General features: G+C 65.1%; 56 protein-coding genes and 1 riboswitch (1 of these 57 running past the window's edge). Of the genes, 46 read left to right on the top strand and 10 right to left on the bottom strand.

Annotation, left to right across the window (positions count from 1 at the left end):
- From tuf to BM397_RS15015, 25 genes are all read left to right on the top strand, one after another.
- Positions 1-960: elongation factor Tu (tuf, locus tag BM397_RS15135; RefSeq protein WP_092567404.1), on the top strand; the 960-nt coding region annotated here is incomplete at its 5' end.
- Positions 961-1271: 311 nt separating this feature from the next.
- Complete coding sequence (rpsJ, locus tag BM397_RS15130; RefSeq protein ID WP_066104052.1) at positions 1272-1577, top strand: 30S ribosomal protein S10; 306 nt, start codon at positions 1272-1274, stop codon at positions 1575-1577.
- An 11-nt stretch (positions 1578-1588) separates the two neighbouring features.
- On the top strand, positions 1589-2308 hold the full coding sequence (rplC, locus tag BM397_RS15125) for a 50S ribosomal protein L3 (protein WP_092424764.1): 720 nt from the start codon (positions 1589-1591) through the stop codon (positions 2306-2308).
- Positions 2305-2922 carry a 50S ribosomal protein L4 gene (gene rplD, locus BM397_RS15120; protein ID WP_092424766.1) on the top strand — a complete coding sequence of 206 codons (618 nt, stop codon included), beginning with the start codon at positions 2305-2307 and terminating at the stop codon, positions 2920-2922. Before rplC ends, rplD begins: the two co-directional genes overlap by 4 nt.
- On the top strand, positions 2919-3215 hold the full coding sequence (locus BM397_RS15115; protein WP_092424768.1) for a 50S ribosomal protein L23: 297 nt from the start codon (positions 2919-2921) through the stop codon (positions 3213-3215). Before rplD ends, BM397_RS15115 begins: the two co-directional genes overlap by 4 nt.
- Before the next feature lie 345 nt (positions 3216-3560).
- Positions 3561-4403 (top strand): 50S ribosomal protein L2, encoded by an 843-nt coding sequence (gene rplB / locus BM397_RS15110; protein WP_066104062.1) that lies wholly within the window; start codon positions 3561-3563, stop codon positions 4401-4403.
- Positions 4404-4406: 3 nt separating this feature from the next.
- Positions 4407-4685 carry a 30S ribosomal protein S19 gene (gene rpsS, locus BM397_RS15105; protein ID WP_092424770.1) on the top strand — a complete coding sequence of 93 codons (279 nt, stop codon included), beginning with the start codon at positions 4407-4409 and terminating at the stop codon, positions 4683-4685.
- Positions 4686-4688: 3 nt separating this feature from the next.
- The gene (gene rplV / locus BM397_RS15100) at positions 4689-5069 is read left to right on the top strand and encodes a 50S ribosomal protein L22 (protein ID WP_092424772.1); all 381 of its coding nucleotides are present in this window, start codon (positions 4689-4691) and stop codon (positions 5067-5069) included.
- Positions 5069-5779 (top strand): 30S ribosomal protein S3, encoded by a 711-nt coding sequence (gene rpsC / locus BM397_RS15095; RefSeq protein WP_092424774.1) that lies wholly within the window; start codon positions 5069-5071, stop codon positions 5777-5779. The genes rplV and rpsC overlap by 1 nt, the downstream gene beginning before the upstream one ends.
- Before the next feature lie 13 nt (positions 5780-5792).
- Positions 5793-6206 carry a 50S ribosomal protein L16 gene (gene rplP, locus BM397_RS15090; RefSeq protein WP_092424776.1) on the top strand — a complete coding sequence of 138 codons (414 nt, stop codon included), beginning with the start codon at positions 5793-5795 and terminating at the stop codon, positions 6204-6206.
- A 114-nt stretch (positions 6207-6320) separates the two neighbouring features.
- Positions 6321-6941: a 2OG-Fe(II) oxygenase family protein gene (locus BM397_RS15085; protein ID WP_092424778.1), complete on the top strand. Its 621-nt coding sequence runs from the start codon at positions 6321-6323 to the stop codon at positions 6939-6941.
- Between the two features lie 205 nt (positions 6942-7146).
- Positions 7147-7353, top strand: coding sequence for a 50S ribosomal protein L29 (gene rpmC / locus BM397_RS15080; protein WP_066104080.1), 207 nt, complete (start codon positions 7147-7149; stop codon positions 7351-7353).
- Between the two features lie 13 nt (positions 7354-7366).
- Positions 7367-7618 carry a 30S ribosomal protein S17 gene (rpsQ, locus tag BM397_RS15075; protein ID WP_092424780.1) on the top strand — a complete coding sequence of 84 codons (252 nt, stop codon included), beginning with the start codon at positions 7367-7369 and terminating at the stop codon, positions 7616-7618.
- Between the two features lie 93 nt (positions 7619-7711).
- The gene (gene rplN, locus BM397_RS15070) at positions 7712-8080 is read left to right on the top strand and encodes a 50S ribosomal protein L14 (RefSeq protein ID WP_005854833.1); all 369 of its coding nucleotides are present in this window, start codon (positions 7712-7714) and stop codon (positions 8078-8080) included.
- On the top strand, positions 8080-8391 hold the full coding sequence (rplX, locus tag BM397_RS15065; RefSeq protein WP_092424782.1) for a 50S ribosomal protein L24: 312 nt from the start codon (positions 8080-8082) through the stop codon (positions 8389-8391). The genes rplN and rplX overlap by 1 nt, the downstream gene beginning before the upstream one ends.
- Positions 8384-8944 carry a 50S ribosomal protein L5 gene (rplE, locus tag BM397_RS15060; protein ID WP_092424784.1) on the top strand — a complete coding sequence of 187 codons (561 nt, stop codon included), beginning with the start codon at positions 8384-8386 and terminating at the stop codon, positions 8942-8944. Before rplX ends, rplE begins: the two co-directional genes overlap by 8 nt.
- A 12-nt stretch (positions 8945-8956) precedes the next feature.
- Positions 8957-9262, top strand: a complete 306-nt coding sequence (rpsN, locus tag BM397_RS15055) for a 30S ribosomal protein S14 (protein WP_092424786.1) — start codon at positions 8957-8959, stop codon at positions 9260-9262.
- 12 nt (positions 9263-9274) lie between these two features.
- Positions 9275-9667, top strand: coding sequence for a 30S ribosomal protein S8 (gene rpsH / locus BM397_RS15050; RefSeq protein ID WP_092424788.1), 393 nt, complete (start codon positions 9275-9277; stop codon positions 9665-9667).
- A gap of 10 nt (positions 9668-9677) precedes the next feature.
- Positions 9678-10211, top strand: coding sequence for a 50S ribosomal protein L6 (gene rplF / locus BM397_RS15045; RefSeq protein WP_092424790.1), 534 nt, complete (start codon positions 9678-9680; stop codon positions 10209-10211).
- 11 nt (positions 10212-10222) lie between these two features.
- Positions 10223-10582 carry a 50S ribosomal protein L18 gene (rplR, locus tag BM397_RS15040; protein ID WP_092424792.1) on the top strand — a complete coding sequence of 120 codons (360 nt, stop codon included), beginning with the start codon at positions 10223-10225 and terminating at the stop codon, positions 10580-10582.
- 209 nt (positions 10583-10791) lie between these two features.
- Entirely contained in the window at positions 10792-11370 is a 579-nt protein-coding gene (gene rpsE, locus BM397_RS15035) for a 30S ribosomal protein S5 (protein WP_092424794.1), read from the top strand.
- A gap of 5 nt (positions 11371-11375) precedes the next feature.
- Positions 11376-11564, top strand: a complete 189-nt coding sequence (gene rpmD, locus BM397_RS15030) for a 50S ribosomal protein L30 (RefSeq protein ID WP_092424796.1) — start codon at positions 11376-11378, stop codon at positions 11562-11564.
- A 407-nt stretch (positions 11565-11971) separates the two neighbouring features.
- Positions 11972-12436, top strand: a complete 465-nt coding sequence (gene rplO, locus BM397_RS15025; RefSeq protein WP_092424798.1) for a 50S ribosomal protein L15 — start codon at positions 11972-11974, stop codon at positions 12434-12436.
- A 109-nt stretch (positions 12437-12545) separates the two neighbouring features.
- On the top strand, positions 12546-13910 hold the full coding sequence (gene secY / locus BM397_RS15020) for a preprotein translocase subunit SecY (protein ID WP_092424800.1): 1365 nt from the start codon (positions 12546-12548) through the stop codon (positions 13908-13910).
- Complete coding sequence (locus tag BM397_RS15015) at positions 13907-14548, top strand: adenylate kinase (RefSeq protein WP_092424802.1); 642 nt, start codon at positions 13907-13909, stop codon at positions 14546-14548. The genes secY and BM397_RS15015 overlap by 4 nt, the downstream gene beginning before the upstream one ends.
- Positions 14549-14643: 95 nt before the next feature.
- On the opposite strand, the gene BM397_RS15010 is transcribed toward BM397_RS15015, so the two are convergent.
- Positions 14644-15036, bottom strand: coding sequence for a BLUF domain-containing protein (locus BM397_RS15010; protein WP_176806648.1), 393 nt, complete (start codon positions 15034-15036; stop codon positions 14644-14646).
- Between the two features lie 349 nt (positions 15037-15385).
- Between BM397_RS15010 and rpsM the strand changes: the two genes are divergently transcribed.
- The 8 genes from rpsM to BM397_RS14970 all read left to right on the top strand — a co-directional run bounded on the left by rpsM (position 15386) and on the right by BM397_RS14970 (position 21326).
- Positions 15386-15754 carry a 30S ribosomal protein S13 gene (gene rpsM / locus BM397_RS15005; RefSeq protein ID WP_092424806.1) on the top strand — a complete coding sequence of 123 codons (369 nt, stop codon included), beginning with the start codon at positions 15386-15388 and terminating at the stop codon, positions 15752-15754.
- 13 nt (positions 15755-15767) lie between these two features.
- The gene (gene rpsK / locus BM397_RS15000) at positions 15768-16160 is read left to right on the top strand and encodes a 30S ribosomal protein S11 (protein ID WP_072780049.1); all 393 of its coding nucleotides are present in this window, start codon (positions 15768-15770) and stop codon (positions 16158-16160) included.
- 115 nt (positions 16161-16275) lie between these two features.
- Positions 16276-17292, top strand: coding sequence for a DNA-directed RNA polymerase subunit alpha (locus BM397_RS14995; RefSeq protein WP_066104134.1), 1017 nt, complete (start codon positions 16276-16278; stop codon positions 17290-17292).
- Positions 17293-17408: 116 nt separating this feature from the next.
- A complete protein-coding gene (gene rplQ, locus BM397_RS14990; protein WP_092424808.1) occupies positions 17409-17834 on the top strand; it encodes a 50S ribosomal protein L17 in 426 nt (141 codons plus the stop codon).
- A gap of 255 nt (positions 17835-18089) precedes the next feature.
- Positions 18090-19220: an S-(hydroxymethyl)glutathione dehydrogenase/class III alcohol dehydrogenase gene (locus tag BM397_RS14985; RefSeq protein ID WP_092567403.1), complete on the top strand. Its 1131-nt coding sequence runs from the start codon at positions 18090-18092 to the stop codon at positions 19218-19220.
- A gap of 108 nt (positions 19221-19328) precedes the next feature.
- Positions 19329-20096 (top strand): potassium channel family protein, encoded by a 768-nt coding sequence (locus tag BM397_RS14980; RefSeq protein WP_092424812.1) that lies wholly within the window; start codon positions 19329-19331, stop codon positions 20094-20096.
- Complete coding sequence (locus tag BM397_RS14975; RefSeq protein WP_143015382.1) at positions 20096-20599, top strand: GNAT family N-acetyltransferase; 504 nt, start codon at positions 20096-20098, stop codon at positions 20597-20599. The genes BM397_RS14980 and BM397_RS14975 overlap by 1 nt, the downstream gene beginning before the upstream one ends.
- Positions 20600-20618: 19 nt before the next feature.
- Positions 20619-21326 carry an NYN domain-containing protein gene (locus tag BM397_RS14970; RefSeq protein WP_092424814.1) on the top strand — a complete coding sequence of 236 codons (708 nt, stop codon included), beginning with the start codon at positions 20619-20621 and terminating at the stop codon, positions 21324-21326.
- 21 nt (positions 21327-21347) lie between these two features.
- Here BM397_RS14970 and BM397_RS14965 read toward each other — a convergent pair whose 3' ends face one another.
- Positions 21348-21965, bottom strand: coding sequence for a TetR/AcrR family transcriptional regulator (locus BM397_RS14965; RefSeq protein WP_092424816.1), 618 nt, complete (start codon positions 21963-21965; stop codon positions 21348-21350).
- Positions 21966-22118: 153 nt separating this feature from the next.
- On the opposite strand from BM397_RS14965, the gene mbfA reads away from it, so the two are divergent.
- Both mbfA and BM397_RS14955 read left to right on the top strand, forming a co-directional pair.
- On the top strand, positions 22119-23093 hold the full coding sequence (gene mbfA, locus BM397_RS14960) for an iron exporter MbfA (RefSeq protein ID WP_092424818.1): 975 nt from the start codon (positions 22119-22121) through the stop codon (positions 23091-23093).
- 190 nt (positions 23094-23283) lie between these two features.
- Entirely contained in the window at positions 23284-25305 is a 2022-nt protein-coding gene (locus BM397_RS14955; protein ID WP_092424820.1) for a M3 family metallopeptidase, read from the top strand.
- 18 nt (positions 25306-25323) lie between these two features.
- Here BM397_RS14955 and BM397_RS14950 read toward each other — a convergent pair whose 3' ends face one another.
- Positions 25324-26313 (bottom strand): TraB/GumN family protein, encoded by a 990-nt coding sequence (locus BM397_RS14950; protein ID WP_092424822.1) that lies wholly within the window; start codon positions 26311-26313, stop codon positions 25324-25326.
- Positions 26314-26398: 85 nt separating this feature from the next.
- On the opposite strand from BM397_RS14950, the gene BM397_RS14945 reads away from it, so the two are divergent.
- Complete coding sequence (locus tag BM397_RS14945) at positions 26399-27073, top strand: DUF2161 domain-containing phosphodiesterase (protein ID WP_092425476.1); 675 nt, start codon at positions 26399-26401, stop codon at positions 27071-27073.
- A 9-nt stretch (positions 27074-27082) separates the two neighbouring features.
- Here the strand turns inward: BM397_RS14945 and BM397_RS14940 are convergent, their stop codons facing one another.
- Positions 27083-28033 (bottom strand): DMT family transporter, encoded by a 951-nt coding sequence (locus BM397_RS14940; RefSeq protein WP_245696068.1) that lies wholly within the window; start codon positions 28031-28033, stop codon positions 27083-27085.
- A gap of 314 nt (positions 28034-28347) precedes the next feature.
- On the opposite strand from BM397_RS14940, the gene BM397_RS14935 reads away from it, so the two are divergent.
- From BM397_RS14935 to BM397_RS14910, 6 genes are all read left to right on the top strand, one after another.
- A complete protein-coding gene (locus BM397_RS14935) occupies positions 28348-28641 on the top strand; it encodes a co-chaperone GroES (RefSeq protein WP_092424824.1) in 294 nt (97 codons plus the stop codon).
- 70 nt (positions 28642-28711) lie between these two features.
- Complete coding sequence (groL, locus tag BM397_RS14930; RefSeq protein ID WP_092424826.1) at positions 28712-30358, top strand: chaperonin GroEL; 1647 nt, start codon at positions 28712-28714, stop codon at positions 30356-30358.
- Between the two features lie 196 nt (positions 30359-30554).
- The gene (locus BM397_RS14925; protein ID WP_092424828.1) at positions 30555-31160 is read left to right on the top strand and encodes a glutathione S-transferase; all 606 of its coding nucleotides are present in this window, start codon (positions 30555-30557) and stop codon (positions 31158-31160) included.
- A gap of 100 nt (positions 31161-31260) precedes the next feature.
- On the top strand, positions 31261-31947 hold the full coding sequence (locus BM397_RS14920) for a phosphatidylserine decarboxylase (RefSeq protein ID WP_092424830.1): 687 nt from the start codon (positions 31261-31263) through the stop codon (positions 31945-31947).
- Positions 31940-32710: a CDP-diacylglycerol--serine O-phosphatidyltransferase gene (gene pssA / locus BM397_RS14915; protein WP_092424832.1), complete on the top strand. Its 771-nt coding sequence runs from the start codon at positions 31940-31942 to the stop codon at positions 32708-32710. The genes BM397_RS14920 and pssA overlap by 8 nt, the downstream gene beginning before the upstream one ends.
- A 14-nt stretch (positions 32711-32724) precedes the next feature.
- Positions 32725-33018: an alkylphosphonate utilization protein gene (locus BM397_RS14910; protein WP_092424834.1), complete on the top strand. Its 294-nt coding sequence runs from the start codon at positions 32725-32727 to the stop codon at positions 33016-33018.
- Positions 33019-33096: 78 nt separating this feature from the next.
- Here BM397_RS14910 and BM397_RS14905 read toward each other — a convergent pair whose 3' ends face one another.
- Positions 33097-33759, bottom strand: a complete 663-nt coding sequence (locus BM397_RS14905; protein ID WP_092424836.1) for an outer membrane protein — start codon at positions 33757-33759, stop codon at positions 33097-33099.
- A gap of 241 nt (positions 33760-34000) precedes the next feature.
- On the opposite strand from BM397_RS14905, the gene petA reads away from it, so the two are divergent.
- The 3 genes from petA to BM397_RS14890 are packed head-to-tail and all read left to right on the top strand — an operon-like array spanning position 34001 to position 36740.
- Positions 34001-34576, top strand: a complete 576-nt coding sequence (petA, locus tag BM397_RS14900; RefSeq protein ID WP_092424838.1) for a ubiquinol-cytochrome c reductase iron-sulfur subunit — start codon at positions 34001-34003, stop codon at positions 34574-34576.
- A 12-nt stretch (positions 34577-34588) separates the two neighbouring features.
- Positions 34589-35932, top strand: coding sequence for a cytochrome b (gene petB, locus BM397_RS14895; RefSeq protein ID WP_092424840.1), 1344 nt, complete (start codon positions 34589-34591; stop codon positions 35930-35932).
- Positions 35933-35951: 19 nt separating this feature from the next.
- Entirely contained in the window at positions 35952-36740 is a 789-nt protein-coding gene (locus tag BM397_RS14890; RefSeq protein ID WP_092424842.1) for a cytochrome c1, read from the top strand.
- A gap of 112 nt (positions 36741-36852) precedes the next feature.
- On the opposite strand, the gene BM397_RS14885 is transcribed toward BM397_RS14890, so the two are convergent.
- From BM397_RS14885 to BM397_RS14875, 3 genes are read right to left on the bottom strand one after another with little or no spacing between them, the layout of a single operon-like run.
- A complete protein-coding gene (locus BM397_RS14885; RefSeq protein WP_092424844.1) occupies positions 36853-37551 on the bottom strand; it encodes a thiamine ABC transporter ATP-binding protein in 699 nt (232 codons plus the stop codon).
- Positions 37538-39067: a thiamine/thiamine pyrophosphate ABC transporter permease ThiP gene (locus BM397_RS14880; protein WP_092424846.1), complete on the bottom strand. Its 1530-nt coding sequence runs from the start codon at positions 39065-39067 to the stop codon at positions 37538-37540. Before BM397_RS14880 ends, BM397_RS14885 begins: the two co-directional genes overlap by 14 nt.
- Positions 39043-40023 carry a thiamine ABC transporter substrate-binding protein gene (locus BM397_RS14875; RefSeq protein WP_092424848.1) on the bottom strand — a complete coding sequence of 327 codons (981 nt, stop codon included), beginning with the start codon at positions 40021-40023 and terminating at the stop codon, positions 39043-39045. Before BM397_RS14875 ends, BM397_RS14880 begins: the two co-directional genes overlap by 25 nt.
- Before the next feature lie 49 nt (positions 40024-40072).
- Positions 40073-40182: riboswitch (TPP riboswitch) on the bottom strand.
- A 193-nt stretch (positions 40183-40375) separates the two neighbouring features.
- Here BM397_RS14875 and aroC point away from each other — a divergent pair.
- Positions 40376-41476 (top strand): chorismate synthase, encoded by a 1101-nt coding sequence (gene aroC, locus BM397_RS14870; protein WP_092424850.1) that lies wholly within the window; start codon positions 40376-40378, stop codon positions 41474-41476.
- A 203-nt stretch (positions 41477-41679) separates the two neighbouring features.
- On the opposite strand, the gene BM397_RS14865 is transcribed toward aroC, so the two are convergent.
- Both BM397_RS14865 and putA read right to left on the bottom strand, forming a co-directional pair.
- Complete coding sequence (locus tag BM397_RS14865) at positions 41680-43557, bottom strand: methyl-accepting chemotaxis protein (protein ID WP_092424852.1); 1878 nt, start codon at positions 43555-43557, stop codon at positions 41680-41682.
- Between the two features lie 221 nt (positions 43558-43778).
- Positions 43779-45854, bottom strand: the 3' portion of a protein-coding gene (putA, locus tag BM397_RS14860) for a bifunctional proline dehydrogenase/L-glutamate gamma-semialdehyde dehydrogenase PutA (protein ID WP_092424854.1). 1353 nt of this gene lie beyond the right edge of the window; 2076 of the gene's 3429 nt are visible here — the last part of the coding sequence; its start codon lies off the right edge, out of view; its stop codon occupies positions 43779-43781.

Genomic DNA, 45854 nt, shown 5'->3' with positions numbered 1-45854 from the left:
GCGCACGTGGACTGCCCCGGCCACGCCGACTACGTGAAGAACATGATCACCGGCGCGGCGCAGATGGACGGCGCGATCCTGGTTGTGAACGCAGCTGACGGCCCCATGCCGCAGACCCGCGAGCACATCCTTCTGGGCCGCCAGGTGGGTATCCCCGCCATGGTCGTGTTCATGAACAAGGTTGACCAGGTCGACGACGAAGAGCTGCTCGAGCTCGTCGAGATGGAAATCCGCGAACTGCTGTCGGCTTACGACTTCCCGGGCGACGACATCCCCGTCATCGCCGGCTCGGCTCTGGCCGCGATGGAAGGCCGTGATCCGGAAATCGGCGAGAACAAGATTCGCGAACTGATGGCGGCCGTGGATGAGTACATCCCGCAGCCGGCACGTGCCGTGGACCAGCCGTTCCTGATGCCGATCGAAGACGTGTTCTCGATCTCGGGCCGCGGCACCGTGGTCACCGGCCGCGTGGAGCGTGGCGTTGTGAACGTCGGCGACGAACTGGAAATCGTCGGCATCCGCGACACCAAGAAGACCACCTGCACCGGTGTGGAAATGTTCCGCAAGCTGCTCGACCGCGGTGAAGCCGGCGACAACATCGGCGCCCTGCTGCGCGGCATCGACCGCGAAGGCGTTGAGCGTGGCCAGGTTCTCTGCAAGCCGGGTTCGGTCAAGCCGCACACCAAGTTCGAAGCCGAGGTCTACATCCTGACCAAGGAAGAAGGTGGCCGTCACACGCCGTTCTTCGCGAACTACCGTCCGCAGTTCTACTTCCGCACCACCGACGTGACCGGCACCGTGACCCTCCCCGAGGGCACCGAGATGGTCATGCCCGGCGACAACCTGAAGTTCGCTGTGGAACTGATCGCTCCGATCGCCATGGAAGACGGTCTGCGCTTCGCCATCCGTGAAGGCGGCCGCACCGTCGGCTCCGGCGTCGTGTCGAAGATCATCGAGTGATCCTGCGCTGATCCGGTCCTTCCGGGACCGGTGCGTGGACATCACGAAAGGGGCCGCCCATCGGGCGGCCCCTTTTCCTTTGCAGAGGCGCTGCCGCTAGCACGGTTGCCGCGCGGACAAATCGGAAATCGGGAAATAGCAGCGCTGCGCCGGCGGTCTGGGGCTTGTCAAGCAGGTCTCTCGGACGTATACGCGCGCAACGGCCCACGGGTCGTAAAGGGCGGGGTGATTCCCCGCCTTTTAGGTTCGATGAGGGTGCGGCGATGCGCGTCCATCCTCCTCTCAACCTCAACGCCAAAAAGGACTGTTCGATGAACCAGAACATCCGTATCCGGCTCAAGGCGTTCGATTACCGCGTCCTCGATGCATCGACGCAGGAAATCGTGAACACCGCCAAGCGCACCGGCGCGACTGTTCGCGGCCCGATTCCGCTGCCGAACAAGATTGAGAAATTCACCGTTCTGCGTGGCCCGCACGTGAACAAGAAATCCCGCGATCAGTTCGAGATCCGCACGCACAAGCGTCTTCTCGACATCGTCGATCCGACCCCGCAGACCGTGGACGCGCTGATGAAGCTCGACCTGGCGGCCGGCGTGGACGTCGAGATCAAGGTGTAAGGGGGCAGATCATGTTGCGCTCTGGAGTTATCGCAAAGAAAGTCGGCATGACCCGGCTTTTCATGGAAGACGGCAAGCAGATCCCTGTGACCGTCCTCCAACTCGAAGGTTGCCAGGTCGTCGCACAGCGGACCGCTGACAAGGACGGCTACAGCGCCGTTCAGCTCGGCGCCGGTGCGGCCAAGGCCAAGAACGTGTCGAAAGCCATGCGTGGCCACTTCGCCGCCGCCAAGGTGGAACCGAAGCGGAAGATCGCGGAATTCCGCGTCGACGCAGAGAACCTCATCGCCGTCGGCGAAGAGATCTCGGCAGAGCACTACTTCGAAGGTCAGTATGTCGACGTTGCCGGCACGACCATCGGTAAGGGCTTTGCCGGTGCAATGAAGCGCCACAACTTCGGTGGTCTTCGTGCATCGCACGGCGTGTCGATCTCGCACCGTTCGCACGGTTCGACCGGTCAGTGTCAGGATCCGGGCAAGGTCTTCAAAGGCAAGAAAATGGCCGGCCACATGGGTGCCGTCCGTGTCACCACGCAGAACCTGCAGGTCGTGAAGACCGATGCCGATCGCGGCATCATCATGATCAAGGGCGCGGTGCCGGGCTCCAAAGGCGGCTGGGTGACCATCAAGGACGCCGTGAAGAAGCCGTTCCCCGAGAACGCTGCTCTGCCGGCCGGCCTGAAATCCGCTGCAGCTCCGGCCGCAGCCGAAGAGAAGGAAGGCGACGAATGAAACTCGACGTGATCAAACTCGACGGCGGTGCCGCGGGCGAAGTCGAGCTGACGGACGCGATCTTTGATCTCGAGCCGCGCGCCGACATTCTGCACCGTGTGGTTCGCTGGCAGCGTAACAAGGCCCAGGCCGGTACGCACAAGGTCAAGACCCGCTCGGAAGTGAGCTACTCGACCAAGAAGATCTATCGCCAGAAGGGCACCGGCGGCGCACGCCACGGCTCCCGCAAGGCGCCGATCTTCCGCAAGGGTGGTATCTACAAGGGTCCGACCCCGCGCAGCCACGCGCATGACCTGCCCAAGAAGGTCCGCGCTCTCGGCCTCAAGCTGGCGCTCTCGGCGAAAGCCAAGACTGGCTCGCTCGTGATCATCGAGAACGCAGAGACCGACGGCAAGACCAAGACGCTGGCGGCACAGGTGAAGAGCCTGGGCTGGAAGCGCGCTCTGGTGATCGACGGTGCCGCAGTGAACGAGGGCTTTGCCCGCGCCGCCGCGAACATCGAAGGTCTGGACGTGCTGCCCTCCGTCGGCGCCAACGTGTATGACATCCTCAAGCGTGACACCCTGGTGATCACCAAGGCGGGTGTCGAAGCTCTGGAGGCTCGACTGAAATGACCGCTAAGGCACAACACTACGACGTGATCCGCAAGCCGATCATCACCGAGAAATCCACCATGGTCGGCGAGAACGGCACCGTGGTTTTCGAAGTGGCGATCGACTCGACCAAACCCCAGGTCAAAGAGGCCGTCGAGGCGCTCTTCGGCGTGAAGGTGAAGGCGGTTAACACCACCATCACCAAGGGCAAGGTGAAGCGTTTCCGCGGCCAGATCGGCAAGCGGAACGACGTCAAGAAGGCCTATGTGACCCTCGAAGAGGGCAACACGATCGACGTGACCACCGGTCTCTGATCGTCGCCTTCGGCACCATTGGGAAAGCCCTCGCATCCGCGGGGGCTTTTTCTATTCCGCAGGGCGGGCGAGGGCAGGGCGCCTAGGCGGAAAACCCTCGGCAAATAAGGGGCCCGAGGCGGATTGCGGTCCCGGATGCGCTTGACGTCATCCGACTCTTTGACTAGAGCAGGCCATCCGCAGCAGCCCCGGATTCGTCCGGGGCTTCGCGTTTTGTCGCCGGACTTGTCCGGGGGCGTAGAGCCGGGGACCTTCGGGGCCCTAAGACACGGCCACCTTCGGGGGGCTAAACTCCGGCACATCCGATACGCGGGTGATGTCGCATTACAACGGAAGACAGAAAGCATGGCACTTAAGTCGTACAAGCCGACGACGCCGGGCCAGCGCGGGCTGGTGCTGATCGACCGTTCGGAGCTGTATAAAGGACGTCCCGTCAAGGCCCTCACCGAGGGTCTGACGAAATCGGGCGGCCGGAACAACACCGGACGGATCACCGCACGCCGCCGCGGCGGTGGCGCGAAGCGTCTTTATCGCATCGTGGACTTCAAGCGGAACAAGTTCGACGTGTCGGCCACCGTGGCCCGCATCGAATACGACCCGAACCGGACCGCATTCATCGCACTCGTCCAGTATGACGACGGCGAGCAGGCCTACATCCTGGCACCGCAGCGCCTCGCCATCGGCGACCGCGTCGTGGCGTCGGCCAAGGCCGACATCAAGCCCGGCAACGCGATGCCCTTCTCGGGCATGCCGATCGGTACCATCGTCCACAACATCGAACTGAAGCCCGGCAAGGGCGGTCAGATCGCACGCGCCGCGGGCACCTATGCCCAGTTCGTCGGCCGTGACGGTGGCTACGCTCAGATCCGCCTCTCCTCGGGCGAGCTGCGCATGGTTCGTCAGGAATGCATGGCCACCATCGGTGCCGTGTCGAACCCCGACAACTCGAACCAGAACCTCGGTAAAGCCGGTCGTAACCGCCACTACGGCAAGCGTCCGTCGGTCCGCGGCGTCGTTATGAACCCGATCGACCACCCGCACGGTGGTGGTGAGGGTCGTACCTCGGGTGGTCGTCACCCGGTGACCCCGTGGGGCAAGCCGACCAAGGGCAAGCGTACCCGCAACACCAACAAGGCGTCGCAGAAGCTGATCATCCGCTCGCGCCACGCTAAGAAGAAGGGGCGGTAATCCATGACGCGCTCTGTTTGGAAAGGCCCGTTCGTTGACGCCTACGTCCTGAAAAAGGCCGAGAAGGTTCGCGAATCCGGCAAGAACGAAGTCATCAAAATCTGGTCGCGCCGCTCGACGATCCTGCCCCAGTTCGTGGGTCTGACGTTCGCGGTCTACAACGGCCAGAAGCATGTTCCCGTCAATGTCACCGAAGACATGATCGGTCAGAAGTTCGGTGAGTACTCGCCGACCCGGACCTATTATGGCCACGCGGCTGACAAAAAAGCCAAGAGGAAGTAAGCCATGGGCAAGGATAAGAATCCCCGCCGCGTGGCGGACAACGAGGCGATGGCAAAGCTGCGCATGCTGCGCACTTCGCCGCAGAAGCTGAACCTGGTGGCCGCGCTGATCCGTGGCAAGAAGGTCGAGCGGGCCCTTACGGACCTGACCTTCTCGAAGAAGCGGATCGCCGTGGACGTGAAGAAGTGCCTTCAGTCCGCTATCGCGAACGCCGAGAACAACCACGGCCTTGACGTCGACGAACTCGTCGTCGCCGAAGCCTATGTGGGCAAGAACCTTGTGATGAAGCGCGGTCGTCCGCGTGCACGTGGTCGTTTTGGCCGCATCAACAAGCCGTTCTCGGAACTCACCATCAAGGTGCGTCAGGTCGAGGAGCAAGCCTAATGGGTAACAAGACCAATCCGATCGGCATGCGCCTCCAGGTCAACCGCACCTGGGACAGCCGCTGGTACGCCGACACCAAGGACTACGGTGATCTGCTTCTGGAAGACCTCGCGATCCGCGATTTCATCCACGAAGAGTGCAAGCAGGCCGGCGTCGCACGTGTGATCATCGAGCGTCCGCACAAGAAGTGCCGCGTTACGGTTCACACCGCACGCCCCGGCGTCATCATCGGCAAGAAAGGCGCGGACATCGAAGTCCTGCGCAAGAAGCTTGCCCAGATGACCGACTCCGAGCTGCACCTCAACATCGTTGAAGTGCGCAAGCCCGAGCTCGACGCCCGCCTCGTGGGTGAGAGCATCGCGCAGCAGCTCGAGCGCCGTGTGTCCTTCCGTCGTGCCATGAAGCGTGCCGTGCAAAACGCCATGCGCATGGGCGCCCTGGGCATCCGGGTGAACGTCGCTGGTCGTCTCGGCGGTGCCGAGATTGCTCGTACCGAATGGTATCGCGAAGGCCGTGTGCCCCTGCACACCCTGCGCGCCGACATCGATTACTCGCACGTCGAAGCCACGACCCCCTATGGTATCATCGGGATCAAGGTCTGGATCTTCAAAGGCGAGATCATGGAGCATGACCCGGCAGCCCGCGACCGCAAGTCGCAGGAACTGCAGGACGGTCCGGCTCCGCGCGGCGCCATGGGCGGCCGTCGCTGAGGAGGTTTGAGAAATGCTTCAACCGAAACGCACTAAATTCCGGAAGATGTTCAAAGGCCGCATCAAAGGTGAGGCCAAGGGCGGTTCCGACCTGAACTTCGGCCACTACGGCCTGAAGGCACTTCAGCCCGAGCGTGTGACGGCTCGTCAGATCGAAGCGGCTCGCCGCGCGATGACCCGCCACATGAAGCGTCAGGGCCGGGTCTGGATCCGTATCTTCCCGGACACCCCCGTGACCTCCAAGCCCACCGAAGTTCGTATGGGTAAGGGTAAAGGTTCCGTGGATTACTGGGCCTGCAAAGTGAAGCCGGGCCGCGTGATGTTCGAGATCGACGGTGTTCCCGAGGACGTCGCCCGCGAGGCGCTGCGTCTGGCGGCGATGAAACTGCCGATCAAGTCGCGCGTCGTGGTTCGCGAGGACTGGTAATCCCCTTGGGATGACCGCATGAAACAAGCCCCCGCCGAGCAATCGGCGGGGGTTTTCCGTTCCAACCCGTGGGGCAGGGGAGACCCGCCGCCGCAACCGCATCAGGACAGTGCCATGGCCCAGATCCGCTCTCTCTTCGCCACCCGCCTCTACCGCGCGCAGCTTTCCGAATACGGCCCAGCAATCGACGCGGACGAGCTCGAGGGCTCGTGCTATTCCATCGCCGAGGATGACGAGGCGGGCCAGGAGTGGTGCGAGGCGAACGACTACCCGGGCTACACCTCCTATGCCTCGCTGACCGATCTGCCGTGGCGCTTTCCGATCTTCGGGGACCTTGTGAAGTCGCTCGACGCCCATGTCGCGGCCTTTGCCGAGGACCTGGAGTTCGAGCTGGGCGACAAGAAGCTGGTGCTCGAGGACCTCTGGATCAACATCCTGCCCGAAGGCGGAACGCACAGCTCGCACATCCACCCGCATTCGGTGATCTCCGGCACCACCTATGTCTCGATGCCCGAGGGTGCCAGTGCCCTGAAGCTGGAAGACCCGCGCCTGCCGATGATGATGGCCGCTCCCACGCGCAAGAAGGGCTGTCGGGAAGAGCTGAAGGCCTTCGTCTATGAAGCCCCTGCGGTGGGCGACGTGCTGCTCTGGGAAAGCTGGCTGCGCCACGAGGTGCCGATGAACATGTCCGAGGACGAGCGCATCTCGGTCAGCTTCAACTACAAGTGGGAGTGATCCCGCAACTTTACGCTAGGGTTGGGGGCCTTCCTTCGGACCCCCGCTCCAGGCAGGTCTGCCATGCGCGAAGGGCCTTGTTTTACAGGGTTGTCACGGTCGGGATTCTGGCCTATATCGCGCGCTCATCCACCTCCACCGGGAATCAGGGTGACCCGTAACACGACGGGGCTCTCCGGTGATGTTGCAACAAAGGAGCGACCTTATGGACGCCAAAGAACTTGCGAACAAGACCCCGGACCAGCTCCGGGACGAGCTCGTCGCGCTGAAAAAGGAAGCGTTCAACCTGCGCTTCCAGAAGGCGACCGGCGCACTCGAGAACACCGCACGCATCCGCCAGGTGCGTCGCGACGTTGCCCGCGTCAACACCGTGCTGAACCAAAAAGCCGCCGGCGCGGCAGCAACCGAGTAAGGGAGGCTAAGACATGCCCAAGCGTATCCTGCAAGGCACCGTGACCTCCACGGCAAACGCACAGACCGTCACCGTTTCGGTCGAGCGTCGCTTCAAGCACCCGGTCATGCAAAAGACCATCCGTAAGTCCAAGAAGTACCGGGCTCACGACGAAGCTGAGAAATTCGCTGTTGGCGATACGGTCCGCATCATCGAATGCGCGCCGAAGTCCAAGACGAAGCGCTGGGAAGTCATCGCAGGAAACGTCTGGACCCCGGTCGCCTGACCGGGGTCCAGACGTTTCCTGCGATGGTGCCCAGCATCATCGAAACCCTGGGGGGTAGACCTAGAACAACCCCCAAAGGTCGGGAGAAACCAAATGATCCAGATGCAGACCAATCTGGATGTTGCTGACAATTCCGGTGCCCGGAAAGTTCAGTGCATCAAGGTCCTCGGCGGCTCGCATCGCCGCTACGCATCGGTCGGCGACATCATCGTCGTCTCGGTGAAAGAGGCCATTCCGCGCGGCCGCGTGAAGAAAGGTGACGTCCGCAAGGCCGTCGTCGTGCGCACCGCCAAGGAAGTTCGTCGTGAAGATGGCACGTCGATCCGCTTCGACCGCAACGCGGCCGTCATCCTGAACAACTCGGGCGAGCCGGTCGGCACCCGTATTTTCGGGCCGGTGGTTCGCGAACTGCGCGCGAAGAACTTCATGAAGATCATCTCGCTCGCCCCGGAGGTGCTGTAATGGCTGCTAAACTCCGCAAAGGTGACAAGGTCATCGTTCTGTCCGGCAAGGACAAGGGCAAGACCGGCACCATCGAGTCCGTCGATCCGAAAGCTGGCAAGGCTGTTGTCGGCGGCGTGAACATGGCCGTCCGTCACACTCGTCAGAGCCAGACCTCGCAGGGTGGCCGCATGCCGAAAGCCATGCCGCTCGACCTGTCGAACCTGGCGATCGTCGATGCCAACGGCAAGGCAACCCGCGTCGGCTTCCGCATGGAAGGTGACAAGAAGGTCCGCTTCGCCAAGACCACGGGGGACGTGATCGATGCTTGATACCGCGACCTACACGCCGCGTCTTAAGACGCAGTACCGCGAGTCGATCAAAGCCGCTCTCATCGAAGAGTTCGGCTACAAGAACGCGATGCAGGTTCCTGCACTCGACAAAATCGTTCTGAACATCGGCTGCGGCGCAGAAGCCGTGCGCGACTCCAAGAAGGCGAAATCCGCTCAGGAAGACCTGACGCAGATCGCCGGCCAGCTGGCCGTGACCACCAAGGCAAAGAAGTCGATCGCCGGCTTCCGTGTTCGCGAGGACATGCCGCTCGGTGCGAAGGTCACGCTGCGTGGTGACCGGATGTACGACTTCCTCGATCGCCTGATCAACATCGCGATGCCGCGTATCCGCGACTTCCGTGGTGTGAAGCCGTCCTTCGACGGCCGTGGCAACTTCGCCATGGGCATCAAGGAGCACATCGTGTTCCCCGAAATCGAATTCGACAAGGTCGATGAGGTTTGGGGTATCGACGTGATCATCACCACGACCGCCGCAACCGACGCGGAAGCCAAGGCGCTGTTGAAGCATTTCAACATGCCCTTCAACGCCTGAGGAGCGAGACACATGGCCAAAAAATCCATGATCGAACGCGAAAAGAAGCGTCAGAAGCTGGTGGAGCAATACGCCGCCAAGCGCGCCGCTCTGAAAGAGATCGCGAACGACGAAACCAAACCGATGGAAGAGCGCTTCAAGGCTCGCCTTGATCTGGCGAAACTGCCGCGCAACTCCTCGCCGACCCGTCTGCACAACCGTTGCCAACTGACCGGTCGTCCCCATGCCTACTACCGCAAGCTGAAGATCAGCCGTATCGCCCTGCGCGAGCTCGGCTCGAACGGTCAGCTTCCCGGTGTGGTCAAGTCGAGCTGGTAAGGAGGGTATACGATGAACGATCCTATCGGCGATATGCTCACCCGTATCCGTAACGCGCAGATGCGTGGCAAGTCGACCGTGTCGACCCCCGCCTCGAAACTGCGTGGCTGGGTGCTCGACGTCCTCAAGGACGAAGGCTACATCCGCGGCTACGAAAAAGGCACCGACGAGCGCGGCCACGGCACGCTCGAAATCAGCCTGAAGTACTTCGACGGCACCCCCGTCATTCGCGAACTGAAGCGGGTCTCCAAGCCCGGTCGTCGCGTCTACATGGGTGTCAGTGACATCCCGCAGGTCCGCCAGGGCCTCGGTCTGTCGATTGTCAGCACGCCGAAGGGCGTGATGTCGGACGCAAACGCCCGCGCTGCCAATGTTGGTGGCGAGGTGCTCTGCACGGTCTTCTAAGGAGGGGCTTATGTCTCGTATTGGTAAAAAACCGGTCGAGCTGCCGTCGGGTGTTTCCGCATCCGTCTCCGGCCAGACCGTCGAAGTGAAGGGCCCGAAAGGCACCCAGACCTTCAACGCGACCGACGACGTGACCATCGCGGTCGAGGACAACGTCATCACTGTGGCGCCGCGCGGCAACTCCAAGCGCGCCCGCCAGCAGTGGGGCATGTCCCGCACGGTGATCGCGAACATGGTGCACGGTGTTCAGAACACCTTCAAGAAAGAGCTCGAGATCCAGGGTGTGGGTTACCGCGCCGCGGTCCAGGGCTCGACCCTGAAGCTGAACCTCGGCTACAGCCACGATGTGAACTTCGACATCCCCGCCGGCATCACGGTCACCACGCCGAAGCCGACCGAGATCATCGTCGAAGGTCATGATCTCCAGGAAGTCGGTCAGGTTGCGGCGAACATCCGCGACTGGCGCCGCCCCGAGCCCTACAAAGGCAAGGGTATTCGCTACAAAGGCGAATACATCTTCGCCAAGGAAGGCAAGAAGAAGTAAGGACGCGAAAAATGGCACTCAGCAAACGGGAACTGTTCCTCAAGCGCCGCCTGCGCGTCCGGAACAAGCTTCGCAAGGTCAACGCCGGGCGTGTTCGCCTGTCGGTGCACCGCTCGAACAAGAACATCAGCGTGCAGCTGATCGACGACATCCAGGGCGTGACCCTGGCCGCAGCCTCCTCGCTCGAGAAGGATCTGGGCGTCGTCGGCAAAGGCACCGTGGAAGCTGCCCAGAAGGTCGGCGCCGCGATTGCCGAGCGCGCGAAGAAAGCCGGTGTGGAAGAAGCCTACTTCGACCGCGGCGGTTTCCTCTTCCACGGTCGCGTCAAGGCTCTGGCCGACGCAGCCCGCGAAGCAGGTCTGAAAATCTGATCGTCGCGGCGGGTGCGCCCGCCGCATGATCGACAATCCGCAAGGCGGGGCTCGTACCCGCCTTGCGCTTTTGCAGGCGGAGACGCCTCGATGATCCGGGATCGGTTCCGACATTGTGCGGCGATCACCTGGATTGGTCCAATCGGTGCCGATGTGGCCCGGGCTCTGTTTCGGTCCGCCACGCGCCAACCTGAGAAAAGGGATGCCTGATGGCAGAACGTGAAAACCGCCGCGGGAACCGTCGCGAACGCGAGGAAGCCCCGGAATTCGCAGATCGCCTTGTCGCGATCAACCGCGTGTCCAAAACCGTCAAGGGCGGTAAGCGTTTCGGCTTCGCCGCGCTCGTCGTCGTCGGCGACCAGAAGGGCCGCGTCGGCTTTGGCAAGGGCAAGGCCAAGGAGGTCCCCGAGGCCATCCGCAAAGCCACCGAGCAAGCCAAGCGCAAGATGATTCGCGTGCCGCTGCGCGAAGGCCGCACTCTGCACCACGACATCGAAGGTCGCCACGGCGCTGGCCGCGTGGTCATGCGCACCGCGCCGACCGGTACCGGGATCATCGCCGGTGGTCCGATGCGTGCTGTGTTCGAGATGCTGGGCGTGCACGACGTGGTCGCCAAGTCGATCGGTTCGCAGAACCCCTACAACATGATCCGCGCCACGCTGAACGCGCTGGAAAAGGTCAACTCGCCCCGCAGCGTCGCCCAGCGTCGCGGCAAGAAGGTGGCAGACATCCTTCCCAAGCGTGACGAGGCCCCCGCGGAATCGTCGCAAGTGGCTGAGGAGGCCTGAGATCCATGGCTAAGACCATCGTTGTGAAGCAGATCGGCTCGCCGATCCGTCGCCCCGCCATCCAGCGCCAGACGCTGATCGGCCTGGGCCTGAACAAGATGAACAAGACCCGCGAGCTTGAAGACACCCCCGCCGTGCGCGGCATGGTCAACAAGATCCCGCACCTGGTCGAGATCGTCGAAGAGCGCGGCTAAGCGTTTCTTCAACCGATTTGGAAACGCCCCGGCATCGCGCCGGGGCGTTTTCGTTTTCTCTGGGCCGATTTTGCACTGAGCTGATTTTGCACTGAGGCTATTTTGCACTGAGGCTATTTTGCACAGAGCCGACGCGGGGCAGGGGATCAAATCTCTTCGAAGAGATTTGCAAAAGCCTTCGGAGGCTTTTGGTCACCCTTTACCGAATTTTCACCAATTTCCCCTGAAACTCGGCGCTGACGCCACGCGGGCCCGGAACCTCGGGCTAGTCTCTTGCACCCTGCGGCCACCAGCGCTATACGCCCCCGGTGGTCGGCTCCCCGAGTCTGGCTCCGAATCCTTAATCGTCTAATGCCGTGGTTGTCCCATCCGTCGCTTGGGGGGCACATCCGGCAAGGAGAAGCGACATGAAACTGCACGAACTGCGCGACAACGCGGGCGCAACCCGCACCAAGAAACGCATCGGCCGCGGCCCGGGCTCCGGCAAGGGCAAGATGGGTGGCCGTGGTATCAAGGGTCAGAAGTCCCGCTCGGGTGTGGCCATCAATGGCTACGAAGGCGGCCAGATGCCCCTCTACCAGCGTCTTCCGAAGCGCGGCTTCAACAAGCCGAACCGGAAGTCCTACGCTGTTGTGAACCTCGGCCTGATCCAGAAGTTCGTCGAGGCCGGCAAGCTCGAGGCCGCTTCGATCAACGAGGACACCCTGGTTTCGTCCGGCCTGGTGCGCCGCAAGCTCGACGGCATCCGCGTTCTCGCGAAAGGTGACGTCTCCACCGCCCTCACCATCGAGGTGACCGGCGCTTCGAAAGCCGCTGTCGAGGCGGTCGAGAAGGCAGGTGGCGCGCTGAAGACCGCAGTCGCGGCTGAATAAGCGGGTTGTGAGCGGTCGCTGAGCCGCTTACATAAGGCCCCATGTTTTCCACGAACGCCGCCGGAGCCGGAAAGCGCCCCGGCGGCGTTTCGTCTGAGAGAGGACCCTCATGGCATCCGCTGTGGAACAAATGGCCGCCAATACCAGCTGGGCGGCGCTCGGCAAGGCGACGGACCTTCGCAACCGCATCTTCTTCACGCTGGGGCTGCTGGTCGTCTACCGACTCGGCACCTACATCCCCGTCCCCGGCATCGACGGCACCGCGCTGCGCCAGTTCATGGAGCAGGCCGGTCAAGGCATCGGCGGCATGGTGTCGATGTTCACCGGTGGCGCGCTGGGACGCATGGGCATCTTTGCCCTCGGCATCATGCCCTACATCTCTGCCTCGATCATCGTTCAGCTCCTGACGGCCATGGTGCCGGCGCTCGAGCAGCTGAAGAAAGAGGGCGAGCAGGGCCGCAAGAAGATCAACCAATACACGCGCTACGGCACCGTCGCGCTGGCGCTGTTCCAGGCCTACGGCCTCGCGGTCAGCCTCGAGGCCGGCGATCTCGCCCATGATCCGGGTTGGTACTTCCGCGCCGCCGTGGTGATCACCCTCGTGGGTGGCACGATGTTCCTGATGTGGCTGGGCGAGCAGATCACCGCCCGCGGCATCGGCAACGGCATCTCTCTCATCATCTTCGTCGGCATCATCGCCGAGATCCCCGCAGCCTTGGCGCAGTTCTTCGCCTCCGGCCGCTCGGGCGCGATCTCGCCCGCGGTGATTGTCGGGGTGATCCTCATGGTCGTTGCGGTGATCATGTTCGTGGTGTTCATGGAACGGGCGCTGCGCAAGATCACCATCCAGTACCCGCGCCGCCAGGTCGGCATGCGGATGACCGAGGCTCAGCAGTCGCACCTGCCGATCAAGGTGAACCCGGCGGGCGTGATCCCGGCGATCTTCGCCAGCTCGCTGCTGCTTCTGCCGACCACGATCGCGACGTTCAGCCAGGCCGGCTCCACCGGTCCGATCATGTCGACGATCCTTGCCTACTTCGGCCCGGGCCAGCCGCTCTACCTGCTGTTCTTCGCGGCCATGATCGTCTTCTTCGCCTACTTCTACACGCACAACGTGTCGTTCAAGACGGATGAAGTTGCCGACAACCTGAAGAACCAGAACGGCTTCATTCCCGGCATCCGCCCGGGTAAGCGGACCGCAGAGCACCTCGAATACGTGGTCAACCGCGTGCTCGTTCTCGGCGCGGCCTACCTGACCTTGGTCTGCCTGCTGCCCGAGATCCTGCGCTCGCAGTTCGCGATCCCGTTCTACTTCGGCGGCACCTCGGTGCTGATCGTGGTCTCGGTGACCATGGACACGATCCAGCAGGTCCAGAGCCACCTGCTCGCACATCAATACGAAGGCCTGATCCAGAAGTCGCAGCTGCGCGGCAAGGGCAAGGCACGCAAACGGAAGGGACCCGCACGGCGATGAACATCATTCTTCTTGGACCGCCCGGCGCAGGCAAAGGGACACAGGCCCGGATCCTCGTTGAAGACCGCGGCATGATCCAGCTCTCGACCGGCGACATGCTGCGCGAAGCCAAGGACAGCGGCACCGAGATGGGCAAGAAGGTCGCCGACGTGATGGCCCGCGGCGAGCTCGTCACCGACGAGATCGTCATCGGCCTGATCCGCGAGAAGCTCGAGGCGAAGCCCTCGGCCGGCTATATCTTCGACGGCTTCCCGCGCACGCTGAAGCAGGCCGATGCGCTGGCGGAGCTGCTCGAGGAGCAGGGTCAGACGCTGGACCGCGTGGTCGAGCTGCGGGTGAACGACGACGCGCTGGTGGAGCGGATCACCGCGCGGTCGACCTGCGGCAGCTGTGGTGAGGTCTACAACGACATCACCAAGCCGATCCCGGCCGACGGCAAATGCACCGTCTGCGGCGGCACCGAGTTCAAGCGGCGCGCTGACGACAATGCCCAGGCTCTGCAGAAGCGCCTGATGGAGTACTACAAGCAGACCTCGCCGCTGATCGGCTACTACTACGCAAAGGGGCAGCACACCCGCGTGGATGGTCTGGGTGAGATCGGCGACGTGAAGGCCGCCATCGCCTCGAAGCTCGACTGAGCCTTTTCTTCTCCGGGACCGCACGCCAAGGCTTTGGCGGAGGCGTCCCGGGGAAGCCCGCGACAGCGGACGGGGGCAAAGCCCCCACTTTCCCCTCAGCTCGCAACCGCGATATCGCGTACCCGGTCAATGACCAGCGACATGTTCCGGCCCTCCGCGGCGAAGCGGCGCGACAGGAACCGGCGATCTGCGACCGACAACGTCCCATAGCACATCGACCAGCTTGCAAAGCTGCGGACCGGCACCAACCGGTTGAGCCGTTCGGTGACCCCGAAGTGACGCGGGTCCCTGCGGATGTGCTCGAACAGCCCGCGCACCGTCTCCCTCGCGCCTTCCAGAATCTGGCAGAACCCCTGTTCCTCGCGCAAAAGGCAGCCGGTGACGTCCAGCAGCACGTTGTTGGTCAGCGCGGCTGAGAGAATCTCGATGTCAGACGCATGTCCGCGGGGAACCGTCGAGCGGCTCGTATAGAGGAGCTGGTAGATCATCCGCGGCTCCGGAAGGCGGCCTGTGCGCGGGCGATTTGCGTTCTGTCGGGAGTGGGGGGCGGCGGCGAGGCGCGCAAGCGCCATGGCGAAAGCGGGGGGAGGGTTGTCGTGACCTTCATGAAACGGTAAACGGGTGCGGTTCGGTAATGGTTCCGAAATGGGTCTTGACGCCCTTTCCGAATCCTCATACCCACTCCCATCTCTTACAGAGACTCAGTTTGCGAGGCGGGCAGCGCCTGACTTGCAGATTACCTCATCAGCGGAAGGCCCGGTGACGTGTATGCGTTCCGGGCTCATGTTGTGAAAAAAGGTTCTGGAGCTACGGAACCGCAACGAAAGGAATAGACACTTGGCACGTATTGCCGGCGTTAACATCCCGACTCATAAGCGGGTGCCCATCGCCCTGACTTATATCACCGGTATCGGCCCGACCTCGGCCCAAGCCATCTGCGAAGCCGTGAACATCGACGTGACCCGTCGTGTGAACGAGCTTTCGGATGCCGAAGTTCTGGCGATCCGCGAGCACATCGACGCGAACTTCACCGTCGAAGGCGACCTTCGCCGTGAGACGCAGATGAACATCAAGCGTCTGATGGACCTCGGCTGCTATCGTGGCCTGCGTCACCGTCGCAACCTCCCCGTCCGCGGTCAGCGGACCCACACCAACGCTCGCACGCGTAAGGGCCCCGCAAAGCCCATCGCAGGCAAGAAGAAATAAGGGAGGCTGACCAATGGCACGTGATACCCGTCGCGGAGGCAAGAAGAAGGTCTCCAAGAACATCGCCGCTGGCGTGGCGCATGTGAACTCGTCGTTCAACAACACCAAGATCCTGATCTCGGACGTGCAGGGCAACGCGATCTCCTGGTCGTCCGCCGGCACCATGGGCTTCAAGGGTTCGCGTAAGTCGACCCCTTACGCTGCCCAGCTCGCCGCCGAAGATGCTGGCCGCAAGGCACAGGAACATGGTGTGAAGACGCTGGAAGTCGAAGTTCAGGGCCCGGGTTCGGGTCGTGAATCGGCTCTGCGCGCACTGGCTGCCGTGGGCTTCAACATCACGTCGATCCGCGACGTGACGCCGATCGCTCACAACGGCTGCCGCCCGCCGAAGCGTCGTCGCGTCTGATCGAACTTACTTATGAGGTGGGGCCTCGCCTTGTGCGCGGGGCCCTGCCTTCGTCATTTCAACCTCGGGCGTCCGCGCCTTTGGACATGGGGCACGGACTGGAATGGAGGGACGCATGATCCACAAGAACTGGGCTGAACTTATCAAGCCGACCCAGCTGGAGGTTCGCCCCGGCGCCGATCCTACCCGCGTTGCGACCCTCGTCGCGGAACCGCTCGAGCGTGGCTTCGGCCTGACTCTGGGCAACGCGCTGCGTCGGGTCCTGCTGTCGAGCCTTCAGGGTGCGGCAATCACCTCTGTGCAGATCGACAACGTTCTGCACGAGTTCTCGTCGGTCGCCGGCGTGCGGGAAGATGTCACCGACATCATCCTGAACCTCAAGGGCGTGGCTCTCCGCATGGAAGTCGAAGGCCCGAAGCGCCTTTCCCTGACCGCCAAAGGTCCGGGCGTGGTGACGGCTGCCGACATCGCCGAAACCGCCGGCATCGACGTTCTGAACAAGGACCACGTGATCTGCCACCTCGACGAGGGTGCGGACTTCTACGTGGAACTGACCGTCAACACCGGCAAGGGCTACGTTTCGGCTGACAAGAACAAGCCGGAAGATGCACCCATCGGCCTCATCCCGATCGACGCGATCTACTCGCCGGTCAAGAAGGTGGCCTATGACGTGCAGCCGACCCGTGAGGGCCAGGTTCTCGACTACGACAAGCTGACCATGAAGGTCGAGACCGATGGTTCGGTCACGCCCGAGGATGCGATCGCATTTGCCGCCCGCATCCTGCAGGACCAGCTGTCGATCTTCGTGAACTTCGAAGAGCCCGAATCCGCCGGCCGTCAGGACGACGACGACGGTCTCGAGTTCAACCCGCTCCTCCTCAAGAAGGTGGACGAGCTGGAACTCTCGGTGCGCTCCGCGAACTGCCTCAAGAACGACAACATCGTCTACATCGGCGATCTCATCCAGAAGACCGAAGCCGAGATGCTCCGCACCCCGAACTTCGGCCGGAAGTCGCTCAACGAGATCAAGGAAGTGCTGTCGGGCATGGGCCTGCACCTCGGCATGGACGTCGAGGACTGGCCGCCGGACAACATCGAAGATCTGGCAAAGAAACTGGAAGACCAGTTCTGAGCCAACTGGAGGGCGGGGGAAACCCCGCCTTTCACACAAGGGCATTCCGCCCCAAGGTGAGGGTCCCGCACGCATGGGATCCCGGACAAAGCAAAACACGTATCTGGAGATAGAAAATGCGTCACGCAAAAGGTTACCGCCGCCTGAACCGTACCCACGAGCACCGCAAGGCGCTGTGGGCAAACATGGCCGGCTCGCTCATCGAGCATGAGCAGATCAAGACCACCCTGCCCAAGGCAAAAGAACTCCGCCGCGTGGTGGAGAAGCTCGTCACCCTCGGCAAGCGCGGTGACATCCACGCCCGCCGTCAGGCTGCCGCGCAGCTCAAGCAGGACCAGCACGTTGCCAAGCTCTTCGAAGTGCTCGGCCCGCGCTATGCAGAACGCCAGGGCGGCTATGTCCGCATCCTGAAAGCCGGTTTCCGTTATGGCGACATGGCTCCGATGGCGATCATCGAGTTCGTCGACCGTGACGTCTCGGCCAAGGGCGCAGCCGACAAGGCCCGCCTGGAAGCTGAAGAGGCTCTGGCAGACGCCGAATAAGATTTCCTCTCCACCGGAGAGACTGGGCCCTGCCGGCAACGGCGGGGCCCTTTTCTTTTGCCCCGCGCCGGTGGGGGCAGTGAGTATTTCGGAAAAGATGACAGCGCTGACAGGGTGGCGGGCTGCGTATTTGTTGAACAACGAAAGTCGCGGCGTGTCGTGAAAATTCTGCGAAAGGGCGTATAACTGCTTGCGGCACAAGAAAAGCCGAAGCTAGGTGCGGACAACCGCATTCCCTTTAGGAAGGACAGAGACATGAGAACCCGTGCAGCCGTGGCGCTCGAGGCCGGCAAACCGCTTGAGATCATGGACGTGGAACTCGACGGGCCGAAGGCCGGCGAGGTGCTGGTCGAGATCAAGGCCACCGGGCTTTGCCACACCGACGAGTTCACCCGCTCCGGCGCCGACCCCGAGGGGCTCTTTCCCTGCATCCTCGGCCATGAGGGCGCGGGCGTGGTCGTCGAGGTGGGCGAGGGCGTTACCACGCTGAAGCCGGGCGATCACGTGATCCCGCTCTACACGCCGGAATGCCGCGAGTGCCCGTCCTGCCTGTCGGGCAAGACCAACCTCTGCACCGCGATCCGCAACACCCAGGGCCAGGGCCTGATGCCGGACGGCACCACGCGCTTCAAGATGCTCGATGGCACGCCGATCTACCACTACATGGGCTGCTCGACCTTCGCCAATCACACGGTGATGCCGGAGATCGCGCTGGCCAAGGTGCGCGATGACGCGCCCTTCGACAAGATCTGCTACATCGGCTGCGGCGTCACCACCGGCATCGGCGCGGTGATCAACACTGCGGGCGTGGAGATCGGCTCGACCGCGGCGGTCTTCGGGCTGGGCGGCATCGGGCTCAACGTGATCCAGGGGCTACGCATGGCGGGCGCCGACATGATCATCGGTGTCGATCTCAACGACTCCAAGGCCGAGATGGCCAAGAAATTCGGCATGACCCACTTCGTGAACCCCTCGAAGATCGAGGGCTCCGTCGTGCAGGAGATCGTCAACCTCACCAAGCGCGGCGCGGACCAGATCGGCGGCGTGGACTACAGCTTCGACGCGACGGGCAACGTCAAGGTGATGCGCGACGCGCTGGAATGCTCGCACCGCGGCTGGGGCGTGTCGGTGATCATCGGCGTGGCACCGGCGGGGGCGGAGATCTCCACCCGGCCGTTCCAGCTGGTGACCGGTCGGGTCTGGAAGGGCACGGCGTTCGGTGGTGCCAAGGGCCGGACCGACGTGCCGAAATTCGTCGACTGGTACATGGACGGCAAGATCGAGATCGACCCGATGATCACCCACAAGCTGAGCCTCGACGAGATCAACCACGGGTTCGATCTGATGCACGAGGGCAAGTCGATCCGCGCGGTGGTCGAGTTCTGATCCAGTCAGGATTTCGATCGACCTGAAATTTCTCCCGGCAGGCGCTTGGCTTGCCGGGAGTCCCGCGCCACCCTATAGGTTCGAGCAACCGGAACGGGGACCGCCGAGATGAGCCTGCGGAACAAGCTGAAGGAACTCTATGAGGGCGACAGCGACGAGGCGCACCGCTTCCGCTACGCCCTGCTTGGCTTCGACGTCTTCACCGTTCTCTTCGTCATCGCGACTTCCTTCACCTCGCATGGCCGGGCAGTCGAGATCATCGACGTCGCCTTCGGCGTGGTGATCCTCGCGGATTTCCTTGCAAGGCTGTGGATCGCGCCGAAGAAAACCGGATTCCTGGTCAGCCCGGCCACCCTCGCTGATCTGGTCTCGATGATCTCCTTCCTCGCGCCGCTGGCGGGGGAGGGGCTGGGGTTCCTGCGGGTGCTGCGCACGCTGCGGCTGCTCCACACCTATCAGCTGAGCAAGCGGCTGCGCGAGGACTTCCGGGTCTTTCGTGAGAACGAGGACGTGCTGATCGCGGTGGTGAACCTGATGGTTTTCCTCTTCGTGATGACCGGGCTCGTCTACGCGCTGCAATACCGGACCAATCCGGACATCAACAATTACGCCGACGCGCTCTATTTCACCGTCACCACGCTGACCACGACCGGCTATGGTGACATCACGCTGAACGGGTCCTGGGGGCGGGTGATCTCGGTGGTGGTGATGATCTGCGGGGTGACCCTGTTCCTGCGGCTCGCGCAGGTTCTGTTCCGTCCGATCAAGGTCAAGAAGACCTGCGAGACCTGCGGCCTGCGCCTCCATGATGCGGACGCCATCCATTGCAAGCATTGCGGAGAGATCATCCGCATCGAGACCGAAGGGCAGAGCTGATGAGCGAGACGCTGGAGCTGCGCGCCTATGCGCCCGGAGACGCTGAGGCGCTGTGGCAAATGCTGGAGCCGGTGTTCCGGGCCGGCGACACCTATGCCATCGACCAAGGCATCTCGCGCGACGAGGCGATCGGCTATTGGACGGGGCCGGAACGCAGGGTCTTTGTCGTGACCGACGGCAGCCGTCTCCTCGGCACCTACTACATCGTGCGAAACCAGAAGGGCGGCGGCTCGCATGTGTGCAACTGCGGCTATGTCACCGCCGCCGAGGCGCGCGGGCGCGGGGTTGCGCGGCGGATGCTGGCGCATTCGCTGGAGATCGCGCCGCAGCTCGGTTTCCGGGCCATGCAGTTCAATTTCGTGGTCTCGACAAACACCCGGGCCGTCGACACCTGGCTGCGCGCCGGGTTCGAGGTCGTCGGCCGCCTTCCCGGTGCCTTCCACCACCCCGCGCAGGGCGACGTGGAGGCGCTGGTCCTGTACAAAACGCTTGCGGGCAGCTGAGCCCGCCAAGGAGTATCCCATGCGAGACGACACCCGCCTGCTGGCGGTCCTGATCGACGCCGACAACACCTCCCCCAAGTATGCGAAGGCGATCTTCGACGAACTGGCCAGCCTCGGCGAGGCCAGCGTGCGGCGCTGCTACGGGGACTTCTCGAGCCAGCAGATGTCCGGCTGGTCGAAGGTCACCGCCGAATTCGGCCTGGTGCCGCACCACCAGCCGGCCAATACCGTCGGCAAGAACGCCAGCGACATCGCGCTGGTGATCGACGCGATGGATCTGATGCACTCGGGCCGCTTCGACGGCTTCGTGCTGGTCAGCTCCGACAGCGATTTCACCCGCCTCGCCAGCCGCATCCGCGAGCAGGGGCTCGATGTCTTCGGCATGGGCATGCAGAAGACGCCAGATGCCTTCCGCAAGGCCTGCAAGCGATTCATCTTCCTCGAGAACCTCGATGGCGCACCGGAGAAGGCGGCGGGCGTCAAGCCGGCGCCGTCGGGCCGGCTGGAAGACGCGCGCAACCTCATCTTCACTGCCATGGACGCGATCGAGCAGGAGGACGACTGGTACACGCTCGGCCAGCTCGGGCAGTTCATCACCGCGGCCAATCCCGACTTCGATACCCGCAGCTTCGGCAAGCGCAAGCTGTCGGAACTGGTGGACGAGCTGAAGGTCTTCGAGACCAAGCGCGGGCCGGGCAACCAGATGCTGGTGCGCCGGCTGGACTGATCCCGGCTCAGGTGCCGCGGTTCAGGCGCCGTAGCGGGCGAGGAAGGTGGCCACCGCCCCATCGACGGTGCGGGCGATCGCCGCCTCGTCCGGTGCCTCGGCGACACCGAAGACGCAGCGGGTCCAGAGGCCGGCCTTGCACAGTTCGGTGAACTGGTCGGCGGCCAGTTCGAGGTCGTCGACGGCCACCTCCCCGCGGTCGCGGGCGGCCGCGAGGTAGGTCACTAGCTTGCGGTGCATGTTCATCGGCCCGCTCTGGTAGAATTGCCGCCCGAGGTCGGGGAAGCGGTCCGCCTCGGCGATGCAGATTCGAAAGATCCGCTGGCCCATTTCGGACAGTACGAATCTCAGGAAGCTGCGCGCCACCAGCGGCAGCACCTCGGCGGGCGGGCGGCTCGGATCGATCTTCAACATCGCCTCATCCGCCTGCAGGGCGCATTGCCGGCTCGCCATTTCCATGAAGAGCAGGCGCTTGTCCGGGAAATAGCTGTAAAGCGTCGCCTTGGAGACACCGGCCGCGCGGGCGATGTCATCTACGTTGGCCCCTTCGAAGCCGTCGCGCAGGAAGATGCTGCGCGCGCCTTCCAGCACCTGTTCGAACTTGCGCCCGCGGCGCACGCCAACCGTTTCGGTCTCCATCGGGCAGCTCCTTTGTCCGGACAAGCTTAGACCGCGCGGTTCAGGTGAGGCAAGCAACATGCCGCGGGCGAAGGACATTCTGCCGCCTTGCACGTGACGCAAAGCGCTTTAGATTGGAATCATTCTAAAGTGATTGCAGGTCCGGAGGCCCCCATGCGATTCTTCACCCAGCGGCGTCATTTCCGCGATCTGAGCGAGCAGGAGGTGCTGGCGCTGGCGATCTCCTCGGAAGAGGACGACGCACGGATCTACCGCTCCTACGCCGAGCGGCTGCGTGCCGAATACCCTGACACAGCTGCGATCTTCGACGGCATGGCCGAGGAGGAGGATGGCCACCGTCGCGCGCTGATCAACCTGCACCGCCTGCGCTTCGGCGAGGTGATCCCGCTGATCCGGCGCGAGCATGTGGCGGGCTTCTACGCGCGCCGACCGGTCTGGCTGGTTCAGAACCTGCCGCTGGAGCGCATCCGAGAGGAGGCGGAGGCCATGGAGCGGGAGGCTGAGCGCTTCTACCTCGAGGCCGCGAAGCGCAGCAGCGACGCCGCCACCCGCAAGCTGCTCGGCGATCTTGCCGCTGCCGAGGCCGGCCACGAGGAGCGCGCCGGGGAGCTGGTGGAAAAGCACCTCGACGGCGAAGCGCGCGAGACCGAGGACCGCATGGCGCATCGCCAATTCGTGCTGACCTGGGTGCAACCGGGGCTGGCGGGGCTGATGGACGGCTCGGTCTCGACCCTGGCGCCGATCTTCGCCACCGCTTTCGCCACGCAGGACACCTGGACGACCTTCCTCGTCGGGCTGGCGGCCTCTGTCGGCGCGGGCATCTCCATGGGCTTCACCGAGGCGGCCTCGGATGACGGCGAGCTTTCGGGCCGTGGCTCGCCGCTCAAGCGTGGTGTGGCCTCGGGGGTGATGACCGCGGTCGGGGGCCTTGGCCACGCGCTGCCCTACCTGATCCCGCATTTCTGGACCGCGACGATCATCGCCTGGATCGTGGTGTTCTTCGAGCTTTGGGCCATCGCCTGGATCCAGAAGCGCTACATGGAAACCCCCTTCCTGCGCGCGGCGCTGCAGGTGGTTCTGGGTGGCGCGCTGGTGCTGGCCGCAGGGGTGCTCATCGGCAGCGGCTGAGCGCTCCCCCCAGGCCGGGCTTCACGGTGGCGTCCGGCCTGCCTCCGGCGGGGATATTTCTAACATGTGGAAAAGCCGGCGCGCCTCTCCCGGCTTTCATCCTTTTGCAAATACTCCCGCTGGAGGCGTTCCGCACGGCCATTGAAGGCGGCGGGCGAAGGTCATAGCTTCACGTCAAAAGGAGATCGCCATGACCAACCCGCTGCTCGCCGACTGGGACACGCCCTTCGGCCTCGCCCCCTTCGACCGCATTTCCGACGATGACTTCGCCCCCGCCTTCGAAAAGGCCCTCGCGGCGCATCTGGCGGAAATCGAGGCGATCGCCGAAAACCCCGAGGCGCCGAGCTTTGCCAATACCATCGAGGCAATGGAAGGGGCCGGCGAAGCGCTGGACAAGGTGCTGTCGGTGTTCTTCTCGGTCGCCGGGGCGGACAGCAACGAGGCGCGTCAGGCGCTGCAGCGGGACTTCTCGCCCAAGCTCGCGGCGCACAGCTCGGCGATCTATTCCAACGAGGCCCTATTTGCGCGGGTGCGGGACCTCTGGCAACGGAAGGACGAGCTGGGCCTGACGGATGAGGAAGCGCGGGTGCTCATGCTGACCCACCGCGGCTTCGTGCGGGCGGGCGCGGCGCTGACCGGCGAAGAGGCCGAGCGGATGAAGGCGGTGAAATCGCGCCTTGCGGTGCTCGGCACGCAGTTCACCCAGAACCTGCTGAAGGACGAGGCGGATTGGGTCATGCCGCTCACCGAAGCGGATCTCGAAGGGCTGCCCGGCTTCGTCGTGGATGGTGCCCGCTCGGCGGGTGAGGCTGGCGGCCATGACGGTCCGGTGATCACCCTGTCGCGATCGCTGATCGTGCCCTTCCTGCAGTTTTCGCCCCGGCGTGATCTGCGCGAAAAAGCCTGGCGGGCCTGGACCTCGCGCGGGGAGAACGGCGGCGAGACCGACAACCGCGGCATCGCGGCGGAAATCCTTGGTCTGCGCGAGGAGCGGGCGGCGCTGCTCGGCTACCCGGATTTCTCTACCTACAAGCTGGAAACCGAGATGGCGGGCACGCCGGAGCGGGTGCGCGAGCTGCTTATGCAGGTCTGGACGCCCGCCCGCGCCGCCGCCATGGGCGATCAGGCTCAGATGGAAGAGATGCTGCGCGCCGACGGCATCAATGACGATTTCCGCGCCTGGGACTGGCGCTACTACGCCGAGAAGCGGCGCAAGGCGCTGCATGATCTCGATGAGGCCGAGCTGAAACCTTACCTGCAGCTCGAGCGGATGATCGAGGCGGCCTTCACCTGCTCCAACCGCCTGTTCGGTCTGGAGTTCCGCGAGCTCGACCAGCCGCTCTACCACCCCGATTGCCGGGCCTGGGAGGTGACGCGGAACGGCAAGCACGTGGCGGTCTTCATCGGGGACTACTTTGCCCGGGCCTCGAAGCGCTCGGGCGCCTGGTGTTCGGCGATGCAGTCGCAGGCCAAGCGGCCGGTGGAAAAGGCGCCCATCGTCATCAACGTCTGCAATTTCGCCAAGCCGCCCAAGGGCAAGCCGGCGCTGCTGTCCTACGACGACGCGCGCACGCTGTTCCACGAGTTCGGCCACGCGCTGCACCAGATGCTCTCGGACGTCGAGTTCGGCTCGGTTTCGGGCACCTCGGTGGCGCGCGACTTCGTGGAACTGCCGAGCCAGCTCTACGAGCACTGGCTGGAGGTGCCCGAAGTGCTGGCCGAGTTCGCCACCCACGCGGAAACCGGCGAGGCCATGCCCAAGGACCTGCTCGACAAGGTGCTGGCGGCGGCGACCTTCGACATGGGCTTCCAGACGGTGGAATACGTGGCCTCGGCGCTGGTCGACCTGGAGTTCCACAGCGGCGTGTCGAGCGACGATCCCATGGCGAAGCAGGCCGAGGTGCTGGCCGACATCGGCATGCCCTCGGCGATCCCGATGCGCCACGCCACGCCGCATTTCGCCCACGTCTTCGCAGGCGACGGTTATTCCTCGGGCTACTACAGCTACATGTGGTCCGAGGTGATGGACGCCGACGCCTTCGCCGCCTTCGAGGAAGCAGGTGGGGCCTTCGACCCGGCCACCGCGTCGAAGCTCGAGGAGTTCATCCTGTCGAAGGGCGGCTCGGTAGAGGCCGAAGCGCTCTACACCGCCTTCCGCGGCCGGATGCCGGGCGTCGAGGCGCTGCTCAAGGGGCGCGGGCTGGCGGCCTGACAGCCCGGCCCGACCCGCCTAGAACGTCTCGCGGGTGAGGGTATATCCCTCGTCCGCGAGCAGGTTCAGAATGCCATCGGTGCCGCTCAGATGGGCGGCACCGAAGGCGGCGACCACCGGGGCGTCGGTCTCTGCCGAGGCCTGCTTGAGGACCGGGATCCAGGCCTCGTTGCGGGCGGTCAGCAGCTGCGCCTCGGTCTCTTCCATCATCGCGTCCACGTCCTCGGGAGCCTCCGGCAGCGCACGGCGGGCGATCAGACGCGAGATCACCCAGGTGTCCGCATGGGACTCGTCGAAATAGGCGTCGAAGAGCGTGGCGAACTGGTCCTCGGCCGTGTCCGTATCGACGATGCCGGTGCGCAGCATCTGAAGCTGGTCCTCGATCGGCTCGGCGTTGAACAGGCGGAAGACAGTGTCGAAGGGTTCGAGTGCGCGGGTCGGCACCTGCGCCTCGCGCGCCACCTCCTGCAGTTTCATGTCGAGACCGCTTTTACCCTGCAATTGCGCCATGGCGCAGGGCGGCGTGGCCAGCATCATCGATAGGTACCAAGGCTGGAATTTGGCGGCCATGACGTCGGGGATGCCGCGATCCTTGGCGGCTTTCGCCAGCGTCTGCCATGCGTCTTCTGGCAGCATCTCGGGTAGGGTTGGCCCGGTGAGCGTAAGCATCGTCGGGTCCTCGGCCAGCGCCTTCTGCAGCTGCGTCTCTTCGGCGCGGGTCATCTCGAGCAACAGCATCCCGGCGTCCTGCACCAGCGGCGTCAGCCGGGCGAGCGGCGCGTCCATCCGTGCGTCGCCGAGGTGCATGGTGCCGACGAGATGGATCACCTTGCCCTCTTTTTCCGCGCGCCAGTGGTTGCCCTCGGGATAGGGGACCTCCGCCAGCATCCGGTCGCGCTCGGCCTGTTCGGACGGGGTGAGCGACAGACGGAGGTCGCTGCCCTCGCAGGCCGCGTGCAGCGCGGCGGGCAGGAGCAGGAGAAGCGAGAAAAGAAACGGGCGCACCATGCAGACAACCTGACTGGGAGGGATATTCGGCGCAGGCTAGGGCAGGTGCTTGCCAGCGACAAGCAGCGGAGCGATGGTGGCGGCCATGTTGCGGGAAAGTGAACTCTATGCGCCGGTAAAGGCGCTTCTGCAGGCGCAGGGCTATGAGGTGAAGGGCGAGGTGGGCGCCGCTGACCTCGTGGCGGTGCGCGGCGAAGAGGCGCCGGTGATCGTCGAGTTGAAGCTGAAGATCTCGCTTACGCTGTTCCATCAGGCGCTGGCGCGGTTGCGGGTGTCGGACCTCGTCTATATCGCCGTGCCGAAGCCCGGAGGGCGCAGCGCGCGGCGGGCGTTGAAGGACAATCTTGCCATGTGCCGGCGGCTGGGGCTCGGGTTCATCACGGTGAAGGATGGCCGCGCCGAGGTGCAGTGCGATCCCGGCCCCTACGCGCCGCGGAAGAACAAGGCGAAGCAGGCCAGACTGCTGCGCGAGTTCCACCGCATCACCGGCGATCCCAACGACGGTGGTGCGACGCGGCATGGCATCGTCACCGGTTACCGGCAGGACGCGCTGCGCTGCGCCGCCTACCTCGTCGAGGCGGGCGAGAGCAGGGGCCGCGATGTGGCCGAGGCAACCGGGGTGAAGGTGGCGACGCGGCTGATGGCGGACAACCACTACGGCTGGTTCACCCGTGTGCGCGTCGGGGTCTACGCGCTGACCGACGCCGGGCGCGAAGGGCTCGTGCATTGGGCCGGCAGCTGGGAGGAGGCGGCGGAGTGATGCGGGGTGTCAGCTCGTGCTCGGTCCCGCCTCTGCCGCGGCGCGCTTGGCGCGTTTCGCCAGCACCCGCTCGCGGTAGAGCGTGTAGAGGCCGGAGGCAATGATGATGCCACAGCCCACGAAGGTCCAGAGATCGGGCAGGTCGGAAAACACCAGGAAGCCGTAGAGCGTGCTCCAGATGATCATCGTGTATTGTACCGGCGCCATGACCACCGCCTGACCGACATCGAGCCCGCGGATGATCAGGAACTCGCCCAATCCCGCCGTGACGGCGATCACTCCGCAAAGCAGCAGCACCCAGCCGCTTGCCGGCATCTGCCAGACGAAGGCCAGCGGTATCGAGCACAGCAGGAAGGTGGTCAGCGAGGTGTAGCTGACCGTGGTGGCGATGCTGTCGGCGCCGCTCAGGTAGCGCGAGAGCAGTTGCCGTGTGGCAAAGCAGAGCGCCGCGATGAAGGCAAAGCCAATCGCCGGGTGGAAGATGCCCATGCCGGGGCGGATCACCACCAGCATGCCCAAGAAGCCGGTGATCACCGCGGCCCAGCGACGCGGGCCCACCGGTTCCTTCAACAGCAGCGCGCCGAAGACGGTCACAAGGAAGGGCGCGGTGAAGGTCACCGCCGTGGCGTCGGCCAGCCCGACGTGGCGCAGCGCCAGGATGAAGCAGACCGCCGAGCCGAGCGCGATGATGCCCCGCAGCGTCTGCAGGATCGGATGCGGGGTACGCAGGATCTGGCCGCCGCGCATGGCCAGAAGGACGACGACCCCGATGAACAGGCCTGACTGGCGGAACCAGATTACCTGCAGCACCGGAAGCTGCTCGGCCAGCAGCTTGGCCAGCATGTCGGTTACGCCGAAGAAGCAGAAGCCGAGGGCCATGAACATGAACCCGCGGGCGTTGTCGTGGGGCGGGGCCTGCAGCGGAGAGGGCGCCGAGATCGGCGCGTATGGGATGGCCATGGGAACTCTCGATGGGGGAGGTCTCGAATCTGTGATCTCAGGTAGGTCACCACATTCGGCGGAGAGATGCCATGCCTTAGCGTGACGTCTTGAACCGGCGGCCCCGCCTGCACATCTGCCGGGCATGGCTTCGCCGACCCCGCCGGGTGTCATGAAATTTTCTCGGAAGGCGGTGTTGACTCAAATCGCGGGCCTGCCTAGCTATGCGTCGTTAGCACTCCACAAGGGTGAGTGCTAACGGCCCTCGAAGCCGGCTCTGTCCGGGTATCAGCGGGGGCCTACAGGGACAACCTTTGAGCTATGGAGACTCGAAGATGGCATTCAAACCGCTTCACGACCGCGTGCTGGTTCGCCGCGTTGAGAGCGACGAAAAGACCAAGGGTGGTCTGATCATCCCCGACAGCGCAAAAGAGAAGCCCGCCGAGGGCCTGATCGTTGCCTGCGGCGAAGGCGCCCGCAAGGACAGCGGTGAGCTGATCGCAATGGCTGTCAAAGCCGGCGACCGCGTGCTGTTCGGCAAATGGTCGGGCACCGAAGTGACGATCGACGGCGAAGAGCTGCTGATCATGAAGGAATCGGACATCCTCGGCATCACCGAGGCGGCCTGATCTTCTGATCGCCCAGGGGCCTCGCGCCCCGCTACGCCAGACATTCAACTAATTTCAGGAGTACTTGCAGATGGCTGCCAAGGACGTGAAGTTTAACAGCGACGCCCGCACCCGCATGCTCAAAGGCGTCAACATCCTCGCCGACGCGGTGAAGGTGACCCTCGGCCCGAAAGGCCGCAACGTTGTGCTCGACAAGTCGTTCGGCGCACCGCGCATCACCAAGGACGGTGTCTCTGTCGCCAAGGAAATCGAACTGGAAGACAAGTTCGAGAACATGGGCGCGCAGATGGTGAAGGAAGTCGCTTCCCGCACCAACGACGAAGCCGGTGACGGCACCACCACCGCGACCGTTCTCGCTCAGGCGATCGTGAAAGAGGGCATGAAGGCCGTTGCTGCCGGCATGAACCCGATGGACCTGAAGCGCGGCATCGACATGGCAACCGCCAAGGTCGTCGACGCGATCAAGGCCGCGGCTCGCCCGGTCAACGACTCGAACGAAGTCGCTCAGGTCGGCACCATCTCGGCCAACGGCGAAGCCGAAATCGGCCGCCAGATCGCAGACGCGATGCAGAAGGTCGGCAACGAGGGTGTCATCACCGTCGAAGAGAACAAGGGCCTCGAGACCGAGACCACCGTCGTTGAAGGCATGCAGTTCGACCGCGGCTACCTGTCGCCCTACTTCGTGACCAACGCCGACAAGATGATTGCAGAGCTCGACGACTGCATGGTCCTGCTGCACGAGAAGAAACTCTCGTCGCTGCAGCCGCTGGTCCCGCTGCTCGAGCAGGTCATCCAGTCGCAGAAGCCGCTGCTGATCATTGCTGAAGACGTCGAAGGCGAAGCGCTGGCGACCCTCGTGGTCAACAAGCTGCGCGGCGGCCTGAAGATTGCAGCCGTGAAGGCACCGGGCTTCGGCGATCGCCGTAAGGCCATGCTGCAGGACATCGCGATCCTGACCGGCGGCCAGGTGATCTCGGAAGATCTGGGCATGAAGCTCGAGAATGTCACCATGGACATGCTCGGCACCGCCAAGACCATCAACATCACCAAGGACGAGACCACCATCGTCGACGGTCACGGCGACAAGGCCGAGATCGAAGCACGTGTGGCTCAGATCCGCACGCAGATCGAGGAAACCACCTCGGACTACGACCGTGAGAAGCTGCAGGAACGTGTTGCCAAGCTGGCAGGCGGCGTGGCCGTCATCCGCGTCGGCGGCATGACCGAGGTTGAAGTGAAAGAGCGTAAGGACCGTGTGGACGACGCTCTGAACGCAACCCGCGCAGCCGTGCAGGAAGGCATCGTCGTCGGCGGCGGCACCGCTCTGGTGCAGGGCGCCAAGACCCTCGAAGGTCTGACCGGTGCGAACTCCGACCAGAACGCCGGTATCGCCATCGTGCGCAAGGCTCTGGAAGCTCCGCTGCGCCAGATCGCCGAGAACGCCGGTGTCGACGGCTCGGTCGTCGCAGGCAAAGTGCGTGAATCGGAAGACCTGAAGTTCGGCTACAACGCGCAGACCGATGAATATGGCGACATGTTCTCCTTCGGCGTGATCGACCCCGCAAAGGTCGTGCGTACCGCACTCGAAGACGCAGCTTCGGTTGCAGGCCTGCTGATCACCACCGAAGCGATGGTGGCCGACAAGCCGCAGAAAGACGCGCCGGCCGGCGGCATGCCCGACATGGGCGGCATGGGCGGCATGGGCGGCATGATGTAATCTGCCGGTCCATACGGACGTCTGCCTTCGGGCAGCAGGCGGGGGGCTTCGGCCCCCCGTTTTGCGTTTCCGGCTGGAAAACCTCTGTTTGCCCGGCGCGTCGTGGGCCGGGGTTTGCCACCCTCGCCACTGCCTGTTTTCCTTTCCCTGCCAGCGCGCTAGGCTCCCTCGCGACAACCGCGCAAGGAGAGCCGCGATGAAACTTCTGCAGGCCGGGCCGTCGCCCTTTGTTCGCAAGGTGCTCGTCACCCTGCATGAGACCGGCCAGTACGGCGAGGTCGAGATGGTCGAGGTCGCCGCCTCGCCGGTGACCCCCGATCCGGCGCTGATCGCCGCCAATCCCGTGGGCAAGATCCCGGCGCTGGTACGCCCCGATGGGCCGACGCTCTACGACAGCCGGGTGATCTGCCGCTATCTTGATGCCCGGGCCGAAGGGGGCCTCTATCCCGAGAGCCGCATCTGGGACACGCTGACGCTCGAGGCGACCGCGGACGGGATCATGGATGCCGCCGTGCTGATCGTCTACGAAGAGCGCTTTCGCGCCCGCGAGATGGTTTCGATGGAGTGGATCGAAGGGCAATGGGGCAAGGTGGCGCGGGCGCTCGATGTGCTCGAGACCCGCTGGATGAGCCATCTGGCCGGGCGCATGGACATGGGACATATCGCCGTGGCCTGCGCGCTGGGCTATCTCGATTTCCGCCACGACGCGCGCAAGTGGCGTGTGGGTCGTCCTGCGCTGGCGGCGTGGTACGACGATTTTGCAAAACGCGACTCGATGGTGGCCACCGACCCGACGTCCTGAGCGCCTTCGAGCGGTCCCAGACCCAAAACCCTTGCACGTGGGGCCGCTTCGGCTTAGCTGCGAGCACCCCACGAATTCCAAGCCCGGAAGGACTTTTTCCATGCGGATGCGCGACACCTTCATCAAGCCGATGCACCCCGAAGGGCGCAAGTTCGTCGGCATCTTCGCCGCGATCACCGTGGTGTTGTTCCTGATCTGGGACCCGCTGGGCTGGATCGGCGTCGGCCTGACCGTCTGGTGCTACTACTTCTTCCGCGACCCCGAGCGCGTGGTGCCGCAGCGCCCCGGCCTGCTGGTCTCGCCCGCCGACGGCGTGGTCTCGCTGATCGAACCCGCCGTGCCGCCGGCCGAGCTGGGCATGCCCGACGTGGCGTTGACCCGCGTTTCGGTCTTTATGTCGGTGTTCAACTGCCACGTGAACCGCACCCCGGTGACCGGCGAGATCGTCTCGGTGGCCTACCGGCCCGGCAAGTTCTTCAACGCCTCGCTCGACAAGGCGTCGGTGGACAATGAGCGCAACGCGCTGCGCATCCGCCTCGAGGACGGGCGCGAGATCGCGGTGGTGCAGATCGCGGGCCTCGTGGCGCGCCGCATCATGTGGTGGGTCAAGGAGGGGGACCGTCTGAACCGCGGCGACCGCTTCGGCCTGATCCGTTTCGGCTCGCGTCTCGACGTCTACCTGCCCGAAGGGGTGGAGCCGCGCGTCGCCATCGGCCAGACGATGATCGCGGGCGAGAGCATCATCGCCGACCTGACTGCAGACATTGGGAGCCCGCCGAATGAGTGACGAGCAGCCGATCGAGGACCCGAAGCCCCGCGCCACCGACAAGGTGACGCTGATCCAGCTCCTGCCCAACGTGCTGACCGTGGTGGCCATCTGCGCCGGGCTGACGGCGATCCGCTTCGGCCTGCAGGGTTCCTACGAGCTGGCGGTGCAGCTGATCCTGCTGGCGGCGGTACTCGACGGGCTCGACGGGCGTCTGGCGCGCGCGCTGAAGTCCGAGAGCGGCATGGGCGCCGAGCTCGACAGCCTCGCCGATTTCCTCAACTTCGGCGTGGCGCCGGGGCTGCTGCTGTACAACTGGGCGCTGGAGGACAGCCGCAACTTCGGTTGGATCGCGGTGCTGGTCTTCGCGGTTTGCGCCGTGGTGCGCCTCGCGCGGTTCAACGTCATGCGCAAGTCCGAGGACAAGGACCACGACAACGCCTATTTCACCGGCGTGCCATCGCCTGCTGGGGCTTTGCTGGCAATGCTGCCGATGTACCTGAGCTTCGGTCTCGGGGCCGGACCGCTGTTCCCGGACCTCGTGCTTGCGGCCTGGCTGGTCCTGGCCGGGCTCGCGATGATCAGCCGCATTCCGACCTGGTCGTTCAAGACCACCCGCATCTCGCGGCAGAACGTGAAATACGTGCTGGTCGGTGTCGCCTTTCTGGGAGCGGCGGTGCTGACCTACGCGTGGATCACCCTGGCGCTCTTCTGCGCAGCCTATCTGGTCGCGGTGGTTGTCATGCTTCCGAAGAAGCGGATGCGCGGTAGCGCGTCCAAGTGAGCAAGGAGGCCGGGATGGCCACAGACGAAGAGTGGGTCTATGACGAGGCGAGCGGCGAGTGGAAGCCCGCCTCCGAGGTGGTGGCCGAGGCCACGGTCGAGGTGCGTGACGCGGCGGGCAACCTGCTGGCCGACGGCGACCAGGTGGTGCTGGTCAAGGACCTCAAGGTCAAGGGTGCCGGCCAGACGCTGAAGCAGGGCACGGTGATCCGTTCGATCCGGTTGACGGCGAACCCCGAAGAGATCGATTGCCGCCACGATTCCATCAAGGGCCTGGTGCTGCGCACCGAGTTCGTGAAGAAGCGCTAAGGCGGGCAACTGCCCTACCGGTAAATGAAAAGCGCTCCCCGAGGGGAGCGCTTTGTCGTTTCGGCGGGGCGGGGTGCCTCAGAACTTCATCGAGACGCCGACGTTCAGCGCGTTGGTCTTGATGTCGGTTTCCAGCGTGCCGCCCTGATCGAGGTCCGCATTCACCCAGGAATAGGTGAACTGGTACTCGCCATAGACCGACCAAGTGTCGTTGATCGGATAGCTCATGCCCGCCAGCAGGCGCGCCGAGGGGCCGGTGTACTGGTATTCGAAAGTGTCGTCCGTGCCGTTGGTGGTGGCCACCTCGACGTGCGGCACCGCGATGCCCAAACCGGCGCCGACGAAGGGGGTCAGCTTGCCCCAGTGCTCGGGCCAGCGTTGCATGGCGTTGACGGTCAGGATGTTGATGCCGTCGGTGAATTCCAGCGTCTCGAAGCCGGCGTCATCGCGATCGTCCTCGTTGGCGTAGACCTTGGCGTGGGTGAACTCGAGCGCCCAGCCGAAGGTGTCGGTCTGCCACCAGGTGCCGCGCAGGCCCCAGTAGGGGGGCATCTCGAAGGATTTGCCTTCCCATCCGATCAGCTCGTCGAAGTCGTCGCCGGTGCCGGGCATGTCGCCGGTGATGCGGCTGTGCGGCGCAGTCTGCCAGCCGGTGTAGACCGATGCTTCGAAGTCCTGTGCCGCGGCGGCACCGGCAAGACCGGAAACGAACAGCGCGGTTGGCAGAATCAGATGTTTCATTTCCTTGGCTCCATTGGGGAAACTTCTTCCAGAGAATTTGGTGTTAACTGCCTAATATCTTCGGTCGGGACAGCGTTTCAACCGCGACACATCGGCACTCCCGTCAATGTCGCTGTTATGTTTGCTTTACGGACGTAGGGTGTACCGATATTACAACTGACGGAAATGCTGCGTTCTGGCGCGGCCTTATCTGCGTGTCGACCGGCCGCGAACCCGGTCAATGAGGAATGGAGAAGACCCCGTGTCACAAGCAGAAGATCACGAAGGCACCCGAAGAGATTTTCTCTTCTATGCCACCGGCGGTGCCGGCGTTGTCGCCACTGGCGCGGCCGTCTGGCCGCTGGTCAACCAGATGAACCCGTCGGCCGACGTCCGGGCCCTGAGCACCATTCGAGTTGACGTGTCCGGAGTGGAGACCGGCACCCAGCTCACGGTGAAGTGGCTTGGTAAGCCGGTGTTCATTCGCCGCCGCACCGAAGCGGAAATCGAGGAAGCGCGCGCGGTCACCATGGACCAGCTCGTCGATTCCGATGCCCGCAACGAGAACGTCGCCGCCGGCGCCGACGCGTCCGATGCCAACCGCACCCTCGACGAGGCCGGTGAATGGCTGGTGATGATGGGCGTCTGTACGCATCTGGGCTGCGTGCCTCTGGGCAATGCCGGTGATTTCACCGCGGGCGGCGTCGGGGGGTGGTTCTGCCCCTGTCACGGGTCGCATTACGATACGGCAGGACGCATCCGCAAGGGGCCGGCGCCGCAGAACCTTCACGTTCCCGTGGCTTCCTTCGTGGAAGAGACCACGGTCCTGCTGGGATAAGGGGAGGCGTCCATGGCTGGTATTCCGCACGACCATTACGAACCGAAGACCGGTGGCGAACGCTGGGTGCACAAGCGCCTGCCGATCGTCGGTCTTCTTTACGACACCATCATGATCCCCACGCCCAAGAACCTGAACTGGATGTGGATCTGGGGCATCGTGCTCACCTTCTGCCTGGCGCTGCAGATCATCACCGGCATCGTCCTGGTGATGCACTACACGCCGCACGTCGACCTGGCCTTCGCCTCGGTCGAGCACATCATGCGCGACGTGAACGGCGGCTTCATGCTGCGCTACCTGCACGCCAACGGCGCATCGCTGTTCTTCGTGGCGGTCTACGCGCACATCTTCCGCGGCCTCTACTACGGCTCGTACAAGGCCCCGCGCGAGATCACCTGGATCATCGGCATGCTGATCTACCTCGCGATGATGGGCACCGCCTTCATGGGCTACGTGCTTCCTTGGGGGCAGATGTCCTTCTGGGGTGCGACGGTGATCACCGGCCTGTTCGGCGCGATCCCCTTCATCGGCGAGCCGATCCAGACCTGGCTGCTGGGCGGACCGGCGGTGGACAACGCCACGCTGAACCGCTTCTTCTCGCTGCACTACCTGCTGCCCTTCGTGATCGCGGCCCTCGTTGCCGTGCACATCTGGGCCTTCCACACCACGGGCAACAACAACCCGACCGGTGTCGAAGTGCGTCGCACATCGAAGGCGGATGCCGAGAAGGACACCGTTCCGTTCTGGCCCTACTACGTGATCAAGGACCTCTTCGCCCTGGCGGTGATCCTCGCGGTGTTCTTCGCCATCGTCGGCTTCATGCCGAACTACCTCGGCCACCCCGACAACTACGTCGAGGCGAACCCGCTGGCGACGCCGGCGCACATCGTGCCGGAATGGTACTTCCTGCCGTTCTACGCCATCCTGCGTGCCTTCACCTCGGAAGTCTGGGTCGTGCAGATCGCCTCGTTCCTCACGGGCGGCATCGTCGACGCCAAGTTCTTCGGCGTGCTGGCCATGTTCGGCGCGATCATCGCCATGGCGCTGGCGCCCTGGCTCGATACCTCCTCGGTGCGCTCGGGCAAGTACCGTCCGCAGTTCAAGTGGTGGTTCTGGCTGCTGGTGATCGACTTCATCGCGCTGATGTGGCTCGGTGCCATGCCGGCCGAAGAGCCCTACGCCAGCTTCTCGCTGATCGGGGCGGCCTACTGGTTCGGCTACTTCTTCGTGATCCTGCCGCTGCTCGGCGTGATCGAGAAGCCGCTGCCGCAGCCGGCGACCATCGAGGAAGACTTCGAGGCGCATTACGGCACGGGCTCGGACGACGGCGCGACCGCGCCCAAGCCGGCCGAGTAAGAGAAAGGACACAAGAGTCATGTTCAAGAAACTTGCCCTTTCCGCCGTCGCGGCCCTGGGTCTCTTCTCCGGCAGCGCCTTCGCTGCCGGCGAGGGTGGCCACGTCGAGGACTTCGACTTCTCCTTCGAAGGTCCCTTCGGGGCCTACGACCAGGCGCAGCTGCAGCGCGGTCTGCAGATCTTCACCGAGGTCTGCTCCGCCTGTCACGGTCTGAAGTTCGTGCCGCTGCGCACCCTGGGTGACGAGGGCGGCCCCGGCCTGCCCGAGGACCAGGTGCGCGCCTATGCTGCGCAGAACTTCGAGGTCTATGACGCCGAGCTGGAAGACACGCGCCCGGCGATCCCGACCGACCACTTCCCCGAAAACAACGGCGTCGGCGCGCCCGACCTGTCGCTGATGGCCAAGGCGCGCGCGGGCTTCCACGGTCCCTATGGCACCGGCCTGTCGCAGCTGTTCAACGGCATGGGCGGCGCCGAATACATCGCCTCGATCCTCACCGGCTACACCGGCGAGACCAAGGTCGAAGCGGGCACCACCTTCTACGAGAACCATGCCTTCTCGACCGGCTGGATCGCCATGGCCCCGCCGCTTGCCGGTGAGGACGTGGAGTTCGCCGACGGTCACTCGAACGAGCTGCACCATGAGGCGCAGGACGTCGCGGCCTTCCTGATGTGGACCGCCGAGCCGAAGATGATGGCGCGCAAGCACGCGGGTTTCGTCGGGGTGCTGTTCCTGACCCTGCTGTCGGTGCTGCTCTATCTGACCAACAAGCGCATCTGGCGCCCGATCAAGCACAAGCCGGAGTGATCTTGGTTTGATGCGAAATAGAAGGCCCCGCCATTTGGCGGGGCCTTTTGCTTTTCGGGAGATATTTGCAGCGCCGGGAATCCGGGCCGAGGGCTGCCGGGCGAGCGCTGCGCTATTGGCCCAGGTACGCCCGCAGCGCCTCGGGGGGGCTGTCGAACAGCTCCTGTGTGTCTACCGGAGGATGCGCCACACCTTCGGCAACCAGCACCGTCTCCCCGGCGAAGCGGCGCGCATCCTGCGGGTCGTGGCTGACCAGCAGCACCAGCGCGCCAAGCTCGCCTGCCACCTCCTGCACAAGGTCCAGCATCTGGACTTTCAGCGCCGGCCCCAGCGCGGCAAAGGGCTCGTCGAGCGCGAGGATCGGCCTGGCCTGCAGCAGGACCCGCGCCAGCGCCGCACGGCTCTGTTGCCCGCCCGAGAGCGCGCCGGGTTTGCGCGCGGAAAGGCCGCCGAGGCCGACGCGCTCGAGCGCCTGCTCGACCTTGTGCGTCTCCTCTGCCGTCAGTCGTCCGCCGCCGGGGCGCAGGGCGAGGCCGAGGTTCCGGGCGAGGCTCAGATGCGGGAAGAGGTTGTTCTGCTGGAACAGCATGGCCACCGGGCGCTTGTCGGGCGGTGTGGCGGTCATGTCCCGCCCTTGCCAGAGAACGCGGCCCGCCCGAGGCGTCAAGAACCCGGCGACCAGATCGAGCAGGGTCGACTTGCCTGCGCCCGAGGGGCCGATGATCGCGACTCGGCGACCGGGCGGCAAGGTCAGGTCGGCAGATAGGCTGTAGTCGCCCTCGGTGTAGCGTAGCTTTTCAAGCGTCAACATTGGCGCGGCCTCCCCGGTCGCAGAGCCAGAAGGCCCCGAAGCTGAAGATCAGCAGCAGCAGTGCCGCCCCCGCCGCCGCCTCCATCTGGTAGGACCCCATGAGCCGGTAGACCTGCAGCGGCAGCGTCGCCCGTTCCGGGTCGGCAAAGAGCGCGATGACCCCCAGGTCGCCGATCGACAGCGCCGCCGTCAGCCCGGCGGCAAATCCCAGCGGGCGGCGCAGGCGCGGCAGTAGCACCAGCCGGAGCCAGGCCAGAGGCGTCAGCCCCAGCGCCATCGCCAGACGCGCGTAATCGGCGCGCACCGCCTCGGCTTCGGGGCGCAGGATGCGCAGGGCGAAGGGCAGGGCGACCAGAGCGTTGACCAGGGTGGTGACCGGTAGCGCGAGCGACAGCGGGTTGGCGAAGGGGCGCACGATAAGGAATAGCCCGGTGCCCAGCACCAGCGGCGAGACCGCGAGCCCGACCAGCCCCACCCATTCGCCCCAGCGGGTGGAGAGCGGCAGCGCCCAGGCGAGGCAGAGCAGGGTTGAGGCGAGCGCCACGGTCAGCGAGTTCCACGCGGCCTCCCAACTGCCGGCGCCAAGCTGCGCCAGCCCCGGCAGGCCGCGTGCGACGACCATGCCGAGCGGGGTCAGCAGGAAGAGCGCGGCGAGGGCGATCCATGCGGCGTCCATGATGCGTGGCAGGCCCACGCGCCCGTCCCAGCGGGTCACCATCCGGTCGAGTCCCGCGCCGAACCCGCCGCCGGTGCCGAGTCGCAGCGCCACCAGCCCGGCGGCCAGCGCGAGGCAGAGCTGGATCACCGAGAGCAGCGCCGCGCGACCGAGGTCGAAATCGAAGCGCACCGCCTGGTAGATCGCCAGTTCCACCGTCGTTGCGCGCGGCCCGCCGCCCAGCGTCAGGGCCACTGCAAAGCTCGACAGACAGATGACGAAGATTACCGCGAAGGCCCCCGGCGCGATGCGCAGAAGCATGGGTGCCTCGAGCGTGCGGAACATGGCCCGGGGCGAAAGCCCGAGCGAGGCGGCGAGGCGGAATCGCTCGGCGGGGATCGCCAGCCAGCCTTGCAACAGCAGCCGGGTTGCCAGCGGCAGGTTGAAGAAGACATGCGCGAGAACCACGCCGTGCAGCCCGTAGATGCTGAAGCCCGGCAGGCCGAGCGCCCTCAGCGCTTCGTTGACCAAGCCGTTCTGGCCGAAGACCGCGATCAGCCCCAGCACCGCCACGATGGTCGGCAGGATGAAGGGCGCGCCGAGCAGCGAAATGAGCAGACCGCGCCCTACAAAGCGTCGCCGCGCCAACGCGCGGGCGACGGGGATCGCCAGGACGACCGAGAAGAACGCCGACAGCAGCGACTGCAAGAGCGTGAAGCGCAGCGCCTGCCAGTCACCGGGGCCGAGCGTGCCCCAGCCTCCGGCGCGGGTCAGCACCGCCACCACCGGGCCGAGCACCAGGGCAAGTATCAGCCCGGCGGCGGCGATCGCGGCGCTTACTGCGACAGGCCGCGACGCCATGCCTCGATGGCCCCGTCGCGCAGCGCGGCGGCCTCGTCCTCGGAGTAGAACAGGACCTTGCTCGGCAGCTCGAGCTCCTTGAAGCCCTCGGGCCACTGCTCATGCGGCAGGGCGGCGGGGAAGGACCAGTTGCCGGTGGCGATCATCTGCTGGAACTCAGGGGTCAGGATGAAGTCCATGAACTGCTGCGCCAGCTCGGGCTGGTCGGTCGTTGCGACCTTGGCGGCCAATTCGACCATGAAGTAGTTCCCCTCGGGGAAGATCAGCGCCTTCTTGGTGTGATCGTCCTCGGCGATGATGTGATAGGCAGGCGAGGTGGTGTAGCTCAGCACCATGTCGGCTTCGCCGTCGGTGAAGAGGCCGTAGCTTTCCGACCAGCCCTTGGTGACCGTCAGGATCTTCGGTGCCAGCTTGCGCCAGGCCTCCTCGGCCTCGTCGCCGTAGACCGCCTCGACCCAGAGCGCCATGGCGAGGCCCGAGATCGAGCTGCGGGGGTCCTGGATGACGATCTTCAGATCGTCCGGCGCATCGAGCAGCGCGTCGAAGCTGGTGGGTGGCTCGGGTAGGCGCGTGGTGTCGTAGATGAAGGCCGTCTCGCCGTAGTTGTACGGAAGGAAGGTGTCGTCGGTCCAGTCGATCGGCAGCGTGAGCGGCGAGAGATCGACCCCATGCGGCGCGAAGAGGCCGCTCTCGCGCGCCTTCTTGGTGACATCGGTGTTGAGGCCAAAGACCACGTCGGCCTCGGTTCGCTCACCCTCGAGCAGCAGGCGCGGCAGCAGGTCGCCGGGCTTGAATTGCAGGTCGCAGCCGCAGCGCGCCTCGAACATCTCCTCGATCTTCGGGCCGGGGCCCCATTCCGAGACGACATAGTCGCCGGCGTAGACGGTGAGGACATTCTCTTGCGCCAGCGCCGAGCTGGCAAAGAGACATCCCGCTGCAAAGGTGATCGCCTTCATGGCATCCTCCAAATTTGCGGCGAGAGGGCAAGATGGGCCGCTGGGCTGAGCTCCGGGCCGTGACCTTCCCTCCGCCGGTGTTAACCGGGTCAGGTTCAACGGGTTCGCGAATTGCATCTCAGCCGGCGCTTGCGCGGCGCGGCACCCCGAGGTAGCGCAAGACCTAGCCGGGGAGGCGGTCTCTGGCAAGGTGATTTGCTCGGGGCGCAGTTGCGTTGCAAGCGCCCCGGGGGCGAGACAATTCCCTTGAGGCAGGGGCCGTGCTGCCATAACAGACTGGCCTGAAAGGCGGGCCCGCGCGGCGGACCCCGGCAAGCATTCACCCGGACGGCACGACACAGGAGACCCGACCATGAGCCTCAACACCTTCGGCCATCTCTTCCGCGTCACCACCTGGGGCGAGAGCCACGGGCCGGCGCTTGGTGCCACTGTGGATGGCTGCCCGCCGGGCGTGCCGGTCGACGAGGCGGCGCTGCAGCGCTGGCTCGACCTGCGCAAGCCGGGGCAGAACAAGTATACCACCCAGCGGCGCGAGCCCGACGCGGTGCGGATTCTCTCGGGGGTCTTCGAGGGGCAGACCACCGGCACCCCGGTGCAGCTGATGATCGAGAACACCGACCAGCGGTCCAAGGATTATTCCGAGATCGCCGCAAAGTTCCGCCCGGGCCATGCCGACATCACCTATTTCCAGAAGTACGGCATCCGCGACTACCGTGGCGGCGGCCGTTCCTCGGCGCGCGAAACCGCAGCGCGGGTGGCCGCGGGCGGCCTGGCGCGGGCGGCGCTGGCCGAGTTGGCACCGAACCTGCAGATCACCGGCTACATGGTGCAGATGGGGCCGCGGGGCATTGATCGGGCGCGCTTCGACTGGGACGAGATCGCGCGCAACCCCTTCTGGTGCCCGGATGCCGAAGCTGCGGAGGGCTGGGCGGATTACCTCGACAGCCTGCGCAAGTCCGGCGACAGCGTCGGCGCGGTGATCGAGGTCACGGCTCGGGGGGTCCCGGCGGGGCTGGGCGCGCCGATCTACGGCAAGCTCGACACCGACTTGGCGGCGGCGATGATGTCGATCAACGCGGTGAAGGCCGTAGAGATCGGCGAGGGTATGGCGGCGGCGATGCTGACCGGTACCGAGAATGCCGACGAGATCACCATGGGGCCGGACGGGCCGGTCTACAGCTCGAACCACGCGGGCGGCATTCTGGGCGGTATTTCCACCGGGCAGGACGTTGTGGTGCGCTTCGCGGTGAAACCAACCTCGTCGATCCTGACGCCCCGCAAGACGCTGACCGTGACCGGCGAGGAGACCGAGATCGTCACCAAGGGCCGGCATGATCCCTGCGTCGGCATCCGGGCGGTGCCGGTGGGCGAGGCGATGATGGCCTGCGTGATCCTCGACCACTTGCTGCTGCACCGCGGTCAGATCGGAGCGAACCGCGGCCATATTGGCTGACCGCTCTCTGACGCTGGCGCGCCGCTGCACCATCTGCTCTGCTGGCGTGTGGTGTACCTCACATGGCGCGATCGGGTGTCATGACGGGCGCGCAACGCCGCAGGGCCGATAGGGTCGTCCAGCAACAGAGTAGCATGCGACGGCGCATGCTTGCCGCGCGACCGCTGGCGGCATGTGGCGCTGCGGGGCCCATGGGGGTGGGGTCAGAACTCTTCCCAGCTTACGTCGTCGCCGACCGCGGCGCGGGGCGCGGGCGCCGTCGCGGGGGGTGTCGAAGGCGGGGCCGGCTCGAAAGCCTCGATCGGGACGGCCAGCGGCGTGACCTCGGAGCTGTCGGCGTCGCTTGTGCCGGTGAAACGGTTGAGCTGCGACAGAAGGCGATCGGCCTCGCTGTTGAGCTGGTCGCTGGCGGTGCTGGTTTCACCGACCATCGCGGCGTTCTGCTGGGTGACCTTGTCGAGTTCCGCGACACCGACGTTTATTTCCTGCAGGCCCGCCGCCTGTTCCTTGGCTGCCGTGGCGATCTCGGCGACCAGGTCGGATACCTCGCTGACATTGCGGACGATGTCCGACAGGGCTGTCCCGGTTTGTTCGACCAGCTGGCCGCCATCCTTGACCTGTTGCGAGCTGTTGGAGACCAGCGCCTTGATCTCCCGGGCGGATTCGGACGCGCGCTGGGCGAGTGAGCGGACCTCGGAGGCGACGACCGAGAAGCCCTTGCCGGATTCCCCGGCGCGCGCGGCCTCTACCCCGGCATTGAGGGCGAGCAGATTGGTCTGGAAGGCGATGTCGTCGATCACCCCGATGATTTGGGTGATCTGGTCCGAGGAGGCGGCGATGGAGCCCATGGCCGACAGCGCCTTTTCCATTACCGCGCCGCCCTCTTCGGCCCGCCGCCGGCCCTCGCCGACGCGGCGGTCGGCATCCTCGGCGCGGTCGGCGGCGGCGCGCACGCTGGAGGACAGCTGTTCCAGCGCGGCGGCGGATTCCTCGAGCGTGGCGGCCTGTACCTCGGAACGCCGAGACATGTCGCGGGACATGGAGGACAGTTCCTTGGAGTTGCGCTGCACCGTGTCGGCGGAGGCGCGTAGCGAGCTGACCAATGCGCTGATACCCTCTGACAGGGCGTTGAAATCCTCGCACAGGCGCACCGCGCTCTCGTCGAGGCTGCGCCATTCCTCGGCGTCGAGCCTGTGGCCGCTATCTCCACGCGCGAGGTTGCCCATGGCGGCGCCCAGCGATCGGAAGAGGGCTAGCCGCCGATCGTTGGCGGCGCGTTCCTGCGCAGCGCCTTCTTCGGCCCGCAGCAGCCGGTTGCGCAGCTCTTCGAGGTTGCGGGCGATGGACCCCGCCTCGTCGCCGCGCGCCTGCCCCTCGATCTCGGTGGCGTATTCGCCCTGGGCGATCCGCTGGACCGAGCCTGCCGCGGTCTGGAAGGGGCGGGCGAGGAGCTTTCCGAAACCGAGGACGCAGACCAGCGAGAGGACCACGGCCACCGCATTCGCCCCGACCAGCATGAGAAAGCCGGTGTCGACAGCCTCGCTCGCGAGGTCCTCTGCGCGGCCGGCGGAGAGGTGGAGCTCCTCGCGCATGGCGGTCACCTCGGTCCGGGCCTTGTCGATCGCCGGCAGCAGGACGGAACTGATGTGACTGTCGCGCTCGAAGATCGTGAAGCCCGGGATCGTCAGCGTTTCGATTTGCGGAACCAGCCCCTTTGCCAGCGCCGCGACCGCCTGCAGCCGGGTCAGGAACTCGGGGCGTCTGGCCTCGGCCGAGGCGGGGGTCATGAAGGCATCGGCATTTTCGTCCACCAGGGTCTGCACGGCCAGCAGATTGGTGCGCAGCTCGTCGAGCGGCCCCAGCCCGCCATGTTCGTAATGGAGGATCGCTAGGCCGGAGTGATCGATCTGGGACTGTATGGTGTTCAGCACAGTACTCTGCCGCCGGAGATCATTTCCGAAATCCAGGCTGTTCGACATGCGCATCTGGATGACGCCCGATGCCACGGCGAGGGACAGCGTCAGCAACATGAAGACCGATCCAAGGACAAGCAATTGTACGCGGATAGAGAACCTGCTCATGACCCATTCCTGCTCGAGACATGGCGCGGTGCGCGCCGGACATGCCTTCGCTAGCAGCGGGGGGTAAACAAACTCTTCGTGCGCGGGGAAATCGCAGCGATTTCGGTGCAGATTTCCGTGAGGCAAGGGGCAAAAAGCCGGCGCCCCCGCAGAGACTTGCGGGGGCGCCTTGGTGCATCGGGTGGCCCGCGCGGGGCAGGGCGCGCGCTTCTTGCCGCCCGTTACATGTTGCCGCCGAGCAGCGCCGCATTGCCGCCCGAGGCCGTGGTGTCGATGCAGACGTGACGCTCGGCGCGGGCGTGGCCCTTGTCCGGCGCGCCGGTGATGAGCGACAGGATCGGGCCCTCGCGTCCCGCCAGCGCGCGGCGGTAGGCCGCGGCCTGTTCCGCATCGCCCCACCAGAGCGCCGCCGAGATGCCTGCCAGAGTGGCCAGCGTGTCCGGCGCGACCTTGCCATGCGCGGTGACCGCCACGCCACCGAGCGTGCGGATCGCCTCGGCCTGCGCCTCGGCGGCGTCCTGTCCCGGACCCATGCAGAGCACCGGCTCGCGCGCCAGCGTCATGTACTGGTTGGCCTCGCCGGTCGGGCCGGGCAGGTCGCGGCGCTCGGGTTGCGGTGCGCGCCCGGCGTTCGCCAGTGCCTGCTCGATCCGCGCCGGAACCTCTTCGGTGCTCCAGGCCGTGCCGTCCTGCGGAGCGGGATGGGCGCGGAAGCGGTCGACGTAGAGCGGACCGCCTGCCTTGGGGCCGGTGCCCGAGAGCCCCTCGCCGCCAAAGGGCTGGCTGCCGACGATGGCGCCGATCTGGTTGCGGTTGACGTAGATGTTGCCGGCGTGGACGCGCTCGGTGACGTGCTGCACGCGGTCGTCGATACGGGTCTGCAGGCCGAAGGTGAGACCGTAGCCGCGGGCGTTGATCGCATCGATCACCGCGTCGAGCTCGGACGACTTGAAGGTGGCAAGGTGCAGCACGGGGCCGAAGATCTCGCGCTCCAGATCGTCGATGCCGCCGACCTTGATCAGCGTCGGGGCGACGAAATGGCCCTCCGCGGGGATGGCAATCTCATGCATCAGGCGGCCCTCGGCGCGGGCTGTCTCGACATGTCGGGCGATGCCTTCCTTGGCCTCGGCGTCGATCACCGGGCCGAGGTCGGTCGAGAGGTGCCAGGGGGTGCCCGGCTTCAGCACGTCCATGGCGCCTTTCAGCATTTCGGTGAAGTGCGGGGCGATGTCCTCCTGCACGTAGAGGCAGCGCAGGGCCGAGCAGCGCTGGCCCGCCGACTGGAAGGCCGACTCGACGATGGCGCGGACTGCCTGCTCGGGCAGGGCGGTGCTGTCGACGATCATCGCGTTGAGACCGCCGGTCTCGGCGATGAAGGGCGTGCCGGGCGCCAGGTGCTTGGCGATCGAGCGGTGGATGATCTGCGCGGTCTCGGTGGAGCCGGTGAAGGCGACGCCTTTCACCGCGGGGTTCGAGGTCAGCGCGGCACCCACGTCGCCGGCGCCGGGCAGCAGTTGCAGGGCAGAGGCGGGCACGCCGGCCTCGTGCAGCAGTTCGACGGCGCGGAAGGCGATCAGCGAGGTCTGCTCGGCCGGTTTGGCGAGCACGGCGTTGCCGGCCGCCAGCGCGGCGGAGAGCTGGCCGGTGAAGATCGCCAGCGGGAAGTTCCACGGGCTGATGCAGGCAAAGACGCCCTGCGGCGCGGCACCTTCGGTGCGGGCCGCGTAGTAGCGCAGGAAGTCCACCGCCTCGCGCAGCTCGGCCACGGCGTCGAGCTGGGTCTTGCCGGCCTCACGGGCGAGCAGGGCGAAGAACTCGCCGAAGTTCGCCTCGTAGAGATCGGCGGCCTTGTTCAGGATCGCGGCCCGCTCCTGCGGGGTGGCGGCCCAGGGCTGGGCAGCGCCCGCGGCGGCGGCCACGGTCTCGGCGCTCGCCCAGGTGATCTCGCCGGTCTTGGCGAGGGTCGCGGGATCCAGCACGTCTTCGGTCGTGCCCGCGGGGGCCTCCACGGCGAGCAGCGGGCGGGCTTTCCAGATGGTGCTCTCGAAGGGCGCGCGGGCGCTCTCGACGCGCTCGATGGTCGGGCGGTCGGTCAGGTCGAAGCCCTCGGAGTTGGCGCGCTCGGGCTGGAACAGCTCGGGGCCGCGGGCGAGGCTGCGCGAGTCCTCGGCCGAGAACGGATCGGCCGCGACGGTCTCGGGCGGCACGCTTTCGTCGACGATCTGGTTGACGAAGGAGCTGTTGGCACCGTTCTCCAGCAGGCGGCGGACGAGATAGGCCAGCAGGTCGCGGTGCGC

It is taken from the genome of Alloyangia pacifica, from assembly GCF_900116195.1.
Lineage (GTDB): Bacteria > Pseudomonadota > Alphaproteobacteria > Rhodobacterales > Rhodobacteraceae > Salipiger > Salipiger pacificus.
The sequence above is the reverse complement of the archived record's forward strand: the minus strand, read 5'-3'. Positions and strand labels throughout refer to the sequence as shown.

Excerpts from the sequence above, each read along its gene's own strand:
- BM397_RS15010 (WP_176806648.1), bottom strand. The coding sequence starts at position 15,036 with ATGATCTACCAGCTCCTCTATACGAGCCGCTCGACGGTTCCCCGCGGA.
- rplD (WP_092424766.1), top strand. The coding sequence starts at position 2,305 with ATGAAACTCGACGTGATCAAACTCGACGGCGGTGCCGCGGGCGAAGTC.
- rpsE (WP_092424794.1), top strand. The coding sequence starts at position 10,792 with ATGGCAGAACGTGAAAACCGCCGCGGGAACCGTCGCGAACGCGAGGAA.
- mbfA (WP_092424818.1), top strand. The coding sequence starts at position 22,119 with ATGCGATTCTTCACCCAGCGGCGTCATTTCCGCGATCTGAGCGAGCAG.
- rplC (WP_092424764.1), top strand. The coding sequence starts at position 1,589 with ATGTTGCGCTCTGGAGTTATCGCAAAGAAAGTCGGCATGACCCGGCTT.
- BM397_RS14955 (WP_092424820.1), top strand. The coding sequence starts at position 23,284 with ATGACCAACCCGCTGCTCGCCGACTGGGACACGCCCTTCGGCCTCGCC.
- BM397_RS14995 (WP_066104134.1), top strand. The coding sequence starts at position 16,276 with ATGATCCACAAGAACTGGGCTGAACTTATCAAGCCGACCCAGCTGGAG.
- rpsJ (WP_066104052.1), top strand. The coding sequence starts at position 1,272 with ATGAACCAGAACATCCGTATCCGGCTCAAGGCGTTCGATTACCGCGTC.
- BM397_RS14865 (WP_092424852.1), bottom strand. The coding sequence starts at position 43,557 with ATGAGCAGGTTCTCTATCCGCGTACAATTGCTTGTCCTTGGATCGGTC.
- rplQ (WP_092424808.1), top strand. The coding sequence starts at position 17,409 with ATGCGTCACGCAAAAGGTTACCGCCGCCTGAACCGTACCCACGAGCAC.
- rpsQ (WP_092424780.1), top strand. The coding sequence starts at position 7,367 with ATGCCCAAGCGTATCCTGCAAGGCACCGTGACCTCCACGGCAAACGCA.
- aroC (WP_092424850.1), top strand. The coding sequence starts at position 40,376 with ATGAGCCTCAACACCTTCGGCCATCTCTTCCGCGTCACCACCTGGGGC.
- rplF (WP_092424790.1), top strand. The coding sequence starts at position 9,678 with ATGTCTCGTATTGGTAAAAAACCGGTCGAGCTGCCGTCGGGTGTTTCC.
- BM397_RS14935 (WP_092424824.1), top strand. The coding sequence starts at position 28,348 with ATGGCATTCAAACCGCTTCACGACCGCGTGCTGGTTCGCCGCGTTGAG.
- BM397_RS14945 (WP_092425476.1), top strand. The coding sequence starts at position 26,399 with ATGTTGCGGGAAAGTGAACTCTATGCGCCGGTAAAGGCGCTTCTGCAG.
- pssA (WP_092424832.1), top strand. The coding sequence starts at position 31,940 with ATGAGTGACGAGCAGCCGATCGAGGACCCGAAGCCCCGCGCCACCGAC.
- rplX (WP_092424782.1), top strand. The coding sequence starts at position 8,080 with ATGGCTGCTAAACTCCGCAAAGGTGACAAGGTCATCGTTCTGTCCGGC.
- BM397_RS14910 (WP_092424834.1), top strand. The coding sequence starts at position 32,725 with ATGGCCACAGACGAAGAGTGGGTCTATGACGAGGCGAGCGGCGAGTGG.
- BM397_RS14970 (WP_092424814.1), top strand. The coding sequence starts at position 20,619 with ATGCGAGACGACACCCGCCTGCTGGCGGTCCTGATCGACGCCGACAAC.
- rpsC (WP_092424774.1), top strand. The coding sequence starts at position 5,069 with ATGGGTAACAAGACCAATCCGATCGGCATGCGCCTCCAGGTCAACCGC.
- BM397_RS14950 (WP_092424822.1), bottom strand. The coding sequence starts at position 26,313 with ATGGTGCGCCCGTTTCTTTTCTCGCTTCTCCTGCTCCTGCCCGCCGCG.
- rplR (WP_092424792.1), top strand. The coding sequence starts at position 10,223 with ATGGCACTCAGCAAACGGGAACTGTTCCTCAAGCGCCGCCTGCGCGTC.
- BM397_RS15085 (WP_092424778.1), top strand. The coding sequence starts at position 6,321 with ATGGCCCAGATCCGCTCTCTCTTCGCCACCCGCCTCTACCGCGCGCAG.
- BM397_RS14975 (WP_143015382.1), top strand. The coding sequence starts at position 20,096 with ATGAGCGAGACGCTGGAGCTGCGCGCCTATGCGCCCGGAGACGCTGAG.
- BM397_RS14920 (WP_092424830.1), top strand. The coding sequence starts at position 31,261 with ATGCGGATGCGCGACACCTTCATCAAGCCGATGCACCCCGAAGGGCGC.
- rpsN (WP_092424786.1), top strand. The coding sequence starts at position 8,957 with ATGGCCAAAAAATCCATGATCGAACGCGAAAAGAAGCGTCAGAAGCTG.
- BM397_RS15015 (WP_092424802.1), top strand. The coding sequence starts at position 13,907 with ATGAACATCATTCTTCTTGGACCGCCCGGCGCAGGCAAAGGGACACAG.
- BM397_RS14885 (WP_092424844.1), bottom strand. The coding sequence starts at position 37,551 with ATGTTGACGCTTGAAAAGCTACGCTACACCGAGGGCGACTACAGCCTA.
- BM397_RS14875 (WP_092424848.1), bottom strand. The coding sequence starts at position 40,023 with ATGAAGGCGATCACCTTTGCAGCGGGATGTCTCTTTGCCAGCTCGGCG.
- petB (WP_092424840.1), top strand. The coding sequence starts at position 34,589 with ATGGCTGGTATTCCGCACGACCATTACGAACCGAAGACCGGTGGCGAA.
- rplB (WP_066104062.1), top strand. The coding sequence starts at position 3,561 with ATGGCACTTAAGTCGTACAAGCCGACGACGCCGGGCCAGCGCGGGCTG.
- BM397_RS14965 (WP_092424816.1), bottom strand. The coding sequence starts at position 21,965 with ATGGAGACCGAAACGGTTGGCGTGCGCCGCGGGCGCAAGTTCGAACAG.
- BM397_RS14905 (WP_092424836.1), bottom strand. The coding sequence starts at position 33,759 with ATGAAACATCTGATTCTGCCAACCGCGCTGTTCGTTTCCGGTCTTGCC.
- secY (WP_092424800.1), top strand. The coding sequence starts at position 12,546 with ATGGCATCCGCTGTGGAACAAATGGCCGCCAATACCAGCTGGGCGGCG.
- BM397_RS14980 (WP_092424812.1), top strand. The coding sequence starts at position 19,329 with ATGAGCCTGCGGAACAAGCTGAAGGAACTCTATGAGGGCGACAGCGAC.
- rpmC (WP_066104080.1), top strand. The coding sequence starts at position 7,147 with ATGGACGCCAAAGAACTTGCGAACAAGACCCCGGACCAGCTCCGGGAC.
- rpmD (WP_092424796.1), top strand. The coding sequence starts at position 11,376 with ATGGCTAAGACCATCGTTGTGAAGCAGATCGGCTCGCCGATCCGTCGC.
- BM397_RS14940 (WP_245696068.1), bottom strand. The coding sequence starts at position 28,033 with ATGGCCATCCCATACGCGCCGATCTCGGCGCCCTCTCCGCTGCAGGCC.
- rpsS (WP_092424770.1), top strand. The coding sequence starts at position 4,407 with ATGACGCGCTCTGTTTGGAAAGGCCCGTTCGTTGACGCCTACGTCCTG.
- rplE (WP_092424784.1), top strand. The coding sequence starts at position 8,384 with ATGCTTGATACCGCGACCTACACGCCGCGTCTTAAGACGCAGTACCGC.
- groL (WP_092424826.1), top strand. The coding sequence starts at position 28,712 with ATGGCTGCCAAGGACGTGAAGTTTAACAGCGACGCCCGCACCCGCATG.
- BM397_RS14890 (WP_092424842.1), top strand. The coding sequence starts at position 35,952 with ATGTTCAAGAAACTTGCCCTTTCCGCCGTCGCGGCCCTGGGTCTCTTC.
- rpsH (WP_092424788.1), top strand. The coding sequence starts at position 9,275 with ATGAACGATCCTATCGGCGATATGCTCACCCGTATCCGTAACGCGCAG.
- rplO (WP_092424798.1), top strand. The coding sequence starts at position 11,972 with ATGAAACTGCACGAACTGCGCGACAACGCGGGCGCAACCCGCACCAAG.
- BM397_RS14985 (WP_092567403.1), top strand. The coding sequence starts at position 18,090 with ATGAGAACCCGTGCAGCCGTGGCGCTCGAGGCCGGCAAACCGCTTGAG.
- BM397_RS14925 (WP_092424828.1), top strand. The coding sequence starts at position 30,555 with ATGAAACTTCTGCAGGCCGGGCCGTCGCCCTTTGTTCGCAAGGTGCTC.
- rplP (WP_092424776.1), top strand. The coding sequence starts at position 5,793 with ATGCTTCAACCGAAACGCACTAAATTCCGGAAGATGTTCAAAGGCCGC.
- rplN (WP_005854833.1), top strand. The coding sequence starts at position 7,712 with ATGATCCAGATGCAGACCAATCTGGATGTTGCTGACAATTCCGGTGCC.
- BM397_RS15115 (WP_092424768.1), top strand. The coding sequence starts at position 2,919 with ATGACCGCTAAGGCACAACACTACGACGTGATCCGCAAGCCGATCATC.
- BM397_RS14880 (WP_092424846.1), bottom strand. The coding sequence starts at position 39,067 with ATGGCGTCGCGGCCTGTCGCAGTAAGCGCCGCGATCGCCGCCGCCGGG.
- rpsK (WP_072780049.1), top strand. The coding sequence starts at position 15,768 with ATGGCACGTGATACCCGTCGCGGAGGCAAGAAGAAGGTCTCCAAGAAC.
- rplV (WP_092424772.1), top strand. The coding sequence starts at position 4,689 with ATGGGCAAGGATAAGAATCCCCGCCGCGTGGCGGACAACGAGGCGATG.